The following is a 54,489-nucleotide window of genomic DNA, read 5'->3' on the forward strand; positions in this document are numbered from 1 at the left end:
GAGGCCAGCGGGCAGGACGCAACCCAGCAGCACCTCGTCGACCCGTTCCGACGACCAGTTGCCCCGCTCCAGCACCGCGCGGACCACCGCGCTGCCCAGTTGCGGCGCCGCGAGCGCGGCCAGTTCGCCGCCCAGGGCACCCATGGGGGTACGGGCAGCGGCGACGATGACGATCGGATCTTTCATGGCGGATCTCCTAACGGGGCGCCATGCGCAAGGCGCCGTCGAGACGGATCACCTCGCCGTTGAGCATGGGGTTCTCGATGATGTGGCGGACCAGGGCGGCGAATTCCTCGCCCCGCCCAAGCCGTGGCGGAAAAGGCACGTTGGCGGACAGGGCCTCGCGTACCTCGGGGGTCATGCCGGCCATCATGGGCGTCTCGAACACCCCCGGCGCTATGGTCATGACCCGGATGCCCTGCCCGGCCAGTTCGCGCGCCGCCGGCAGCGTGAGGGCAGCGATTCCGCCCTTGGACGCCGCGTAGGCGGCCTGGCCGATCTGGCCATCGAAGGCGGCGATGGACGCGGTATTGACGATCACCCCGCGCTCGCCACCCGTGTCGGCCTCGCCCCGCGCCATGGCCGCCGCCGCCAGGCGCAGGACGTTGAAGCTGCCCACCAGGTTGACGGTGACGATGCGAGCGAAGGCGCCCAGATCATGCGGGCCGTTACGCCCGAGGATGCGGGCACCGCCCACGATACCGGCGCAATTGATCGCCCCCTGCAGGCTGCCCCAACGCTCCAGGATGCCGTCGATGGCGGCGCCCACGGCGTCGGCGTCGGTGATATCCACCGGCAGCGCCAGCGCCTGGGCGCCGAGCCGCGCGGCCTGAGCCGCCACCGCTTCCGCCTGCCGATCCAGCAGCGCGACCCGGGCACCCGCCGCCACCAAGGCCTGGGCAGTGGCGGCGCCGAGACCGGAACCGCCACCGGTGACCAAAAAGGTTCGATCGTCGATACGCATGGCCAGGCTCCCGAGGATGATGCCCGCATCTTCAGCGCTCGGTAGAGGTCGGACAAGGGCCAGAACGCTCAGCCGCCGTGAGCGTTCCGGCCCCCGCTCACCAGGGCAGCGGCTGGCCCTGGTAGTCGAGAAAGACGCAGCCCGGCTGGCCGGCCCGGGCCTCGATGGTCGCCAGGAGACCGCTCACGCTGTCGGCCACCTCCAGGGGCGCCGCGGCGCCACCCAGCTTGGTACGCACCCAGCCGGGGTGCAGCGCCAGTACCGCGCAAGGGGGTTGCCGGCGGGCTACCCAGCTCTGCAGCAGGCTGTTCAGTGCCGCCTTGCTGGCGCCGTAGAGGGGCATCTCGGCGGCCCGCGCCAGGCTGACGCTGCCCATCTGCGAACTCAGGCAGGCTACCACGCCCTTGATCGCCAGCTGGGATGCCAGGGCGTCCAGCACCCGCAGCGGCGCGACGGCGTTGGTCAGGAACAGCTCGCCCAGCTCGACGGCCGTCGCTCGCGCGCTCGCGTCCTCGGCAGGTCCCAGAATGCCGGCATTGACGATCAGCCGATCCAGCGGCTCATCCGGCAGCTCCCCTCGCAGGCGCGTGCCCAGCTCCGGATCACACAGATCCCCAAGCACCACCCGCAGCCGTCCGGCGGCGCCCAAGGCCAAGTGGTCCAGCGCCGCGCTGGGCCTGCGCACCACCGCCAGCACCCGGGCACCCCGCGCCAGATAGCTTTCCACCAGCCCCAGGCCGATGCCGCGCGAGGCGCCGATCACACAGAGATTCATGGCGTTCTCCTCAGTCCACCAGCGCGAGGCGCAGGTGTCTCTTCTTACCCAGACTCACCCGTCGGCCGGCATCCGCCAGCGTCAGCTGGCCGTCGGGATCCACTACCAGCTCTTCGTCCAACCGCAGACCGCCACCTTCCGCCAACCGCCGCACCGCACTGCGCGAGGGCTGCAGTCCACTGTCCACCAGGAGCTCGACGAGACTGACACCCGCCACCAACCGGGCGCGACTCACGGCGAGTTCCGGCAACTGGCCACTGCCGTCGCGTTCGGCGAACACCTCGGCAGCGGCCGCCTCGGCTTCGCGCTGGGCGGCCTCGCCATGGGCCAGCCGGGTCGCTTCGTTGGCCAGTACCGTCTTGGCCAGGTTGATCTCCGCCCCGCCGAGGGCGCCGAGCCGCCGTACCTCGTCCAGCGGCAGCTCGGTGAACAGCGCCAGGAAACGTCCGACGTCGGCATCGTCGCAATTGCGCCAGAATTGCCAGAAATCGAAGGCCGGCAGCCGCTCCTCGTTGAGCCAGACCGCACCCTGGGCCGACTTGCCCATCTTGCGTCCGTCGCGGGTGGCCAGCAGCGGCATGGTCAGGCCATAGAGTTGCGGACCACCCTGGCGGCGCGAAAGCTCCACGCCATTGATGATGTTGGCCCACTGGTCGGCGCCGCCCAGTTGCAGGGTGCAGCCATAGCGCCGCGACAGCTCGACAAAGTCGTAGGCCTGCAGCAGGGTGTAGCCGAACTCCTCGAAGGACAGCGAATGCTCGCGGTCGAGGCGATTCCGGATGGCGTCGAAGGTCAGCAGCCGATTGATGGAAAAGTGTCGGCCGACGGCGCCCAGAAAGTCCAGGTAGCCGAGGCCGTCGAGCCATTCGGCGTTGTCCACCACCTGGGCGCGGCCATGGTGGTCGCCCACTTCCAGGTAGCGATGGAAGGCCTTGGCGATGCCAGCCATGTTCAGGGCGATCTGGCCCTGGGTCAGCACCGGCCGACTGCTGTCGCGAAAGCTCGGGTCGCCGATGCGGGTGGTGGCGCCGCCGATCAGCAGCAGGATGGGATGGCCGGCGCGCTGCAGCCAGCGCATCAGCATCAGGCCCTGCAGGTGGCCGACGTGTAGGCTGTCGGCGGTGGCATCGAAACCGAGATAACCGGTCACCGGGCCGGCGGCGAAGGCGCGCGCGAGGCCGTCACGGTCAGTGGCCTGGTGGACGAAACCGCGGGCTTCGAGGGTGGCGAGCAGGTCTTGGGTGGTGCTGTCCATGGAGTCTCCTGTGGCTGGACGGTGCCAGGGAGACCAGGAGAAGTTGCCTTGACCGAGCCGCCCTAGGCGGTTCGGTCATGCAGCGCACTACCTACCACCCGCGATGAGTCGGGTAGGAATAATAGGCGCTGATGGGGCAGAGGAAGGTTCGCATGAGCGCCACGCTACCGGGTCGCGTCGCGCTTGGCAACCGCACACCACTCGCGCCTTCGCTTCGACCAGACGTCGCGGCTCCCCTGGCAAGCGCTGAACGAACGGCGACAGTGGCGTTCCGACTCCTGTCCCTTGTCAGCAGTATAGAGACGCAGAGATGAATCCACCCGCTCCACCCCACGGGGTCCCTGGCGCCAGCGCGGCGTTTTCAGGTGTACCTGGCCACGGAAAAGCCCTTGCGTGAGAGGATATCACTGATGAAAAGCATCACCCCGGCCAACCTGCTGTTGGTCCTGCTGTGCCTCACGGTGCTGGCCTACGCGACCGATCTGATCGGTTGACGCGCGCCCAGCCGGTCGTCAGGCGCAGTGCTGGAGTTGCCCTTCTGCGCCTCTTGGCCTAGCGTTCAAGCCGTGTCCATCGAAGAGCCCTGTCCATGCCCAGCCATCCTTCCAGCGCCGTCGAAAGCATCGAGCTGCTGGCGTCCCTGGAATCCGTCGCCGCACTCCTGAAGGTCGTCTGTGATGTCAGCGGCCTGAACGTCGCGACCGTCGCCGAGGTCACCGAGCAGCGCTGGGTCGCTTGCGCGGTGGAAGATCGCATCGCCTATGGCCTGCAGCCCGGCGTCGAACTGGATCTCGAATCCACCCTCTGCAACCACGTCCGCTCGTCCCACGATTCGGTGGTGATCAGCGACGTCGAGCAGAACCCCACCTACTGCGACCACCCGGCACCGGGCCTCTATGGCTGGAAGAGCTATCTGTCGGTCCCGGTGTTCCGCCCCAATGGCACCTTCTTCGGCACCCTCTGCGCCTTCGACCGCCACGCCGCGCCCCGGCTGGAGCAACGGGCGATAGTCGATACCCTGGAAGGCTTCGCCCGGCTGCTGGGAGAGTTGATCGCCCGGGAAGAACAGCGCCGCGACGAGACGGCCGGCCCGCGTGGCAGCGTCGACCTGGCGACCCTGCGCGAGCAACTGCTGGTCCTCTTCGAACAGGACTTGCAGCGCCCGTTGCAGGCCCTGGCGACCCAGGCCATCCCCGCCGACGCCCAGGACGCGAAACGCTGGCAGGCCGAGGCACGGCGGCTGGCCCACCGGAGCGCGGCCGCGGCCGACTTCGTTCGCGCGCGCCTGGGGGCGGGCCTGCCGTTGAAAAGAGCGCTGGTGGCCGAGGTGAACGAGCGACTTACCGCCCTGCTCGAGACGCTGCAGGCCGGGTTTCCCGACCGCGCCTTCCAGCACGAACTGCCACCCCTGCCCGCGGCTCTGCGCCTCGACTTGCCACGCCTGCTGCAGGCGCTGCGCGCCGTGCTGGAACAGGCGGCCGCGCAGAGCGCGCCGGGTGGCCGCATCACGCTGCGCGGCCAGTTGGACGAGCGTACCTATCAGCTGGAGGTGGAGAGCAGCGGCCCTGCGCTGGATCCTGCCGCCCTCACCCAGCTATTTCAGCCGGCGCTGACGCCCGCCAAGCCAGGCCAGCCGCCATCTCTCGCTCTCGGGCTCTATCTCGCCCAGGAAGTCGTACGCGGTCACGGGGGTGCCCTGGTCGCACGCAGCGAGGACGGGCGCCAGCGCTTCATCCTCACCCTTCCCACCGCCCTGGATTGATATCTGTGCTGTTACCAAACCCCTTGCTGGTGATCCGTCACGGCGAAACCGACTGGAACGCCAGCGGCCGCCTGCAGGGTCGCCAGGACATCCCACTGAACGCCCGCGGTCGAGCGCAGGGCCAGGCTCTGGGTCTCGCCTTGCGCGAGCGGTATGACATCACCACCTTCGCCTGCCTGAGCAGTCCGCTGCAGCGCGCGAGCGCTACCCTGGAACTGATCCTCGCGCAATGCCCCGGCAGCCCACGCAGCCGGGGTACCGATACGCGGCTGGCGGAGAAGGCCTTCGGCGACTGGGAGGGACTGGACATGCCCACCATCGCCCAACGTTATCCCGAACAGCACGCCCAGCGTCTCCGCGAGCCCTTCACCTTCCGCGTCCCGAATGGCGAAAGCTACGCGGATGCCGCAGAGCGCGTGCGCCCGCTGCTGGAAGGGCTCGAAGGCCCGACCCTGCTGGTCGGCCACGGCGCCCTGATCCGCAGCCTGCTGGTGGCGACCGGCCTCGCCAGCGCCGAGGAAGCCACCCGCCTGGTCATCCACCAGGGTCGCTGGCTGGAACTCACGGCGCAGGGCTACCAGTGGTACAGCGCGGCGGGCTGGGGCGCCGAGCGCTAGCTCAGCCGCCGCGCGAACTGGCTGACCGCGCCCACCACCTGGCGGGCGCCGTCCTGGATCTCGGTGATACGTACACCGGCGTTGCTGGCCAGCTGCAGCCCCTGCTCCGCCTGCTGCCGACTGGCCGCCATGTTGCTGACCGCGGTCTGCGCCAGCTGCTGGTTCTGCTGTACCACCCCGACGATCTCCTCGGTGGCCTTGCTGGTGCGTCCGGCCAGTTGGCGGACCTCGTCCGCCACCACGGCGAAGCCACGCCCCTGCTCGCCGGCCCGGGCGGCCTCGATGGCCGCGTTGAGCGCCAGCAGATTGGTCTGCTCGGCGATGCCGCTGATGGTCTTGACGATGGCACTGATCACCAGCGACTGCTTGCCGAGATCCTCGATGCCGTTGGCGGCGACCTGGATCTCGTCGGCGATGCGAGTCATCACCGCCACCGTGTCCTGCACCACCGCCGCACCCTGGCGGGCGCTTTCATCGGTGGTCTGGGAGATGTCGAAGGCGACACGGGCAGCTTCGGCCACGGCCAGTTCCTGCTCGACCTGCTCGGTGATGACGGTGGCGAACTTGATCACCTTGTAGAGTTCGCCGCGGGTGTCGAGGACCGGGTTGTAGGAGGCCTCCAGCCAGACGGTGCGGCCCTGGCTGTCGATCCGCTTGAAGCGGCCGGCCACGTAGTCACCACGGTTCAATCGCTCCCAGAAGGCACGATAGTCGACGGACTCGGCCTCTTCGCGAGTGCAGAACAGCCGATGGTGCTTGCCGACGAGCTGCGCCAGGGAATAGCCCATGCCCTGCAGGAAGCGCTCGTTGGCGGTGAGTACCTCGCCGGCCAGATTGAATTCGATGACCGCGGTGGATCTCAGCAGCGCATTGATGATGCCCGAATGCTCGGTGGAGGTTTCCACCTGTTCGGTACGGTCGTAGGCGTAGCAGCGGATCTGCCGGACCTGCCCCTGGGCATCGCGGACCGGGGTCCAGATCGCATAGAGCCAGGCCACGCCGCCGGTGCCGCGCAGCAGGCGGTAGATGCCGCTGATCTGGCGCCCCTCGCTGAAACTGCGCTTGAGGTCACGGTAGCAATCCAGGCACTTCACGTAGTCGGGAATGATGTCGTCGAGATTCCGGCCGGCCAGACAGCCAGGCGCGTAACCTAGGCAAAGCGCGAAATTCTCGTTGAAACCCTCGATCCTTCCCTGGGCGTCCAGCAGCAAATGCAACGAATCCTGATGGAAGGCGTTGCTGACCTGCCGGTGTTCGGCCAGCTCGGCTTCGAGTTCGGCAATGCGGCGTTTGAGCGAAGAGTTGAACATGGGATCACCCAGGAAAGTTGTGTCTTTCTCTGGTTCGACGCGCCATGAAATTTCTTGACAAGACCCCGATCAGCGTACCGGCGCACCTCGGGCAGCGGAGCGACAGAGACAGCCTTAACCCGCATCGGGTCTGAGCCTCGGTGGAAAAGCCAAGGCGCTCTAGCCTGCACCTGCCGCTTCGGTAAGACTTCTCTGTCGCTCCCGGATCCCCGCGTCACGGTTGCACAGCCCTACCGTTCAGCGAGGCGACGAACGGCTTGGCTATACCTGGGCCGCAACCGGCTCGGGGTGGGGCTGGCGGGCCTGTCCTTCGAGGCGTCTGGCCAGTCCGGCCAGGTCGATCAGGGTCGCCTGCCGGCTCTTTCCCGGCGTCCCTATTCCCACCCAGCTCTGCGCCCGCTGCGCCGGGACCACTCCGCCGTCGTCCGGCAACTGCCAGCTGCGCGCCAGGGCGTCCTCGCGCAAATCGGTAAAGGTATCTATGGCCTCTACTCGTTGCACCACGAAGCCCAGGCGTTGTCGCTGCCCGGCCACCACGATGACCTGATCCTCAGGGGTGGGCTCTGCCACCGTTTCGCCCGCCAGGGTGCGCAGGCAGACCAGGGTGATCTGCTGGCCTCGTACCTCCATCAGCCCCAGCAGCCGCGGATCCGATTGCCCCAGGCGCAGGTAGCGCGCTGGCAAGGGCAGCACCTCGGCGACCTGTTCCAGCGGTACGGCGAACAGCGGTCCGGCCAGAAAACTCAGGCAGGGTTGGCGGCGCCCCTGCTGGCGCTGCTCGGCCAGCAGATTCCGATTAGTGCGGTAGATACGCGCATAGGCCACCGCCGCCTCCTGGCGCCCCAGCGCCTCGTGGTCGAGGACCACCGCTGCGTCGCCATCGGGTTCGCTGAACACTCCGCGCAGCAGCTCCGGCTGCGCCAGGCCGAACCCCAGCAGCGGAGCGCACTGCGCGGGATCGCGTCGCCACATGCCGAGCAGGCGCTCGAAGCCGAAGGCCACCCGATACTCGCCCTGCGCCCCGGCCGCCAGGACCAGCAGATGCTGACGGCCGCTAGCTGCCGGCGCGGCGAGCCCCAACAGCTCAGACAGCTCCAGCACCGGCAACGTCTGGCCGCGCAGCGCGACATGGAAGCGACAGCTGTCGCTGGCAAAGTCGCTCGGTATGAGCTGGGGTCGATCCACCAGCTCCTGGACCACCGCGGCATCCAGGCACAGGCGGCGGCCGTCACACTCGAACACCAGGTAGAGGCGTTCCCGTTCCCGACCCGGCGTGGCGACCTCGCCCTGGGTCGGCGCGGTCTCGGCGCTGAGTTCGAAGCCCGGCAGCGCGGCCAGCGCCTCCAGGTCGAGGAAATGCACCAGCCGGCCCTTTTCCGGCTGCAGGTGGATGCGCCCCAGCAGCCGTCCGGGGGCGCCCTGGAGCTGGACGATGGCGTCGCGCCCAGGGCTGATGATGTCCACCACCCCATCGATGCTCAGGCCGAAGCGCCCGCCGCCATGGCGAATCACCGCGACCCGGCGCTCGGTGTCGACCGCAGGTACTCCCAGCAGCCGATGTCCGTCGATCAGGGGCAGCGGCCGGCCGCCCAATTCGAAGAGGCCGAGCAGCCAGGGGGCCGCGCTCGGATGCCGTGCCAGGCGCTCCGGCCAGGCCACTACGCGCTCCAAAGCCAGGGCGGCGATGGCGACTTCCAGTTCGCCGATGCGCACGACTCCCTGGTTCAGGGTCACGCTCGCGTCCCCCCAGTGACCGGGGCCAGGGTGGTCGCCGCGTCCAGTTCCTGAATGAGCTGGTTGACGCGCGCCGCGTCGTCGAGCTGCGCGGCGGTCGAGCCGTTGATGGCCTCGATGGATTTCTGGGTCTTGCCGACCCCTTCGGCGATCATGCCGAAGGCTTCCCCGACGCTGCGCGAGATCTCGCTGCCCTGGGCGATGCTCTTCACCGACTCCAGGATCAGCTTGTTGATCTCCTTGGTCGCCTGGGACGACTTCTCGGCCAGCTTGCGTACCTCGTCGGCCACCACCGAGAAGCCCAGGCCGTGCTCGCCGGCGCGGGCGGCCTCGATGGCAGCGTTGAAGGCCAGCATGTTGGTCTGGTTGGCGATATCGCTGATCACCTGGACGATGTCCTGGATGCCGCCAGCGGTGGTACCTATGGTTTCGATGGCCTCCAGCGAGCGATTCAGCGTGAGGGAGCCGCGCTCGGCCTCCTCCAGGGTCCGCCGGGCCATGCGGTTAGCGTCGTCGGTGGTCTCGGCGATCTGGTTGATGGAACGGGTCAGGGCGTGCAGCGAGAGGTTCATCTGCTCGATCTTCTGCCGGACATGCTGCTCCGTTTCCACCTGCCGGGTGATGTCGGTGGCGAACTTGACCACCTTGTGCACCTGCCCATCGGCATCGAAGATGGGGTTGTAGGTGGCCTGGATCCAGATGCGCTGGCCGAACTTGCTCAGCCGCATGAAGCGCCCGCCGAATACCTCGCCCTGGGCCAGGCGCGCCCAGAATTCGCGGTATTCCGCCGAGGACACGTGCTCGGCCTCGCAGAAGATCCGGTGATGCTGGCCGCGAATTTCCTCCAACCGATAGCCGAGGGTGGCCAGGAAGTTGCGGTTGGCCTCGAGGATCTTGCCGGTCAGGTCGAACTCGATCACCGCCTGGCCGCGGTCGACGGCCGCCACCTTGCCGGCGTAGTCGCTGTTGCGGGTCTGGCTTTCGGTGATGTCCACGGCGAACTTCACTACCTTGCACGGCTTGCCGTCGGCGTCGAAGATCGGGTTGTAGGTGGCCTGGATCCAGATTTCCTCGCCACGGCTGTTGAGCCGCTTGTAGACCCCGGCATCGAATTCGCCGCGGCCGAGCTTATCCCAGAACAACCGGTACTCGGCCGAGCGGGCATAGTCGTCGGGACAGAAGATGCGGTGGTGCTTGCCCACCACCTCGTCGGCCTGGTAGCCCAGCGCCAGCAGGAAGTTGCGGTTGGCGGTGAGCACCGTGCCATCGAGGGAGAACTCGACGATAGCCTGGGACCTGTCGATGGCCGCGACCTTGCCTTCGTAGTCGCTGTTGCGCAGCTGGCTCTCGGTCACGTCGCTGGCGAACTTGACCACCTTGTAGGGATGGCCCTCGGCATCGAGGATGGGGTTGTAGGTGGCCTGGATCCACACCTGGCGCCCGTCGCTGGCGCGCCGCTTGTACAGGCCGGTGTCGAAGTCGCCGCGGCCGAGCTTTTCCCAGAACAGGCGATAGGCCGGCGAACGGGCGTAGTCGGGCTCGCAGAAGATCCGGTGATGCTTGCCGCGGACCTCTTCCAGGCTGTAGCCGAGGGCGGACAGGAAGTTCTCGTTGGCATCGAGGATGGTACCGTGCAGATCGAATTCGATCACCGCCTGGGCGCGGTCGATGGCGGCCATCTTGCCCTGGAATTCCGCTGACTGGAGTTGCGCATCGGTCACGTCGGTGGCGAATTTCACCACCTTGTACGGCTTGCCGTCGCTGTCGAGGATGGGGTTGTAGGTGGCCTGGATCCAGATCGGCCGGCCATCGCGCCGGATCCGCTTGTAGACCCCGGAATCGAACTTGCCCTGGCCCAGACGATTCCATAGCAGGGCGTATTCCGGCGAACGGGCGTAGTCGGACGGGCACATCAGGCTGTGGTGACGCCCGCGCACCTCGTCCAACGCATAGCCGGTCATGGCGAGGAAGTTGTCGTTGGCCCAGAGCACGTTGCCCTGCAGATCGAATTCGATCACTGCCTGAGCCCGCTGGATCGCGGCGATCTTGCCCTCGTACTCCACCGCCTGCAGGCGACTCTCGGTGATGTCGGTGGCGAACTTGATGATGCGCTGCGGCTTGCCCTCGGCGTCCAGCAGGGGGTTGTAGGTGGCGCGGATCCAGACCAGGCTGCCGTCCTTGCGCCGCCGCCGATAGACGCCACTGTGGAACTCGCCACGCCCCAAGGCTTGCCAGAACGCCTGGTAGTCCTCGCTTTCCGCTATCGCCGGCGGGCAGAACAGGCGGTGATGCCGGCCCCGGACCTCGTCCAGGCCATAGCCGAAGGTCTCCAGGAAGTTGTCGTTGGCCTGCAGCACATTGCCCTGCAGATCGAATTCGATCACCGCCAGGGAGCGGTCCAGCGCCTGGCGCAGGGCTAGATAGGCGGAGGCTTCATCGACAGCGACAGGCTCGGCGGCGGAGGGAAACATGGGCAGCTCCAGGGGGCGGGGGACTCGTGGCCAAGTTATCGGCAATTGCGATAACAAATTTAGCCACCAGTACCCTGGAACTGTTCAGCATCCGTGAATGCTCAGGCGCCGCCTGATCAGCGGCGCTTTGCCGGGGACGGCCGGCTCAGATCACCAGCTTGGCGCCGATTACCACTAGCATGACGGCGAGGCAGGGTCGCAGAACACCTTCCGGTACCCGGCCGGACAGATGACTGCCCAGGAAGATGCCCGGCAGCGACCCCAGCAGCAGGTAGCCCAGCACGTGCCAATCGAGATTGCCCAGCCCGGCGTGGCCCAGGCCGGCCACCAGGGTCAGGGGTACGGCGTGGGCGATCTCGGTGCCCACCAGGCGACGGGTCGCCAGCAACGGATAGAGCAGGAACAGGGCCACCGTCCCCAGCGCCCCGGCGCCGATGGAGGTCAGGGTCACCATGAAGCCCAGCACCGCGCCAGTCAGCACCGTCAGGGCATTGAGCCGCGCGGAACTGAGATGGAAGCCGTCGCCGGCATGGCGACTGGCGAAGGCGAAGATCTGCCGCTTGAACAGGATCGCCAGGGCGGTCAGCAGCAGCACCGTTCCCAGGGCATGCTTGATCAGGGCATTGGTGGCGTGTTGATCCCCCGGGAGCAGGGCCAGGGCGAGCAACGTCAGGGCGGCGGCAGGCACGCTACCCGCGGCCAGCCAGCCGGTCACCTTCCAGTCGATGTTGCGATTGCGCTGGTGGACGAAGACGCCACCGGCCTTGGTGATGGCGGCGTAAAGCAGGTCGGTGCCGACCGCCGCCGCGGGATTGATCCCGAACCAGAGCAGGATGGGCGTCATCAGCGATCCCCCACCGACGCCGGTCATGCCGACGATGAAACCCACTACCAGCCCCGCGATTACGAAGCCTGTCACCCCTACATCCATTACAGCCCCAATTGCCGTGGTCGGCTCATCTAGCGGCCGCACAGGATAGCGACTCCGTTTATGCCGTCATATATTGAAAGGGTCTTTGCTTATAACCAGAAGCGCTGGGACGCTGACCTCACCGCGCCCGGTGGGCCTCCAGGTAGGCCATGACCTCCTCCTGAGGGTAGCCGGCGCGCCGCGCAAGGCCCTCGATGGCCTCGTGGCAAGCGGGATCGGTGATGGTCGCGGGTATCGCGGCGCCGCAGGGACCGGGCGCCGCCTCGGCGAGAAAGCTCTGCAGATCCTGCTTGTGCTCGTCGGCCGCCGCATGGGTCCCCGTGGTCGGTGCATGGGCGGCCACCGGCGGCGTCGTGGTCGCCACCACGGCAGGCTCGCTGCTGGTCGAATCACTCTTGTGGGTAGTCGCCACGGCCGCCAGCACCAGGACACCGAACCCCACACTCAACAGCAGCAGCTTGCGCGTCGACTTCCCACTCATGATCCATGCTTCCCTTGGTAAACGTGCATTCCCGGCCGCAACCGGCAAAGAATGCCGGGGGTCCGAGTTTTGACCAATCACGTCAGACAATAGTCATCAGGCCTGTGTTCAGTCCAAGGCGCCCGTGCCACACTCGCCTCCATCAGGAGACAGGAGTGGCCCATGCAGCAGAAGGATTTCACCGCCCCTCGAATGCGCCAACTCGCCGCGGATCTCTCGCTCGCCGATCAATTGGCCGCCAGTGGCCAAGGTGATCTCAATGTCGAGCTGAAACGCCGGGTCCGAGAGGATCTCGAACGGGCGCTGCGCGAGGTCGGCCAGCTCAGCGAAGAGCAGACCCTGTGGCTGACCTGGGCGACCAGTTGAGCGCAACGACGGCCGCTGCGGTTCTCGCCGTCGTCGTGCTGTAACCCAGCCTTGGTATCCATGAAGGCATCCCGCTCCAGAGATTCGCCATGAAAACGGATTACGAAATCAGCGACGACATCGCCCAGCTGGTGGGCGGCGCCTTGATGAGCCTGGTACTGCTCGGTAGCGGAGCCATCGGCGGCGCCCTCTTCCTGCTGGCCGAGACGCTCAATTGACCGCCGGGTCCTCCCTCACCCCTCCTGCCCCTCGCTGAACCCAGCAGGCAATCCCTATGGGTGAAAGCCCCAGGATCGCCAGTGACAGGCGCCTTTCACCGCGGACTTGCATTACCGGCAGACCCGGCTACTCTTTGATAGTCGCAATAATGATTAGCGCACACATCGAGAGGCCGAATCATGCGAACCCAACTGACCCGTTCGATCACCCTGTTCGAGCCACCCCGGTCGCAGCCGCTGGCGAAGACCGGTTCGCCGGTGCCACCTTGCCGCCAGAACCCCGGCAGCGACGGCCATCGAGGATCCGCCAGGCAGCTGCTGGGCCTCGCCTTGCTGGGCGCCTGCGCCCTCTTCGCCCCGGTAGTGCGGTGCCTTCACTAGCGCGTCAGCCGTGCCCAGGACGCCGCATTGCGCTGGAACCGACCGGCGCTCGCCTTCTCGCAGGCACAAAAAAACCGGCCTAGGCCGGTTCCTTGCTGTGCAGCTTGATTGGTGCGGACGGAGAGACTCGAACTCTCACACCTTGCGGCGCCAGAACCTAAATCTGGTGTGTCTACCAATTCCACCACGTCCGCGAGACGCTTAAAAGACGAACGCCAGACACGAGGTCTGGCGTTCGCTGAATATGGGGTGGACGATGGGAATCGAACCCACGACACCAGGAGCCACAATCCTGTGCTCTACCAACTGAGCTACGCCCACCATATCTTGCTTGCTTGCCGTCGCCGAACCGCCAATGGCGCGCCCGGCAGGACTCGAACCTGCGACCATCCGCTTAGAAGGCGGATGCTCTATCCAGCTGAGCTACGGGCGCCTTTCGGCAGCTGCCCTGGCAGAGACGTCCTTGGTGAGAAGTCCCTTGCCTGGCCCTTGTCAGTGACTTGGGCTGTGCTCGGCAAGCGGGGCGAATCTTATAAAGCCACCGCCGGGCCGTCAACAGATTTTTAAAAAAATTTTTAAGCAGAAGAATGAGTTAGCCGCCGCCGAGCCGTCGCTGTTGCCAGTGGGCCCGTCCATGCGAAAATACCCGACCTTATTTCCGTCACCACCAGAAATCGCCCATGACCGCCCAACTGATCGACGGCAAGTCCATTGCCGCCCGCCTGCGCCAGGATATTGCCCAGCGAGTCTCTCAACGTCGTAGCGCCGGACTGCGCGCCCCTGGCCTCGCCGTCATCCTGGTCGGCGACGATCCCGCCTCGCGGGTCTATGTGGCTCACAAGCGCAAGGACTGCGAGGAGGTCGGCTTCGACTCCTATGCGCACGACCTGCCCGCCAGCACCGGCCAGGCCGAGCTGGAAGCCCTCATCGATCGCCTGAACGACGACCCGAGCGTCGATGGCATCCTCCTGCAGCTGCCCCTACCCGCGCACCTGGATGCCACCCAGTTGCTCGAACGCATCCGCACCGACAAGGACGTGGACGGCTTCCATCCCTATAACCTGGGTCGCCTGGCGCAGCGCAATCCGCAACTGCGCCCCTGTACCCCCAAGGGCATCATGACCCTGCTGCACAGCACCGGGGTCGATCTCTATGGCCTGGATGCAGTCGTGGTCGGCGCCTCCAACATCGTCGGCCGCCCCATGGCCCTGGAACTGCTGCTGGCGGGCTGCACCGCCACGGTCACCCACAGATTCACCCGCTCGCTCGAACACCATGTGCGCCAGGCCGACCTGGTGGTGGTCGCGGTCGGCAAGCCCGGGCTGGTCAAGGGCGAATGGATCAAGCCGGGCGCCATCGTCATCGACGTCGGCATCAACCGCCAGGCCGATGGCCGGCTGGTCGGCGATGTGGAATACGACAGTGCCCGTGAGCGCGCGAGCTGGATCACCCCGGTTCCTGGCGGAGTCGGTCCCATGACGCGGGCCTGCCTGCTGGAGAACACCCTGTACGCCGCCGAGCAGTTGCACGGCTAGGCAGTCATTCGCGAGCCAGCGCCCTAAAGGACCTGGGCGGCCCCGCTAGAACGCCTGAGCAAACGCCCTGTACCGGTGACGAACGAGCAGCTCCCCGCGCTTTCGATGCCGGTTGGTCGACGCTCGGCACAGCGTGAACCGTTGTCAAGAAAACGGGCCCCGCGGGGCCCGTCGTCCATTCGGCGAGGATCAGGGCAACCAGGACTTCACGCGATCCGGGTGCTTGGCGATCCAGGCCTTGGCGGCTTCTTCCGGCTTCTGGCCTTCTTCCACGGCCAGCATCACCTCGTTCACCTCACCGGGCTGCCAGGCGAACTTCTTCAGGAAATCCCAGACCGGCTTGGCCTTGGCTTCCAGGGCCGGATTGGCCACGGTGTCCACGTGCTCGGAGCCGCCGAACACACCCTTGGGATCCTCGAGGAACTTGAGCTTCCACTTGGCGAACATCCAGTGCGGCACCCAGCCGGTCACCACCACCGGCTTCTGGTCCTTCTCGGCGCGGGTCAGCTCGGCGATCATGCCGCTACCCGAACTGGCCACCAGCTTGTAGTCCAGGCCGTAGTCCTTGATCGCCTGGTCGGCCTTGAGCATGACGCCGGCGCCGGCATCGATACCGACGATGCGGCCGCCGAAGTCGGCCTTCTGCGCCTGCAGGTCGGCGATGCTGTTGGCCTTGACGTACTCGGGCACGATGAGGCCGATCTTGGCGTCAGGGGTGTTGACGTTCAGGTCGACCACCTGGTCCTTCATCTTCTCGTAGTAGGCGCCGTGGGTGACCGGCAGCCAGGCGGAGAGCATGGCGTCGAGCTTACCGCGGGCGACCCCCTGCCACATGATGCCGGCGGCGACCGGCATGAGCTTCACCTCGTATCCCAGGCTCTGGCGGATCACTTCAGCTGCGGTATGGGTCGTTGCCACGCTATCGGCCCAGCCATCGACGTAGCCGATGGTGATCTCGGGCTTGGCCGCCTGAGCCAGACCCATGGCCGTGGTGAGCGCGACACCGAGTCCTATTCCCAACAGTTTCTTCACCATGCTCATGCAGCAGTCCTCTCGCTATGGAATTCGGGCGGTTGCCCCGCGCCCATCATTCGGGCAATGCAAGATGGCCACTACCGTCTGCGCGACGCATAGCGACCGGTTAGCGACAACAACCGCACTTTTCGCGACAACGGTTGTCCTTGACGCAGCCCTCGGACCGCTCTGTAATCGACGCCTCGCAGAAAGCTGCGAGTATCGATGCAACCTCTCGAAGGCCCGTTGTCTTACCTTCGCTCTCAGCCCTCTGAAAGGACTCTGTCCATGCGTCTTCCCTTGCGCGTCGCCGCCCTGCTGGGCGCGCTGTTTTCCAGCCTCTATGGCACCGCGCAGGCGGCAGCCGAAGTGGATGCCGCCACCTACGGCTATCCCCTGGTCAATCCGTTCGAGGCGACCATCGTCACCACGCCGGAAAAATTCCGGCCGGAACTGCCGCCCGAAAGCACCATCGACCAGGACGACTACAGCCTCAACCTGCGTCCGGAGCGGGAATACCAGCTGCCCGGCAACTTCTGGCCGGTGAAGAAATTCCACTACCGCCTGGCCCGCCAGGACCACCCGGCGCCGCTGATCTTCCTGATCGCCGGGACGGGGGCCAACTATTCCTCCAGCACCCAGGAATACCTTAAGCGGCTGTACTACGCGGCCGGCTATCACGTGGTGCAGCTGTCCTCGCCCACCAGCTGGGACTTCATGGTGTCCGTCTCACGGACGGCCACCCCGGGCTATACCCCGCACGACGCCGAGGACCTCTACCGCGCCATGCAGGCGGTACGCGCCCAGCATCCCAAGCTGCCGGTCACCGACTACTACCTGACCGGCTACAGCCTGGGCGGCCTGGATGCGGCCTTCGTCTCCTACCTCGACGAGAGCGAGCGCAGCTTCAACTTCAAGAAGGTCTTGATGGTGAATCCGCCGGTCAACCTGCTGACCTCGGTGCGCAACCTGGATCGCCTGGTGCAGACCGAGGTGAAAGGCGTCACCAACAACCGCACCTTCTACGAACTCATCCTCTCGAAGCTGACCCGCTACTTCCAGGAGAAGGGCTACGTCGACTTCAACGATGCCGTGGTGCGTGACTTCCAGCGCTCGCCGGAACGCCTGAGCAACGAAGAACTGGCCATGCTGATCGGCTCGTCCTTCCGCTTCTCGGCGGCGGACATCGCCTTCACCTCCGACCTGATCAACCGCCGCGGCCTGATCACCCCGCCGACCTATCCGATCACCGAGGGCACCAGCCTGACGCGTTTCTTCGCCCGCTCCCTGCAATGCGATTTCGACTGCTACATGACCGAGCAGGTCATGCCGTTCTGGCAGAAGAAGTTCAAGGGGCAGAATCTCGACGACCTGGCGCGCAAGTCCAGCCTCACCGCCCTCGAGGACTACCTCAAGAGCAGCCCCAAGATCGGTGTCATGCACAATGCCGACGACATCATCCTCGGCCCGGGTGACCTCGGCTTCCTGCGCAAGACCTTCGGCGATCGCTTGACCGTCTATCCCCATGGCGGCCATTGCGGCAATCTCAACTACCGCGTCAACGCGAACGCCATGCTGGAGTTCTTCGCCCGTGGTTAAGTCCCTGCTCGCTCTCCTCCTGCTGGCCAGTGCCTCGGTGTTCGCTGCCGAGTCGAGCCCACCGCCCTCCTCCAGCCTGACCATCGGCTCGGACACCATGCCGGCGGCGCCGGTCGGGGCCGACGGTTTCAGCAATCCGCTGTCGACCCTCAAGTACAACCCGGGGTTGGACCAGCGCGAATTCGAACGGGCCTCCCTGGTCGCCCTGGACGTCTACGATCCGTTTGAATCCTGGAACCGTCACGTCTATCACTTCAACTATCGCCTGGACGAATGGGTGCTGCTGCCGGTGGTCAATGGCTACCGCTGGATCACGCCACGCTTCGTCCGCTCCGGCGTGAGCAACTTCTTCAGCAACCTGGGCGACGTCAACAACCTGCTGAACAGCCTGCTGCAGTTCAAGGGCCGGCGCGCCCTGGACACCACCGGCCGGCTGCTGCTCAACACCACCATCGGGGTGTTCGGCCTATGGGACCCGGCGACCCGGGTGGGCCTGATCAAGCAACCGGAAGACTTCGGCCAGACCCTCGGCTTCTATGGTGTGGGCGATGGTCCCTTCCTGATGCTGCCGGTCCTCGGCCCGTCGAACCTGCGTGACACCGGCGGCCTGGCGGTGGACTTCGCGGCCGAGAGCCAGGTGAACTTCCTCAACGTCAGTGACGAGAGCAGCCGCCATCCGGAGATCATCGTGCTGCGCGGCATCAACCTGCGCTATGTCACCGACATGAGATACGGCCAGCTCAACTCGCCGTTCGAGTACGAGAAGATCCGCTACTTCTACACCAAGGCCCGCGAACTGCAGATCGCCGAGTAAGGCTCAGGCGTTGGCCAGGAAGGCCCGAAGCTCAGGCAGGCGTGCCTGGGCGTCGGCCCTGCCCAGCGCCATGAGCTCCTGGCAATAGGCGGATTCGAACAGCAGATAGCTGAGCAGGGCACTGCCCGAAGGCCGGTTCACCCCGACACCCCGCAGCAGTTGCCGCAACGCCGCCGGCAGGCGGTGGCGATGGCGGGTGGCGATGTCCGCCAGGGGCTGGCTCGGCGAGATGACCAGCATCTCCACCGGACGGCAGAGGCGTCCGCTGACCGGATCGCCTGCCGGGAGGGCACTGCTCAACAGGTTGAGCCGGCGCAGGGTTTCGGTATCGCTGTCCAGGGCATCGACGAAGGTGCTGTTGAGCAGGTGGCCGCCGATCTGGGCCACGCTGGGAGGCCGTGCCGGTTGCCGCTGCTCGTTGCCCCCGGGCGCCCCCAGCCCTATCACCAGGATCCGCTCCGCCCCCAGGTGCAGTGCCGGACTGATGGGCGCCGTCTGCCTGACCGAGCCATCGCCCAGGTACTCGCGACCGACCTTCACCGGTGGAAAGAACAGTGGAATGGCGGTACTGGCCAGGAGATGGTCGACCGCCAGGCGCGCCGGGACGCCGACCCGGCGGTGACGGAACCAGGGATCCAGTGCACCCTGGCTCTGGTAGAAGGTCATCGCCTGCCCGGAGGCATAGCCGAAGGCGGTGACCGCCACCGCCCGCAAGGCGCGCTGGCGCAAGGCCGCCGTGATCCCGGAGAAGTCCAGCTCGCGGGTAAGCAGGGCGCGCAAGGGCGCGTTGTCGAGCAGCGCCAGCGGCTCCTGGCGCCAGGCACCGAATAGCGTCTGCAGACCGAAGCGCGCGGCCTGCCGTGTCGCGCCGGCCCAGTCGCTGCGATAGATCATCGCGGTTTCCAGCCCTGACCACACCGCTGCCAGGCGACCCACCGCGCGACCGAAGTCGAGGGCGCCGCAGCCCAGCACCGCGGCATTGAGTGCGCCGGCGGAGGTGCCGACCAGGATGGGAAAGGGGTTCTCGGAGCGCACCGCCAGGGTGTCCGCCACCACCTGCAGCACCCCGACCTGATAGGCCGCACGGGCGCCGCCACCGGCCAGGATCAGCCCCGTAAGCCGCTCGGACGCCCTGCTCATCTAGCCCCTCTTCTTCGGATAGAGCTTGGGCTCGCCGGGCGGACGGGTCTTGAAGCGCCGGTGCGCCCAGAGGTACTGCTCCGGCAACTGGCTGACGCACTGCTCGACCCAGCGATTGATGCGCCGGCAATCGGCCTCCTCGCTCTCGCCGGGAAAGTCGGCCAGCGGCGGATGGATCACTAGCCGGTAGCCCGAGCCATCCGCCAGTCGTTCCTGGGTGAAGGGCAGCACCCGCGCGCGGCCCAGGCGGGCGAACTTGGTGGTAGCCGTCACGGTGGCGGCGGGGATGCCGAACAGTGGCACGAAGAGGCTCTGCTTGGCGCCGTAGTCCTGATCGGGGGCATACCAGATGGCGCGTCCGGCGCGCAGCACCTTGAGCATGGCCCGTACGTCCTCGCGCTCGATGGCGGTGGCGTCCAGGTTGTGGCGCTCACGACCGCGACGCTGGATGAAGTCGAAGACCGGGTTCTTGTGCTCGCGGTACATGCCGTCGATGGTATGCCGCTGGCCGAGCAGCGCCGCGCCGATTTCCAGGGTCGTGAAATGCAGCGCCATGAGGATCACGCCCTGGCCATCGCGCTGGGCGGCCTGCAGGTGCTCGAGGCCCTCGATATGGGCCAGGCGGGCCAGGCGTTCGCGCGGCCACCACCAACTCATGGCCATCTCCAGCAGGGCCATGCCGCTGCTGGCGAAGTTGCGCCGCAGCAGGCGGTCGCGCGCCCGCTCGTCCAGCTGGGGAAAGCAGAGTTCCAGGTTGCGGCGGGCGATGGCCCGGCGCTGGGTGGCGACGTGATAGAAGATCCAGCCGAGCCCCTGGGCGAGACGCAGCAGCATGGCGTAGGGCAGTTGCACCAGCAGCCAGAGCAGCGCGAGCCCCAGCCAGAGCGGCCAATAACGTGGATTGAGAAAGGCGAGGCGGAAAGACGGCCGCTCCATCGGAACTCCTGCATGAAAAAGTCGCGCCATTCTACAGGCCTCGCGCCGTTTTCCCGTAGCCTTCACAGTCGCGACCCGGATCGCCCGGTGAGGGTTGCGACACGCGAGGCATCCCGCTATAAGTCCCGCCATCCAAGCACAAGTACCCACCATGACCGCAGCCGATCCTTCCGAAAGCGACTCCGTCTTCCAGCTCAAGGGCAACATGCTCGCCGTGACCGTGCTGGAGCTTCTCCGCAATGACCTGGGGCGCCTGGACCGGCAACTGGCCCAGAAGGTCGCCCAGGCCCCCAACTTCTTCCAGGAAACGCCCCTGGTACTGGGCCTGGACAAGCTCGGCGACGACGCCGGCCCGCTCGACCTGGGCGCCCTCCTCGACCTCTGCCGTCGCCACGGCCTGCGCACCCTCGCCCTGCGCGCCAGTCGCAGTTCCGACCTGGCAGCCGCCAACGACTACGACCTGCCGATCCTGCCGCCCAGCTCCGGCGGCCGCGAGCGCCAGGTCGAGCCGCGCGACCGCGAGCCGGCCAAGCCGGTGGAGCCGCCCAAGCCGGCCGCGCCGGCGATCAATCCCACCAAGATCATCACCGCACCGGTGCGCGGCGGGGTGCAGCTCTATGCCCCGGCGGGCGATCTGGTGGTGCTGGCGCCGGTCAGCCCAGGTGCCGAGCTGCTCGCCGATGGCAACATCCATGTCTACGGCCCCATGCGCGGCCGGGCCCTGGCCGGCGTCAAAGGTGATACTAAAGCGCGGATCTTCTGCCAGCAGCTGACCGCGGAGCTGCTCTCCATCGCCGGCCAGTACAAGGTCGCCGAGGACCTGCGACGCCATCCACAGTGGGGCAATCCGGTACAGGTCAGTTTGGTGGGAGATGTGTTGAACATCACCCGCCTTTAACGGATACTTCCGCGAATTTTTCGCAATTGGCGGATGCGCCGCCAAGGCTCGAACGAAGCGCGAACACGCCTGCAATCTCGTCATCGAGGGCGTCGAGTCGTTTCAGTTATTACTTTCGATCAAGGTGAATCAGTTTGGCCAAAGTACTCGTAGTCACCTCCGGCAAGGGCGGCGTCGGCAAGACCACCAGCAGCGCCGCCATTGGTACCGGTCTCGCCCTGCGCGGACACAAGACCGTCATCGTCGACTTCGACGTCGGCCTGCGTAACCTCGACCTGATCATGGGCTGCGAGCGCCGGGTGGTGTACGACTTCGTCAACGTGATCAACAACGAGGCGACCCTGACCCAGGCCCTGATCAAGGACAAGCGTCTCGAGAACCTCTTCGTACTGGCCGCCAGCCAGACCCGCGACAAGGACGCCCTGACCCAGGACGGCGTCGAGCGCGTGATCAACGAACTCAAGCAGACCTTCGACTTCATCGTCTGCGACTCCCCGGCCGGGATCGAAAAGGGTGCCCACCTGGCGATGTACTTCGCCGACGAGGCCATCGTGGTGACCAACCCCGAAGTCTCCTCGGTGCGGGACTCCGACCGCATGCTCGGCCTGCTGGCCAGCAAGTCGCGCCGCGCCGAAAAGGGCGAGGAAGCCATCAAGGAGCACCTGCTGCTGACCCGCTACAACCCCGAGCGCGTCACCAAGGGCGAAATGCTCGGCGTCGAGGACGTGGAAGAGATCCTGTCCATCCGCCTGCTCGGCGTGATCCCCGAATCCCAGGCGGTGCTCAAGGCCTCGAACCAGGGCATTCCGGTGATTCTCGACGAACAGAGCGATGCCGGTCAGGCCTACAGTGATACCGTGGAGCGACTGCTCGGCAAGGAAGTGGCCTATCGCTTCCTCGACGTGAAGAAGAAAGGCTTCCTGCAACGTCTGTTCGGGGGTGGTGGCGAATGAGCATCTTCGACTTCTTTCGCGATCGGAAGAAGCAGAACAGCGCTTCGATAGCCAAGGAACGGCTACAGATCATCGTGGCCCACGAACGGGGTCGCCACGAGCAGCCGGACTATCTGCCGCAGTTGCAGAAGGACCTGCTGGAAGTGATCCGCAAGTACGTGCCCATCGAGCAGGACCAGATCCAGGTGGAATTGGAAAACCAGGGCAGCTGCTCCATTCTGGAACTCAACATCACCCTGCCCGACCGCTGAGGCGAATCGCGCAGGACAGCGGCGGCCCCAGGGCCGCCGTTGGCGTTTGGGCCACGTCGAATCCTCTGCCCCGGCCAAGCCGGGTCGCGGCGCTTCGAATCCAGGCCCCTAGGAACCCCATGCCCCTGTCCAACATCCGTATCATCCACCAGGACGACGCCCTGCTGGTGGTCGACAAGCCTACCCTGCTGCTCTCGGTACCCGGCCGCGCCGAGGACAATCGCGACTGCCTGGTGACCCGCCTGCAGGAAAACGGCTATCCCGAGGCGCGCATCGTGCACCGCCTGGACTGGGAGACCTCCGGTGTCATCGTGCTGGCACGGGATGCCGACAGCCACCGCGAGCTGTCGCGGCAATTCCACGACCGGGAGACGGAAAAGGCCTACACCGCCCTCTGCTGGGGCGAACCGGACGCCAACAGCGGCCGGATCGAGTTGCCGCTGCGCTACGATCCGCCGACCAAGCCGCGCCACGTGGTCGACCACGAACTGGGGCGCCATGCCCTGACCTTCTGGCAGGTGCTGGAACGCCACGGCCGCTACAGCCGGGTCGAGCTCACCCCCATCACCGGCCGTTCCCACCAGCTGCGCGTCCATATGCTGAGCATCGGCCATCCCCTGCTGGGCGATCAGCTCTATGCCCAGGGCGAGGCGCTGGCGCTCCGGCCGCGCCTCTGCCTGCATGCCAGCCTGCTGACGCTCACCCATCCCACCTCGGGCGAGCGGATGAGTTTCACCAGTCCCGCGCCCTTCTGACCTGCTGGCGGGCCCTGGCCTACCGACCTGCCCCGGAGGAGCGCTGCCCTTGTCGCACTGGACGTCCTACTACGCCGCCACCGCGGGCGGCGGTCCGCGTGACACCCTGCTGCAGGCGCTGGCGCTGTGGCCAGGGCCGCCGGGGATCGCGCTGGACCTGGGCTGTGGCACCGGGCGCGATACCCTGACGCTGCTGGAACGCGGCTGGCAGGTCCTGGCGGTGGACGCCGAGGCCGAAGCCCTGGCAGAACTCCGGCAGCGCGCGCCGGAATCCCTGCACGCCCAGCTGGAACTGCGGCAGGCCCGCTTCGAATCGCTGGCGCTGACCCGGTATGGGCTGGTCAATTCCAGCTTCGCCCTGCCCTTCTGCCAGCCGACCCAGTTCCTCGACCTCTGGACGCGGATCACCGCGGCGACCCGCCCGGGAGGTCTCTTCTGCGGCCAGCTCTTCGGTGAGAAGGACAGCTGGGCGAACAAGGGGGTGACCGTGGTAATGCCCGCCGACCTGCAGCGGCTGCTGCAGGACTGGGAGGTCCTGCAGCACCTCGAAGAGGAAGAAGACGGCCGGACCGCCGGCGGCCGGCCCAAGCACTGGCATATCCATCACCTGGTGCTGCGTCGGCGCTGAGCGCCCCGGGCCCGCTGCGCCTGGGCGGCAGGCTCGACTCCCCCGGGTGCAGAACCTAGACTGGACGCCTCGTCGTCCGGAGTCATTCATGAGTACCGATCAGATCCAAGGCCTCGTCGATTTCCTCTCCAGTTCCCCCACCCCCTTCCATGCCACCGCCAGCCTCGCCAGCCGCCTCGAAGCCGCCGGCTACCAGCGGCTGGACGAACGGGAAAGCTGGTCCGTGCAGCCCGGTGGGCGCTACTACGTCACCCGCAACGATTCCTCGCTGATCGCCGTGCGCCTCGGTGGCCAACCGCTGGAGCGCGGCCTGCGCCTGGTCGGCGCCCACACCGACAGCCCCTGTCTCAAGGTCAAGCCCCAGCCGGAGCTCTATCGCCAGGGCTTCTGGCAGCTCGGCGTGGAAGTCTACGGCGGCCTGCTGATGGCCCCCTGGTTCGACCGCGACCTCTCCCTGGCCGGGCGGGTGACCTTCCGCGTCGAGGGACGCGTGCAGAGCCGCCTGGTGGACTTCCGCAAGCCGCTGGCGATCATTCCCAACCTGGCCATCCACCTCAACCGCGAGGCCAACCAGGGCTGGGCCATCAATGCCCAGAACGAATTGCCGCCGATCCTGGCGCAGGTCCCCGCTGGCGAGCGCCGCGACTTCCGCGTGCTGCTGGCCGCGCGCCTGCAGCAGGAGCACGGCATCGGCAATGCCGAGGTACTGGATTTCGAGCTGAGCTTCTATGACGTCCAGCCCGCCGCCCTGGTCGGCCTGGACGACGACTTCATCGCCGCCGCCCGCCTGGACAACCTGCTGTCCTGCTACGCCGGGCTGCAAGCCCTGCTGGCCAGCGACGGCGACGAGAACGCCGTGCTGGTCTGCACCGACCACGAAGAAGTGGGTTCCACTTCCTGCTGTGGCGCCGATGGCCCCTTCCTGGAGCAGGTGCTGCAGCGACTGCTGCCTGCCGGGGACGCCTACACCCGGACGATCCAGCGCTCCCTGCTGATCTCCGCGGACAACGCCCACGGCGTGCATCCCAACTATGCCGACAAGCACGACGGCAACCATGGCCCGCGGCTGAACGCCGGACCGGTGATCAAGGTGAACGCCAACCAGCGCTACGCCACCAGCAGCGAGACCGCGGCTTTCTTCCGCGATCTCTGCCAGCGCGAAGAGGTCCCGGTGCAAAGCTTCGTGGTGCGCAGCGACATGGGTTGCGGTTCCACCATCGGCCCGCTCACCGCCGGGCAGCTGGGCGTGCGCACCGTCGACATCGGCCTGCCGACCTTCGCTATGCACTCCATCCGCGAGCTGGCCGGCAGCCACGACCTGGGCTATCTGATCAAGGTGCTGACGGCCTTCTACGCCAGCTCCGAGCTGCCGCTCTGAGCCCCGGCTAGTTAGGCACCTCGACCCTGACCTGGATGGCGTCATGCCGCCAGAATTCCAGGTCGCAGTCGATCAGCCGGCCCTGCTGGTCGTGATTGATGCGGGTGATGTGCAAGGCCGGACTGCCCTGGGCCGCCCGCAGTGCCAGGGCCGCCTCCGGCAGCAAGGCCGTGGGCAGGATCTCGAAGCGCACCTCGCCGTAGCGGATGTCGTAGTGGTCGCGATACAGCTCGGTGAGGGAAAGCTGCAGATCGTGTTCCAGCAGGCCGGGAAAATAGGCGGCATTCAGATAGTGCTCGACGTAGAGCACCAGCCGCCCATCGATGCGCCGGACCCGCCGGATCTGGTAGACGCTGGACAGCGCCGGCAACTCCAGCAGCCGGCACACCTCCGCCGAAGCCAGCATCTGCCGCGCCGCCAACACCTCGGTGGCCGGGCGGCGCCCCTGGGCCTCCACCATGGCATGGAAGTGAGTCCGCGCCAGCGGGTTGTAGGCGACCCGCGGGGGTGCGACGAACCAGCCACGCCGCTCCTCGCGATAGATCAGCCCCAGGGCTTCCAGTTGCAACAGGGCGTCGCGCAGGGTGATCCGGGTAGTGGCGAAGAGTTCGCTCAGTTGTCGCTCGGAGGGCAACCTTTCCATGGCGGGCAGCAAGCCGTGGGCGATCTGCTCCTGCAGCGCCTGGCGGATGGCGCCGGCACCGGGCGCACTTCTTTGGACTAGACCAGTATCGGATTGGTGCACCCGGAACGCCTCCGCAAGGGTTTTGAATGAGACTAGGACGGCCAGATGACCGTCAGGTGACGACTGCAGTGCGCGTGCCACCGCAAGCGGCGGGCGCTTTGCCATCAAATCGTCATACCTGACTCCTAGATTGGCCTGTGTCTTGCTGAACTAGACCAAGCCCTCACCCTGGAGCACCTGTATGACCCGTCTGCTCGCTTCCCTGTTGGCCACTGCCGTTGCGGTACAGGCCGGTACCGCCCTCGCCGCTCCCACCGATCTCAAAGACCTCGAAGCAGCCGCCCGCAAGGAAGGCGAGGTGAACAGCGTCGGCATGCCCGATACCTGGGCGAACTGGAAAGGCACCTGGCAGGACCTGGCACAGAAATACGGGCTCAAGCACCAGGATACCGACATGAGCTCGGCCCAGGAGATCGCCAAGTTCGCCGCCGAGGGGGAGAACGCGTCCGCCGACATCGGCGACGTGGGTGCTTCCTTCGGCCCCATCGCCGTGCAGAAGGGTGTTACCCAGCCCTACAAGCCCAGTACCTGGGACCAGGTACCGAGCTGGGCCAAGGACAGCGACGGCCACTGGGCGCTGGCCTACACCGGGACCATCGCCTTCATCGTCAACAAGCAGACGGTCAAGGACATACCCCATTCCTGGGCCGACCTGCTCAAGGGCAACTACAAGGTCACCATCGGCGACGTCAGCGCCGCCTCCCAGGCGGTGAGCGGCGTCCTGGCAGCGGCCTACGCCAACGGCGGCGACGAGAAGAACATCCAGCCGGCGCTGGACTTCTTCGCCAAGCTGGCCAAGCAGGGTCGACTGTCCTTCACCAATCCGGTGGTGGCGAACATCGAGAAGGGCGAAGTGGAAGTCGGGGTGGTCTGGGACTTCAACGCCCTGAACTATCGCGACCAGATCGACCGCTCGCGCTTCGAGGTGCTGATCCCGTCCGATGGCTCGGTGACCTCCGGCTACACCACCATCATCAACAAGTACGCCAAGCATCCCAACGCCGCCAAGCTGGCCCGGGAGTACATCTTCTCCGATGCCGGCCAGATCAACCTGGCCCAGGGCTATGCCCGGCCGATCCGCGCCGAGCACCTGACCCTGCCGGCCGAGGTGCAGGCCAAGCTGCTGCCCCAGGCGCAGTATGCCAAGGCGCGTCCCATCGCCGACGCCAAGGCCTGGGAAGAGACCTCCAAGCGCCTGCCGCGGCTGTGGCAGGAGCGCGTCCTGATCAACATGCAGCAGTGATGTCATGAAGGTCATCCTGGTCGTCCTGGACGGACTCGCCCTGAGAGTCGCCGAGCATGGACTCGGCTTTCTCCAGGCCCTGTGCCTGGCCGGCCAGGGTCGCCTCTATCGCCTGGAGTGCGAGCTGCCCTCGCTCTCCCGCCCGCTCTACGAATGCCTGCTCACCGGCGTACCGCCGGTGCGCAGTGGCATCGTCCACAACGGCGTGGATCGACTCTCCAACCAGACGAGTCTCTTCCATCTGGCCCGAGCCGCCGGGCTCACCACCGCGGCCGCCGCCTATCACTGGGTCAGCGAACTCTACAATCACAGCCCCTTCGATCCGGCGCGCGACAGACACGTCAGTGATCCCGCCCTGCCGATCCAGCACGGCCACTTCTACTACGCCGATCACTACCCGGATTCCCACCTATTCGACGATGCCGAGCACCTGCGCCTGGTCCATGCGCCGGACATCCTGCTGGTGCATCCGATGAACATCGACGACGCCGGCCACAAGCACGGCCTGTCCAGTCCGGAGTACCGCAATGCCGCGCGCCGTGCCGATGGCCTGCTGTCCCACTACCTGCCGGCCTGGCTTGACGCCGGCTACCAGGTACTGGTGACCGCCGACCATGGCATGAACGACGACCGCAGCCATGGCGGGATGCTGCCGGAAGAGCGCGAGGTGCCGCTATTCGTCTTCGGCCAGGGCTTCTCCCTGGCGGACGCCGCGCCGCGCCAGGTGGAGATCTGCGGCACGGTGTGCAGCCTGCTCGGCCTCACCCATGACAAACCCCGCTGCCAGGACCTGCTGGCATGAAGCGCCCCTGGCTCGCCCTGCTGCTGATCCTGCCCTTCCTGATGGTGTTCGGCGCCTTCCAGCTGGCGCCCCTGGCCTGGATCGCCCTGAACAGCTTCAACTCCAGCGAAAGCGGTTGGGGCCTGGCCAACTATGGCGAGATCCTGGGTTCGCCCTTCTATCTGCAGGCCATCCGCTTTTCCCTGGAGATCTCGCTCTGGTCCAGCGTCTGCGGGCTGCTCATCGCCCTGGTCGGCGCCTATTCGCTGACCCGCGTGGACTCGCGCCTGCGCGGCTTCGTGGTGGCTTTCACCAACATGACCAGCAATTTCGCCGGGGTGCCACTGGCCTTCGCCTTCATCATCCTGCTGGGCATCAACGGCTGCCTGACCCTGGCGCTCAAGCAGCTGGGCCTGATCGAAGGCTTCAACCTCTACACCAAGGGCGGGCTGATCCTCATCTATACCTACTTCCAGATTCCCCTCGGCGTCCTGTTGCTGTTCCCCGCCTTCGAAGCCCTCAAGCAGGACTGGCGCGACGCGGCAGCGCTGCTGGGTGCCGGAACCTGGCAATACTGGCGACACATCGGCTTGCCGGTGCTGAGTCCGGCGCTGGTCGGCACCTTCATCATCCTGCTGGCCAACGCCCTGGGCGCCTATGCCACCGTCTATGCCCTCACCGTGGGCAACTTCAATGTGGTGCCGGTGCGCATCGCCGCCCTGGTATCCGGCGACATCTATCTGGAGCCCAACCTGGCCGCGGCCCTGGCCATGCTGCTGGTGGCCTTCATGACCCTCATCACCCTCGTCCACCAGTGGCTGCTGAAGCGGAGTCGCCATGTCCAGAGCTGAGCGCCTCTATCATCGCCTGGTGGTCTGGCTGCTGTTCCTGATCCTGGTCGCGCCCCTGGCGGCGACGCTGGTCTATTCGCTGGCCACCCAGTGGTCGGCGACCCTGCTGCCGGCCGGCTTCACCCTCAAGTGGTACCTGCAGCTGTGGAGCGACCCGCGCTTCCTCGCCGCCTTCGGCCGCTCCCTGGCGATCTGCTTCGGCGCCCTGGCGCTGTCCTGCGTGCTGATCCTGCCGGCCATGTTCGCCATCGCCTATCACTTCCCGCGGCTGGACGCCCTGATGAACGTGCTGATCCTGCTGCCCTTCGCCGTGCCACCGGTGGTCTCGGCGGTCGGGCTGCTCCAGCTCTATGCCAGTGGGCCGCTGCCGCTGACCGGCACCCCCTGGATCCTGGTGTTCTGCTACTTCACCATCGCCCTGCCCTTCATGTACCGCGCCATCAGCAACAACCTGCAGGCGCTCAACCTGCGCGACCTGATGGACGCCGCCCACCTGCTCGGCGCCAGCTCCTGGCGCGCCGCGCTGCTGGTGATCCTGCCCAACCTGCGCACGGGGCTGATGGTGGCGCTGTTCCTGTCCTTCTCCTTTCTCATCGGCGAATTCGTCTTCGCCAACCTGCTGGTGGGCACGCGTTACGAGACGCTGCAGATCTATCTCTACAACCTGCGCAACGGTAGCGGCCACCTCACCAGTGCCCTGGTCATCTCCTATTTCCTCGCGGTACTGCTGATGACCTGGATCGCCAATCGCCTGAATCGGGAGCGGACATGAGCTATCTCGCGGTCAAGGGACTGCACAAGCGCTACGGCGCCAACACCCTGTTCACCGACATCGAATTCCACGCGGAACAAGGCGAACTGGTCACCCTGCTCGGCCCCTCGGGCTGCGGCAAGTCCACCCTGCTGCGCTGCCTGGCCGGCCTCACCGAGGTCGACCGCGGCAGCATCGTGCTGGCGGGCCAGGACATCACTACGCTGTCTCCCCAGCGCCGCGGCATCGCCATGGTGTTCCAGAGCTATGCGCTGTTTCCCAACATGACGGTGGAACAGAACGTCGCCTTCGGCCTGCGCATGCAGCGCCTGGCGCGGGACGAGGTGCGCCAGCGGGTGACCGAGGCGCTGACCCTGGTGGAACTGACAGGCTTCGCCGAACGCTATCCGCACCAGCTGTCCGGTGGGCAGTGCCAACGGGTGGCCCTGGCCCGCTCGCTAATCGTGCGGCCGCGGCTGCTGCTGCTGGACGAACCCCTCTCGGCGCTGGATGCCCGTATCCGGCGCCACCTGCGCGAACAGATCCGCGCCATCCAGCAGGAGCTGGGCCTGACCACGGTGTTCGTCACCCACGACCAGGAAGAGGCCCTCACCCTGTCCGACCGCATCGTGCTGATGCGCGAAGGCCGGATCGTCCAGAGCGGCGATGCCGAAACCCTCTACACCGCCCCGGTGGACGCCTTCGCCGCTGGCTTCATCGGCAACTACAACCTGCTCAGCGCCGACCAGGCCAGTCGCCTGTTCGGCCACGCCTTCCAGCGCCAGGTGGCGATTCGCCCCGAGGCCATCCGCCTCGGCGTCCCTGGCGGCATCGCCGGCCGTATCGTCGGCCACAGCCTGCTGGGCAATGTCATCCGCTACCGCATCGCCACCGAGGCCTGCGAACTCAATGTCGACGTTCTCAACCACGGCCCGTCGGCCTTGCAGCCGAACGGCACAGGCGTCACCCTGGCTGTCGATTCCGACAGCCTGAGAGAAGTGGCATGACCCTGGCGATTTTCGATCTCGACGAAACCCTCATCGACGGTGACTGTTCCAGCCTCTGGAGCCAACAGCTGGGCGTGCTCGGCTGGGTCGACCGCGAATCCTTCGTGCGCCGCGACGGCGAGCTCATGGCGGCCTATGCCCAGGGCGAGCTGGCCATGGAAGACTACATGGCCTTCCACCTCGAACCCCTGGTCGGCCGCACTCCAGAGGAAGTGGACTTCGAGGTCGGCCCCTGGGTCGAGGACGTCATCGAACCCCTGATCTTCAGCGACGCCATGAAGTGCATCGCCGCCCACCGCGCGGCCGGCGACCGGGTGATCATCGTCTCGGCCTCCGGGGTGCACCTGGTGGAGCCCATCGCCGAGCGGCTGGGCGTGGAAGAGGTGCTGGCCATCGACCTGCAGGTCAGCCATGGCGTCTACAGCGGTCAGGTGGAGGGCGTCATGACCTATCGCGAAGGCAAGCTGACCCGCCTGCTGGAGCTGCTCAACGGTGACCGCAGCCTGCTGGCCACCGCCAGCTTCTACTCCGACTCGCGCAACGACCTGCCGCTGCTCGAAGCAGTGGGCAAGCCGCACGTGGTCAACCCGGACCCGGTATTGCGTGAGCGCGCAACACAGGCCGGCTGGCCGATCCTCAGCTGGCGGTAACCCGCATCGCGGCCGCGCCTAAGGGTTGCCAAGGCTTCCGTAGGTTGGGTTGAGACGGCTCCACCGTCGAAGTCCAACATGGCCGGCTCCGCGCAAGACCCGTTGGGCTTCGCTGCGCTCAACCCAACCTACGGCCCACCTAGAGCGGCGCTACGCCAGCCCTTCGTCCAACACCAGCACCACCTTGCCGTTCACCTCGTTGCTTTCCAACGCGGCAAAGGCGGCCTCGGCGTTCTGGGCGGAGAAGCGGCGCTCCAGGTTGACCGCCAGCTTGCCCTCGGCGAACAGCGGCCAGACCTTGGCTTCCAGCGATCTCAGGGTCTTGGCCTTGAATTCGACGGATCGGTTGCGCAGGGTCGAACCTATGATGCGGATGCGCTTGCCGAGGACCTTGGCGAAATCCAGTTCCGCTTCGCGACCGCCCATGAGGCCGATCAGCACCCAGCGGCCATCCTGCCCCAGCAGGTCCAGGTTGAGCGGCGCATAGCCTGCGCCGACCGGATCGAGGATGACGTTGAAGGGAGCGAAGTCACGCAGCCCTTCCAGATCGGTCTTGCGCAGCACCCCGCCTTCGGCGCCGAGTCGCTCGCAGTGGGCTAGGCGCTCCTGGGAGCCGACGCTGACCCAGCAGGGATTGCCGAAGGCCTTGCACAGCTGGATGGCGGCCGAGCCGACGCCACTGGCGCCAGCGTGCAGCAGCACCTTCTCGCCGGGCTGCAGGGCGGCCAGGTCGAACAGATTGCTCCAGGCGGTCGCCCAGACCTCGGGCAGCGCCGCCGCCTCGATCAGCGACAGGCCCTCCGGCACGGATGCGGCCTGGCGGCCATCCACCACCACCTCGCTGGCCATGCCGCCACCCGCCAACAGGGCGCAGACCCGGTCACCCACCTGCCAGCGCGACTCGGCGGTGGTCTCGCTGACCACCCCGGCGCATTCCAGACCCAGGGTGGCCGGGGCGCCGGGCGGCGGCGGATAGTTGCCCGCCAATTGCAGCAGGTCGGCGCGGTTGAGACCGGCGGCCGCCACCTTGATGCGGATTTCCCCGGGCGCCAGAGCGCGAGCGCTCAGTGACTGCCATTCCAGTTGCCCTTCGATACCTTGCAATGCGTTCACGGTGCCTCCATAGTGGCTCAGGCTTTGACGAAAAGCGCCTGCGCCGGCGGGTTCTGCGGGAGTCGAGCGGACCGGAAGACGTAGGGCTGTCTCAGCTACCCCTTCCGCTTGCCGCTTCCCTTCAGACCGCCGTCAGACGACTTTCGTCAGCGCCCCTCATACTTCCCCTGGCCGCGGAACCGCCCGGGCCGGGAAGGGCCTATAGCCTATTCCTTTCCGTGCATTAGTCGAATACACATGAAGCAGCTCTTGTCCCGTACCGCCCTCGTTGTCCTGCTTGGCGTCAGCGCAACTCCCCTCTTCGCCAAGTCCAACTCACCGGTCGGTGTCGACAAGCTGCAACCCGACCGCGACCAGGTCATCGCCAGCCTCAACATCGTCGAGCTGCTCAAGCGCCATCATTACAGCAAGCCGCCGCTCAACGATGCCCAGTCGATCAAGATCTACGACAGCTATCTGAAGATGCTTGATCCCGCGCGGCTGTATTTCAACGCCGCCGACATCCGCGAATTCGATGCCTCGCGCACGCGCTTCGACGACTATCTCAAGCAGGGCAACCTCGAACCGGGCTTCGCCATCTATCGCCGCTATGCCCAGCGTATGACCGAGCGACTCAACTACGGCCTGGGGCTGCTCAACGCCGGCATCGGCAAGCTCGACTTCACCGTCGACGAGTCCTTCAACACCAACCGCGAGAAGGCGCCCTGGCCGGCGGACACCGCGGCCCTGGATGACCTCTGGCATCGCAAGCTCAAGGACGAGGTGCTGCGGCTGCGCCTGTCCGGCAAGACCGACCAGCAGATCCAGCAGCAACTGACCAAGAGATACAAGAACCAGCTGGCGCGTCTTAACCAGACCCGCAGCGAAGACGTCTTCCAGACCTACATCAACGCCTTCGCCGAGTCCTACGATCCGCACACCCAGTATCTCTCGCCGGAAAGCGCGGAGAACTTCGACATCAACATGAGCCTGTCGCTCGAAGGCATCGGCGCGGTGCTGCAGAACGACAACGACTATGTGCAGATCCTGCGCCTGGTCCCGGCCGGCCCGGCGGACAAGTCCAAGCAGATCGCCCCGGCGGACAAGATCGTCGGCGTCGCCCAGGGCGACGGCGAGATGGTCGACGTGATCGGCTGGCGCCTGGACGAGGTGGTCAAGCTGATCCGCGGACCCAAGGGCTCCAAGGTGCGGCTGGAAATCATCCCGGCCAGCAACGCGCCGAACGACCAGAAGACCAAGGTGGTCGCCATCACCCGCGAGGCGGTCAAGCTCGAGGAGCAGGCCGCCCAGAAGCACGTCATCGACGTGCCCCACGAGGGCAAGCATTACAAGCTCGGCGTGATCGACGTGCCGGCCTTCTACCTCGACTTCAAGGCCTATCGCGCCGGCGACCCGAACTACAAGAGCACCACGCGTGACGTGAAGAAGCTCATCGGCGAGCTGCAGAAGGAAAAGGTCGACGGCATCGTCATCGACCTGCGCAACAACGGCGGGGGCTCGCTGCAGGAAGCCACCGAGCTGACCGGCCTGTTCATCGACCAGGGCCCCACCGTGCTGGTGCGCAACGGCGACGGCAAGGTCGAGGTGCTGGCCGACGACGAAGGCGGCGCCTTCTACAAGGGTCCGCTGACCGTGCTGGTGAATCGTCTCTCCGCCTCGGCATCGGAAATCTTCGCCGGTGCCATGCAGGACTATCACCGGGCGCTGATCGTTGGCGGCCAGACCTTCGGCAAGGGCACCGTGCAGACCATCCAGCCGCTGAACCATGGCGAACTCAAGCTGACCATCGCCAAGTTCTATCGCGTCTCCGGCCAGAGCACCCAGCACCAGGGCGTGCTGCCGGACATCGACTACCCGGCGGTGGTGGATACCAAGCAGATCGGCGAGAGCGCCCTGCCCGACTCCATGCCCTGGGACACCATCGCCCCGGCGGTGACCGGCCTGACTGACCCCTTCGCGCCCTATCTGGCGGAGCTGGTCAAGCGGCATGATGCCCGCGCCCAGAAGGATCCCGACTTCATCTTCGCCCGCGAGCGGCTGAAGCTGGCCCAGGAGCTGGCGGCCGACACCACCGTCAGCCTCGACGAGCAGAAGCGTCGCGCCGAGCAGACCGCGCTGGACAACCGCCAGCTGGCCATGGAAAACCAGCGCCGCCAGGGCAAGGGCGAGGCACCGCTCAAGGAGCTGAAGAAGATCGACGAGGACAATCCGGCGATCGACGATGACAAGACCAAGCCCCAGGACGACGCCTACCTGATGGAATCGGGCCATGTGCTGCTGGACTATCTCGACCTGAGCCAGACGCCGCCCAAGCGCTGACATCAAAGCGTCATCTGTCTGTCGTGAAATGCCCGGGGGCCGCCATGTGCGGCCCCCGGGCATTTTCGTTTTCGGGTTCCTGCAGGCTGACCATGACGCTTAACGACCAGGCTGGAGTGCTGGACCGCATTCTTGCCAACCGCGAGTTGCATTCGCTCTTTCAACCCATCGTTTCGCTGAGCGAAAGACGCATCCTCGGCTACGAGGCGCTGATCCGCGGTGCGTCCAACACCCCCCTGCACTCTCCCCTGCCGCTCTACGCCACTGCCCGCCAGACCGGCCGCCTGTCCGAACTGGAGATCGCCGCGCGCCAGCAGTCCTGCCAGGGCTTTCGCGACCTGGCGCTGGACGGCCTGCTGTTCCTCAACGTCTGTCCGGAAACCCTGCTGGAACCGGCGCATCAGTCGGGCCAGACGCTCAAGCTGCTGCAGCGGCTGGGTCTCTCACCGGCCCAGGTGGTGATCGAACTCACCGAGCAGGCGCCCATCGATGACTTCGCCCTGCTGGCCACGGCCCTGCACCACTACCGGGCCATGGGCTTTTCCATCGCCCTGGACGATCTCGGCGCGGGCTATTCCAGCCTGAGGCGCTGGTCGGAACTTCGCCCGGATTTCGTCAAGATTGATCGGCACTTCATCGAATCCATCCATCGCGACGCGGTGAAACGCGAATTCGTCGGCTCCATCCTGAAGATGGCCGAAGCGTCGCGGGCGCAGGTCATCGCCGAGGGAATCGAGACCCACGAAGAACTCTCGACCCTGGCGAGCATGGGGATCGACCTGGTCCAGGGCTATCTGCTGGGCCGCCCCACCGCGACGCCGCCGCGGGAGATCCAGACCCTGCTGCCGGCGATGGTCACCCGCAGCGCGGATCTCGCCGAGGAGTCGACCACGGTGGCCAGCCTGCGGGTGGAACAGGTGGCGGTCGGCCAGGACATGCTGATCCTCGACGTCCTGGAGCGCTTCCGCCTGCAGCCCAACCTCAACACCCTGGCGGTGGTGGACGAGGATGATCTTCCGGTGGGCATCGTCCATCACCACGAGCTCAGTTCGGCGCTACTCAAGCCTTTCGCCCACGAGGTGTTCGCCCGCAAGCCCATCGCCCGGTTGATGAGCCAGGACTTCCTGGCCACCGAGTCGAGCCAGTCCCTGCAACAGGTCAGCCGCCTGCTCACCGCGCGTGCCCGCCAGCGTATCGAGGAGGATTTCATCATCACCGAGGGTGGCCGCTATGTCGGCGTCGGCCGGGTGATGGATGTCCTGCGCCTGATCACCGAGCAACGCATCCAGCAGGCCAAGCATGCCAATCCCCTGACCCAGCTGCCCGGCAACGTGCCCATCCAGCAATGCCTGACCCGCTTGCTCGACCAGCGCCGGGAGGCGGTGGTGTGCTATGTCGATATCGATGGCTTCAAGCCGTTCAACGACCTCTATGGCTATGCCAAGGGTGACGAGGTGCTGCTCTGCCTAGCCCAGACCCTGTCCGAGCGCCTGGATCCGCAGCAGGATTTCGTCGGCCATATCGGCGGGGACGACTTTCTGGTGGTGCTCGGTTCGACGGACTGGCGGCGCCGGCTGAATGGCCTGATGGCGGCCTTCCAGGAACGGTGCCGGCACTTCTATCGCAGCGAGCACCTGGAAGCCGGCTGTTTCCTCGCCTACGACAGGGACGGGCGCCGCCGGGAGTACCCGCTGCTATCGCTCTCTCTCGGCGTGGTGGAGCTGGACCGGGACGCCGGCCAGCGCGTCGACGCCAGCGGCCTGGCCGGACTGGCCTCGGAAGCCAAGCGCAACGCCAAGAAGGTACCCGGCTACAGCCTGCACCTGATGCGCGCCTGAGCCTAGCTTTCCAGGCGATGGTCCGGATAGCGGTGCTCGAACACCCGGGTGACCTCGGCCGCATGCCAGCTAACCGCATCGCTCACCTGCGGCGAACCTTCCAGGGCACCCAGTCGCAGGGCGCAGTCGAAGAAACCTTCGCGGGGAATGCGGGTGCCGCTCTGGCTGACCACCAGCGCACTGCGCAGTGGCCGGCCTTCGCGTCGGTCGAGGGCCGCCAGGTACTCCAGGGCGGTGGTGAGGGTCACCATGGCCGGCTGGGGTAGCCCCAGCCGTTCGATCACCGAGCGGTAGGTCAGCAGGCTACGGCTGCGCCGGGCGCTTTCCAGTTCATCGAGCAAGGCCAGCCAGTGCTGGCGACTGATGCGTACACTCAAGCCCGGTCAATCTCGCAACTGGTCGAGGGCGACACCCGGGGCGGCGCGCTCGTGTTTGTCGGGCAGGGCCGCCAGGGCCGCCTGCTGGCTTGCGGTGCGGTTGGCGCGCCAGGCCCGAAAGCCGTCCAGCTCATCGCTGCAGGCCTTGCCGACCCAGGCCAGCACGGCAAGGTCGTCGAACAGACCGAACATGGGCACCCAGTCCGGAATGAGATCTATGGGCAGCAGGAAGTAGACCAGACCGCCAGCGACAGTCAGCAGCGTCTTGCGACTCACTCCGCGGTATTCGCCCCGCCACCAGGCCAGCAGCAGCTGATGGAACAGACTCAGGGTGTCGCGCGCTTCGCCCAGCTTGAGGCCGCGCTTGCTGGTCTTGCGCGCGACGCCCAGCAGCAGCGCCGGCAACCGCCCGCGGATCAGCAGGCGCTGGGCCAGGCCAAGGTAGCGATCAAAATTCTTCGGCGGCTTCATGAGTACCTCGCAGGTGGGAAAGACCGGGCGCGGCCCGATGGGACCGAAGGCTACGCACCCCTGCTTTGATCACGCCGCTAGGCGCGGGTTTCCCACCGCCCAATGTAAAACGCCCTGCAAAGCAGGGCGTCGGCGGACGGGGTCCGTCTTACTTCTTGGCCGGGGCCTTTTCGGCAGCAGCCGGAGCATCGGCGGCCGGTGCCGGCGGGGCATCCTCGGCGTCCGCGGCGGCGGCGTCCTTGATGCCGAGCAGTTCCAGGTCGAACACCAGCACGGAGTTGGCCGGAATCGCCGGGCTCGGGCTCTGGGCGCCATAGGCCAGCTCGGAGGGGATGTAGAGCTTGATCTTCTCGCCGACGTGCATCAGTTGCAGCGCCTCGACCCAGCCCGGGATCACGCCGTTGACCGGCAGGTCGATCGGGGTGCCGCGCTTGATGGAGCTGTCGAACACGGTGCCGTCGACCAGCTTGCCCTCGTAGTGCACGGTGACCACGTCGGTGGGCTTGGGCTGCGGGCCATCGGCCTTCTTGACCACTTCGTACTGCAGGCCGGAGGCGGTGGTGATCACGCCAGGCTTCTTGCCGTTCTCTTCGAGGAACTTCTTGCCGGCCTTGGCGTTGTCTTCGCTGACCTTGGTCATCTTCTCTTCGGCACGCTTCTGCAGGGCGGCGAAGGCTTCGGTGAGCTGCTGATCGGTCAGCTTCTGGTCCTTCTTGCCTACCGCGTCCTCGATACCCAGGGCGACGGCCTTGGGATCCAGGTCATCGATACCTTCCTGGGCCAGACTCTTGCCCATGTTCAGGCCGATGCCGTAGGACGCCTTCTGGGCCGGGCTTTCCAGCTCGACCTTGGGCTTGGAGTCGCAGCCGCTCAGAACCAGACCCACCAGGGCCACCGCTGCTGCCAACCGATACTGTTTCATGTTGATTCCTTATCCGTGCGCATTGTGCGCGTTCAAATAACTGATCGAGCTTACAAGGAGACCTGCTCGCTTGCCATCGCCAGGCCTCTAAATGGCTGCAAAGGATAAGATTTCAAGCTTATGTCTGCCTGAACATCGCGTGAACGAGGTGCAGGCATGCCCTGCGAGGTCTTGTCCGGGTCGCCTGACTGGAGGCGACCGGCGCGAGTCCAGGCGCTAGACTAGCGCCTTCCTCAGTGCCTGCCAGAGACTTCCATGTTCGAGCCCAACGACCTCAATCGCTCGCCTCTCGACCTCGCCCGCGAATCACGCAAGGCCGGTGGCTACGGCCTGCTGTACTCGGTATTGCTGGGTATCGGCATCCTGCTCTATCACCACTGGGTGCCGACCGCCTTCCCCGGCGATCTGCTGGTGATGTCCCTGGCGCTGCCCATCATCCTCTTCGCCGGCAGCGCCGTTTACTACCTCGCCATGGTGCGCAAGTGCGAGCGCCTGCAACGCGAGGGCGAGGCGAAGGCCGGCCAGGCCAAGGGCAAGCGCGGCTAGCGGCGCTGAACGTCGCCGCCGGACCTCGGTCGACTGCAGATGACGACCGGCGCGGGAGGCGCGATGCTGAGCATCACCGATCTACACAAGAGCTACCCGACGCCCCAGGGACCGTTGCCGGTCCTGCGTGGCGTGGATCTCAGCCTCGCCCGCGGTGCCAGCCTCGCGCTCATGGGCGAGTCCGGCAGTGGCAAAAGCACCCTGCTGCACCTGGTGGCCGGCCTCGACCGCCCTGATCGGGGGCGCATCGTGGCCGCCAATCGCGAGCTGTCCAGCCTCGACGAACGCGGCCTGGCGGCCTGGCGCCGCGCGGGCATCGGGCTGATCTTCCAGCAATTCAACCTCATCGCCAGTCTCAGCGTGGCGGACAACCTCGCCTTCCAGGCGCGCCTGGCCGACCGCCACGATCCCGCCTGGCAGCGTGAATTGGCGGCGCGCCTGGGCCTGGCCGCCCTGCTCGACCGCTATCCGGAACAGCTTTCCGGCGGCCAGCAGCAGCGCGTGGCCCTGGGCCGGGCCCTCGCCTCGCGGCCGCCCCTGCTGCTCGCGGACGAACCGACCGGCAATCTCGATGAAAGCAGTGGCGACCAGGCCCTGGCGCTGCTGCTGGAGCTGGTCGCCGAGACCGGCAGCAGCCTGCTGATGGTGACCCATAGCGCGCGGATCGCCAGCCAGCTCGATCGCACGCTGCACCTGGAACGAGGACGCCTCGGGGGCGCTGCCGTGGCCTCCGCATGAGACTGCTCTACTGGAGCCTGCACGGCCTCACCAGCCACTGGCGGCGGCATCCGCTGCAACTCGCCGGGCTGGTGGCGGGACTTTGGCTGGCCACCACCCTGCTGATCGGCGTGCTGGCACTCAACGCCCAGGCCCGCCAGAGCTACGCCCAGGCCAGCGCCCTGTTCGGCGCCGACCAATCCAGTCTGGAAGCGCGGGACGGCCAGCGCTTCGCCCAGCGGCTGTTCGTCGACCTGCGGCGCCAGGGGTGGCCGGTGTCGCCGGTCCTGCAGGGGCGCCTGGCGCTGGCCGGGCGGGAGCATCCGGTGCCGCTGCTCGGTATCGAGCCGGTCAGCCTGCCCAGCGACCGTGGCATCGCCGCCAGTGCCTCGCCCGAGGCCCTGTTCGACTTTCTCAGCCCTGCCGGGGCGACCTGGGTCGCCCCGGAAACGCTGCGTGAATGGCAGCTGCAGGCCGGTGCGGTGCTGCAGCGGGCCGATGGTCTGCCGCTGCCGCCGCTGCAGCCCCGCACGGGGCTGGCGCCCGGCACTTTGGTAGTGGACATCGGCCAGGCCCAGCGTTTGCTGGAGGCGCCGGAGCAGCTCTCCCGGCTGATCCTGCCAAAGACCTTCCAGCGCGCGCTGCCCGCCCTGGACGGGGTCAGCCTGCTACGGGTGGAGAACGACCAGGGCGCCGAACTGGACCGCCTGACCGCGAGCTTCCACCTCAATCTCCTGGCGCTCGGCCTGCTGGCCTTCGCCGTGGGCCTGTTCATCGTCCACGCCGCCACCGGGCTGGCCCTGGAACAACGTCGCCCCCTGCTGCGCACCCTGCGTGCCTGTGGGCTCTCCGCCCGGACCCTGGTCCTGGCGCTGACCCTGGAGCTGGCCGTCATCGCCCTGGTGGCAGGCGCCTTGGGCGTGGCGAGCGGCTATACCCTTGCCGCCCTGCTGCTGCCCGACGTCGCGGCCAGCCTGCGCGGCCTCTATGGCGCCGAGGTGGCGGGGACCCTGACCCTGAGCCCCGCCTGGTGGCTGGCCGGTCTTGGCCTGAGCCTGGGCGGTGCCCTGCTGGCCGGGGCCGACGGACTCTGGCGGGCGGCGCGGTTGCCCTTGCTGGCCCTGGCCCAGGGCGAAGCCTGGCGCGCCGCCCATGGTCGCTGGCTGCGCCGCCAGGCCTGCGGCGCCCTGTTGATCGGCCTGCTGGGCCTAGGCCTGCTGCTGGGGGGCGACAGCCTCGGCAGCGGGCTGGCCCTACTCGGTTGCCTGCTGCTGGCCGCCGCCCTGGCCTTGCCGCCGCTGCTCAGTGCGCTGCTGGATCTGCTAATGCAGCGGGCGCGGCGGCCCCTCGCGCGCTGGTTCCTGGCCGACGCCCGCCAGCAGCTCCCCGGGCTGTCCCAGGCCCTCATGGCCCTGCTGCTGGCACTGGCAGCAAACGTCGGCGCCGGCAGCATGACCGAGGGCTTCCGCCGTACCTTCGATGGCTGGCTCGATCAGCGCCTGGCCGCCGAACTCTACCTGCGCCCGGAAAACGCCACCCAGGCTGCCGCCCTGCTCGACTGGCTACCCCGCCAGGCGAGCGTGCGCGCGGTGCTACCGGTCTATGAGTTGGAGACCCAGCTGCAAGGCCAGCCCACGACCCTGAGCGGGGTTATGGACGAGGCGCTCTATCGCCAGCACTGGCCGCTGCTCGATGCGGGTAGCGATGCCTGGACGCCGTTCTTCGCCGGCGAGGGGGTGATGCTCAGCGAGCAACTGGCCCGGCGGCTGCACCTGGCCAAGGGGCAGCAGATCGAGCTACCGGGTAGCCTGGGTCCCTGGTCCGCGCCGATACTCGCCACCTATGCCGACTACGGCAATCCCCGCGGCCACCTGCTGCTGCCCCAGCCGCGCCTGCGCGCGCTCTGGCCGGATGCCAGCCTGGTCCGGATCGTCATCCGCATGGCACCCGAACGGGTGGATGCCCTGCGCGCCGACCTGCAGCAGCGTTTTGGCCTGGATGCCAGTCGCTCCATCGACCAGGGCCAGTTGCGCCGCTACGCCGACCAGGTCTTCGAGCGCACCTTCAGCGCGACCGCCGCGCTGAACGCCCTGACCCTGGCGGTGGCTGGCCTGGCCCTGTTCATCGCCCTGCTGGGCCAGGCGCAGCGACGCCTTGGTCAACTCGCGCCCCTCTGGGCCCTGGGCATCGAACGGCCACGGCTGATCCTGCTGAGTCTGGGGCAGTTGCTGGGGCTCGCCCTGCTGACCCTGGCCCTGGCCATTCCGCTGGGCATCCTGCTCGCCTGGTGCCTGGTGGCGGTGGTGAACGTCCAGGCCTTCGGCTGGCGCCTGCCGTTGCAAGTCTTCCCGGGGCAACTGCTGGCCCTCTCCGCCATCGCCCTGCTGGCGACCCTGTTGGCCGCCGCCTGGCCGCTGCTGCGCCTGCAACGTAGCCAGCCCCTGGATCTGCTGCGAGAACTCGGCAATGAACGCTAGGGTCCTGCTGGTCTTCCTGCTGCTACTCTCCGGCTGCGACAAGCAGCCGGCGCCCCAGGGCTTCGCCGGCCTCGGCCAAGGCAGTGAGCACTTCGCCCCGGTGGTGCCCGGCAAGGTCTTCAGTTTTCCTGTCGATCACGGCGCCCATCCGGACTTCCGTATCGAGTGGTGGTATGTCACCGCCAACCTCAGCGACGCCGAAGGCCACCGCTACGGGGTGCAGTGGACCCTGTTCCGCACTGCCCTGCGCCCCGGCGCGGACCAGCCCGGCTGGGGCAACGGCAATCTCTGGCTGGGCCACGCCGGCCTTACCACCGAAACACAGCAGTTCGCCGCCCAGACCCAGGGTCGTGGCGGGATCGGCCAGGCCGGAGTGACGGCCGCGCCCTTCTCCGCCTGGATCGATGACTGGCGTCTGCAGGGCGACCTGACCGGCCAGGCACGCGTCCAGGCCCAGGGGCCGGGCTTTGGCTACCGCCTCGAGCTTGCCGCCACCGGCCCCTTGGTACTCCAGGGCGAAGGGGGCTTGAGTCGCAAGGCCGCCAGCGGCCAGGCGTCCTACTACTACAGCCAACCCTTTTTCCAGGCCCAGGGCGAACTGGAGATCGAGGGACGGCGGGTACCGGTCAAGGGGCTGGCTTGGCTGGACCGCGAATGGAGCAGCCAGCACCTGGCGGCGGACCAGCTGGGCTGGGACTGGTTTTCCCTGCACCTGGACGACGGTCGCCAGCTGATGCTCTATCGCCTGCGCCAAGCGGACGGCCAGCATTACCTGTTCGGCAACCTGATCGCTGCCGACGGCCACAACCAGCCGCTGCATCCCGGCGACATCCGTCTCGCGCCCCTGGCCACCCACCCGGTGGCCGGCCGCCAGGTACCGGTCCGCTGGTCCATCGCCCTGCCCGGCCGGAACGTCGACCTGCGTATCGCCGCCGTCAATCCCGACGCCTGGATGGCCCTGGGCACGCCCTACTGGGAGGGCCCGGTCAGCGTGGAGGGTAGCGCCAAGGGCGTAGGGTATCTGGAGATGACGGGTTATTAGTCGTTAGGTGAAAAATGTCCGCCCTCAAGGCCTTGAAGGCCAGCCTAGTGCAACACATTGGCGAGAAACTGCCGGGTGCGGGCTTCCCGTGGCGCCTCGAATAGCTGCGCCGGGGCGCCGCTCTCCAGGATGCGGCCCGCATCGAAGAACAGCACCCGGTCCGCCGCCTCGCGGGCGAAGCCCATCTCGTGGGTGACCACGATCATGGTCATGCCCTCGCGAGCCAGGTCCTTCATGATCGCCAATACCTCGTTGACCGTTTCCGGGTCCAGCGCCGACGTCGGCTCGTCGAACAGCAACAGTTGCGGTTGCAGGGCCAGCGCCCGGACGATGGCTACCCGCTGTTGCTGACCGCCGGAGAGTTCGGCGGGATAGGCGTCGGCCTTGTGCGCCAGCCCGACCCGCGCCAGCAGCGCCCGTGCCTGGCGCTCGGCCTCGATGGCGCTCAGCCGCCCGAGCTTGACCGGCGCCAGGGTCAGGTTGCGCAGCACCGAAAGATGCGGGAACAGGGTGTAGTCCTGAAACACCATGCCGACCTTCTGCCGCAGCGTCGCCAGGGCGCGGCGGTCGCCAGCATGCACCGGGACACCATCCAGCTCCACGGTGCCGGCCGAAGGCTCTTCCAGGCTGTTGAGGCAACGGATGAGGGTCGACTTGCCCGAGCCGCTCGGCCCTATCACCACCACCACCTCGCCGGCGGCGACGTCCAGGTCCACGCCGCGGACGATCTCCTGCTCGCCGAAGCTCTTGCTCAGGCCCCGTACCTTCAGCAGTGCGCTCATTGGGTCAACGCCCGCAGATTGGCGTCCAGGCGCGCCTGGCTCTGCACCTGCCGCGCGCGCCGTGCCTCCTGGCGCTCCCGCTCCAGGGTCAGGCGCGCCCGGGCGGCCGCCAGGGTCCGGGCCAGCGCCGGGGCACCAGGACCGCCGGGCGATTGCCGCGAGGCGACATTGGCGGTGGGGTCCAGGCTTTCGCCGACGCACGCGGCGTCCAGCCCCAGGGGGCGACCGATCACCGCCTGGGCGGCCTGGTCGAGCATGGCGCTGTCGATGGCGTAAGCGGGCAGTCCCTCGTCCAACGCCTGGCGCACCACGGCGCCCACCACATGGTGCGCCTCGCGGAACGACAGCCCGCCCTCGCGCACGATGAGGTCGGCCAGGCCGGTAGCGGTGGAAAAGTCCCGGGCGCTGCGCTCCAGTCCGCGCGCGGCCTCGGGCTGCGCCGTACGCAGCACCAGATCCAACAGCCGCAGGCAGCGCAGGCTTTCTTCCGCGGCCTCCCAGAAGCCGCGGGTGCCTTCGCGATTGGCATCGCCACTGTGGCTGAAGTGGGTGCCCTTGACCGTCATGGTGGCGGCCATCAGCAATCCGGCGATGTGGCCACTGCGACCCTTGAGGTACTCCAGCACCACCGGATTCTTCTTCTGCGGCATGATGCTGGAGGTACCGGCGACGCTGTCGGGAAACTCCACCAGGCCGAATTCATGGGTGGCCCAGACGAAATAGTCCTGGGCCACCCGGCTCCAGAACACCGCAAGCAGGCTCAGGTGCGACAGGCCTTCGAGAATGAAGTCGCGGGAGGCCACGGCGTCCAGGGCATTGTCCAGGTAGCCGTCGAAGCCGAGCAGCTCGGCGGTACGCGCCCGGTCGATGGCGAAGGGCGTGCCAGCGAAGGCCGCCGCGCCCAGCGGACTCTGATTCATGCTGTCGAGGGTGGCGGCCAGGCGCAGGCTGTCGCGCTCCAGGGCCTGGGCCACGCCGGCGAGATAGAAGCCGTAGGTGATCGGCTGCGCCGGCTGCAGATGGGTATGCCCCGGCATGACCGTGGTGGCGTGCCGCTCGGCACCTTCCAGGGCCGTGGCGCGCACCTGCTGCAGCGTCTCCAACACCTCGGCGAGGACATCCCGGGCGCGCAGACGATCCAGGGTGGCGAGGATGTCGTTGCGGCTGCGGCCGATGTGCAGCCGCCCGCCGACATCAGCGCCCAGGCGTTCGATCAACGCTGCCTCGTAGTTGAAGTAAGCATCCTCGCGCAGCGGGTCGAGGGGTACCGCGCCAGGACCTGCGGCTTCCAAGTCGAGGATGCCACGCGCCAGGGCGGCGGCCTGGGCGCGGTCGATCAGGCCCTGCTCTGCGAGCATCACCACATGGGCCTTGTTGACGTCACCCAGATAGGGAAAGCCCTCGGCGAAGCCGGCCAGGCGCGGGGCGTAGATGAAGTCGCAGACCTCGGGCGCGGTGGCCTCCCGGAGCCGACGACTGACCTTGGATTCTTGCATGGGATGCCTCTCTAGGACGGATTGCGGGTCAGCGGACGACCCAGGCGCCGCTCGAGGTAGCGGCTGAGCCAGCTGAGCAGCGAGCAGATGACGAAGTAGACGAGCAGCACCGTGCCGTAGACGCTGAAGGCCGGACTGGCGCCGGTCATCATGGTGGTGCGCTCGATCAGGGTCTGGCCGGTCTTGAGGAATTCGCCCACCCCGACCAGGGCGCCCAGGGAGGTAGCCTGGACCAGCAGGGTGAGCAGTCCGGTATAGGCCGGCAGGATGGCCTTGAGCGATTGCGGCCCGACGATGTGCAGGTAGATGCGCCAGCGCGGCAGGCCCAGCGCCCAGGCGCTCTTCCACTGGTGCCGGGGCACCGCCTGCAAGCCACCGCGGACGATCTCGATGCCGTTGGCGCTGCCCCAGAGGGTCAGGCCGGTGGTGACCGCGGCAAAGGGCGAAAGGTCCAGGCCCAGCAGCGGGGCGCCGAAGAAGATGAAGAAGACGTTGACGATCAGCGGGATGGAACGGAACAGCTCGACGTAGCCGTGGATCAGCCAACCCAGCCAACGCTGCGGCAAGGTGGCCAGCACGCCGAACACCGCCGAGACCAGGGTGGTGAAGAGCAGCACCACCAGCGCCAACTGCAGGGTCATCAGCAGGCCCTTGACCACGAAATTCCAGTTTTCCAGAAAGAAGGTCATGCTCGCCTCACTGCCGAAACGGTCGTTGCAGATGAGCGGACAACCGCTGCGTAGCCAGGGCCAGCACCGCCACCAGCCCCAGGTAGAGCACGCAGATGGCGCTGAACATCTCCAGGGCGCGAAAATCCGTGGCGATGCGATCCACCGCGACGAAGGTCAGCTCGGCCAGGCCGATGGCCTGCAGGTAGGAAGAGTTCTTCAGCAGCGAGATGGCGGTGTTGAGCACCGCCGGCAAGGCGGTGCGCACGGCGATGGGCAAGGCGATCAGGCAGAAGAATTGCCAGGGCTGGAGATTCAGGGCCAGGCTCGCCTCGCGCATGCCCCGCTCCACCGTCGCCAGCCCGCCGCGCAGATTCTCGATCTGGTAGGCGCCGGCCCAGAGGGACAGGCAGACCACCCCGGACCAGAACAGCGACAGCCCCAGGCCCACCGCCGGCAGGCCGTAGAAGATGAAGAAGAGTTGCACCAGGATCGGCGTGTTGCGGATCACCTCGACATAGACGGCGGTGAGTTGCGCCAGCACCGGCACGCGAAACAGCCGAGCCGCCCCGCCGACGATGCCGATGGCCAGCGACAGTCCTATCGCCAGCAGCGAGACCTTGAGCGTCATCAGCAGGCCGTCGAGCAGCGCCGGCCACTGGGCCCAGAGATAGTCCAGATCGAAGTCCATCGCCGCGCTCCTAGTGGCGTTCCGCAGGCCGCGGCTGCTCGAACACGCTCAGGTAGTAGCTGCGGATGTTCTCCGGGACCAGGCGCTCCACCCAGGGGCGGAACAGGTGCTCCTCGTGCATGCGCGCCACGGCGGCGCTGAGGTAGTCACGCCATTCGGCCTCGTTCTTGCGCACCCCGATGGCGGCGTCGGAAATCTGGAAGGGCTCACCCACCAGGCGGACGCTTTCGTCATGGGCGGTCACCACCACCAGGGTGGCGGCGTCGTGGGTATAGGCATCGACCCGGCCCTGGCGAAAGGTCTGCAGGGCATCGGCGGCGCTGTTCATGCGCAGGGTCTTGATCTCCGGCTCGTGATCTTCGAACCACTTGGCCTGTACCGAGCCCTTGAGCGTGGCCAGGGTCTTGCCACGCAGGGCGGCGATGGAATCGATGCCGCTGTCCTTACGCACCAGCACATCGCTCGCGCCCCAGCGATAGGGAGTGGTGAAGTCGATCACCCGCTGCCGCTCCGGCGTCACCCCGAGGGTGGCGATCAACATGTCCACCTTGCGGCCGAGCAATTGCGGTACCCGATTCTCGGCGGTGACGCAGGTGAAGCTCACCTTGTCCCGCGAGCCCAATGCCCACTCGGCGATCTGCCGGGACATCTCCACTTCGACGCCGGCGAAGTCGCCATTGCTGTCCTGGTAGCCATAGGGTGGCTGGTCGCAACGCACCCCGGCGCGCAACGTACCGGCTTCGGTGAGGGCGGGCGGTACGGGGGGCAAGGTTGCAGCCTGTACCAGGCTGGCCAGACCCAGCGCCAGGACGGCACCGGTAAACGCGCGATACGACATGTTGCCTCCTAGAAAAGCGGTGACAGCCGCCGGGCTGGTGGCCGGCGGCAGGGCTACGAGGGCAGATCGAAGGGTGCAGCAGGGGTCGTCTGTGGCTGGCGTTCATTGCGCCTTGGGTCTTTTGTAAGACTTATGGCGTCATGCTGGCAAATGCCAATACGCTAGGCAGCCATACGGATCTGATATGGGGTGAGCGGATGAACATGAAACAGGTGGAAGCGTTTCGCGCGACGATGCTGTCTGGCTCCATGACCGCAGCCGCCGAGGCCCTGCATACCTCGCAACCCAACATCAGCCGGCTCATCGCCCAATTGGAGCGCAGCTGCGGTTTCCGGCTGTTCGAGCGTATCGCTGGACGCCTGCTGCCCACCGAGGAGGGCACGGCGCTGTTCCGCGACGTGGAGCGCGCCTTCGTCGGCCTGGGCAGCCTGCAAGCCTCGGCCCGCGCCATCGCCCAGGGCGGCACCGGACGGCTGCGCCTTGCCGCGGTGCCTTCGCTGTCGCTCACCCTGCTGCCGCGGGTGGTGCAACGCTTTCGCGAGCGGCACCCGCAGGTGGCCATCACCATCCACACCAGCGACTCCCCCACGGTGGCGCACTGGGCGGCCTCCCAGTTCTGCGACCTGGGCCTGGCCTCCTATGTGGGTGAGCAGCTACCCGGCGTGGCGGCGGAGTTGCTCAGCGACGTACCCGGGGTCTGCGTCTTCCCGCGCGGACATCGCCTGAGCCAACTCGGCGAGGTGACACCGGCCGACCTGGCCGGCGAGGAATTCATCTCGCTGGTGCCGGGCGACAGCACCCGTACGCGCATCGACCGCCATTTCCAGGAACCGGTCGAGCGGCGCCGACTGAACCTGGAGACGCCCTATGCCGCCACCATCTGCGCCATGGTCGGCCTGGGTCTGGGCGTCAGTATCGTCAGTCCGCTGGTGGCGTTGGATTACCTGCACGCCGGACTGGAAATGCGCCCTTTCCGGCCGGCGATCCGCTTCACCAGCTATCTGCTGCTAGCCGATCACCGCCCCGCAGGCACCCTCACTCTGGCCTTCGCCGCGGAGATCCGCGCCACCCTGCAGGAGGCCGTGCGGCAATGGCAATGACCGGAACTCCCGACACCGCTCCCACCTCGAATCGTTATCCACCCCTAGCCGCTGCGCAGGGTTCGTTAGCGTGATAACCGAGGTGTCTCGATGAATGTCAAAGAGCTGAATCAGCAGGTCAAGGCCGGTGCGGTGCAGGAAGTCAACCTGGTGTCCATGGAAGGCGGCTCCTACGTCATCCATGCGCTGGTGGAAGGGACCTCGGTGCCAGTCGCCGACGACAAGGGCGCGACCCTGCACGTGGCCTCGGTGGAGGAAGCCCGCCGTATCCTCGACGACGTCAAGGACGTGCGCCTGTTCATCGCCCAACCGGCGGTCTACGAGGAGATGGTGGGCCAACCCGAGACCCAGACCGATTCCCGCGAGGAGATCCCGCTGCGGTCGAAGGTGGAAAACCGCTGATCCATGGGAGAAATCCCGCACGCGCCCTGGACGCCAGCCCCATAACGCAGTGATAGCTTCACCGGCTCGCTGGGCAGCCTTTATCGCGAACCCGGCGATGACGAATTGTTATAATGTAACCATCCGTCATCGCCTGAGGTTCCTGCCATGTCCGACGCTCTGCCTATCCCTGGGCCATCCCGCTCCAACGAAGAGATCGCCAGTCTTGCCGGCGCCAAGGCCGCGCTCCACACCTGGGCCGCTACCGTCGCCACCCGCGACGTGGAAGCCATTCTCGCCCTCTATGCCCCCGATGCCATCCTGGTACCGACCCTGTCCAACGAGGTGCGGGATAGCGAGGACAGCCGTCGCGAGTATTTCCGTAATTTTCTCGCCAACGAAGGCATCGTCTGCGATGTGCTGATCTTCAAGAAAAGGGTCAGCAGCAAGCTCAGCACCGTGGTGGTCGGCGGTCTCTATGTCTTCCATTACCGCGAAGGCGACCGGGCGATCAGCGTCCCCGCACGCTTCCTCTTCACCTTCGAACAGATCGATGGCCGCTGGCTGATCACCGGTCACCATTCCTCCCGAGAAGCCTGATCCAGAGCGGTTGCATTTTGTAAAACTGCGGCCCTTGCCGAATGTGCCGCAGTTCTTAATCCTGTCTGGGTGACCCGGGCCCCTCTGACGGCATGTGCCGCCATGTCGAGTCATAGTCTTGAACTTGACTAAGGAGGGGCTCATGAACGCCCTGCATGCATTTTTCTTCGCCGACTTCCTCGGCACCGCCACCTGGATGTGGCTCACCTTCTTCGCCGTCGTCATCGCCCTGCTGGCCTTCGACCTGGGAGTGCTCCACAAGGAGAACAAGCCCATCGAGGTGAAGGAGAGCCTGCTGCTCTCCGCCGGCTACATCAGTGCGGGCCTCCTGTTTGCCCTCTTCGTCTGGCAACTCAAGGGCGCCGATGCCAGCCTCGACTACGTCACCGGCTTTCTCATCGAGAAGTCGCTGTCCATGGACAACGTCTTCCTGATGGCAGTGATCTTCGGCTTCTTCGCCATCCCCCGCGAATACCAGCACCGGGTGCTGTTCTGGGGCATCCTCGGGGTGATCGTGCTGCGGGCCATCATGATCGGCCTGGGCGCGGCCCTGATCCATCAGTTCGACTGGATCCTCTATATCTTCGGCGCCTTCCTGGTGGTCACCGGGGTCAAGATGCTGTTCGCCAAGGTGGATGAAGAGCCCAACCTCGACGACAACGTCTTCATCAAATTCCTGCGCAAGAAACTGCGCGTCACCGACGAGATGCACAACGAGCATTTCTTCGTGCGCAAGCCCGATGCCAGTGGCAAGACGGTGCTCTGGGTGACGCCTATGTTCCTCGCGCTGATCGTGATCGAGTGCGCCGACCTGGTGTTCGCGGTGGACAGCGTGCCGGCCATCTTCGCCATCACCCAGGATCCCTTCATCGTCTACACCTCGAACGTCTTCGCCATCCTCGGCCTGCGCGCGCTGTACTTCGCCCTGGCCGCAATGATCCATCGCTTCGCCTACTTGAAGTACGCCCTGGCGCTGGTCCTGGTGTTCATCGGCTGCAAGATCTTCCTGGTGGGCATCATCGGCAAAATCCCGCCGGCGATCTCCCTGAGCGTGACCCTGGGCCTGCTGGCCGGCGGCGTGCTGGTGTCGCTGTACAAGACCCGCGGCGAGGCCAAGGGCGCGGCTGCCGGTCATGAACCGCCCGATTCGCTGAACCGGCCTTCGTGATCAGGAGCAGACGACCATGACTACCAAAGCCATCCTCGGTCTCGCCAGCATCCTCCTGCTCCTCGGCCTCGGCGGCTGTGACAGCGCCGAGAAAGCCGCGGACAGCTTCGCCACCAAGGTGGAGGAAGCCGCTCGCGAGCAAGCCCGGGAAACCCTGGGCGGAACCCTCGACGAACTCAACAAGAAGGTCGACGAGGCCCAGAATCAGACCCGCGCCTGGTTGGATCAGCATAGGCCGAAGCAGGAAAAGGAAGAGGCAACCCCACCCCGGACCAACCGGTCGGTGGAGGGCGTCGAAGCCTGAGCCTTTGGCAGCCATGATCGTAGGTTGGGTTGAGACAGCTCCATCGTCGAAGCCCAACGGGAGTCGTGCCGAGGGGAAAGGCGTTGGGCTTCGCTGACGCTCGACCCAACCTACGGGGTTCATCCGGCGGGGATGATCGTAGGTTGAGTTGAGACGGCTCCATCGACGGAGCCCAACAGGATCCGTGCCGAGGTGAAAGGCGTTGGGCTTCGCTGACGCTCAACCCAACCTACGGAGTCCATCCGGCAGGGATGATCGTAGGTTGGGTTGAGACGGCTCCATCGTCGAAGCCCAACAGGCCCATACCAAAGCGAAAGCTGTTGGGCTTCGCTGCGCTCAGCCCAACCTACGGTGGTACTTGTGAACAGCCTGAGGCTCAGTACACCGCCAGGATCTCCTGCCGGTGTACCTTGCCTTCCACCGTTACCGCCACCTCATCGCCCTCTTCCCGCCCGAGCAATGCCTGTCCCAGGGGCGCGCGGGGCGAGATCACCAGCACCTCCTGGCCGTCCAGTCTGACCTTGAGTCCCGCCCCATCCGGCCCGAGGAACAGCCAGCGACTACCCGATGGCGTGGCCAATTCGATCAGGGCGCCGACGCGAATGCCGTCGTCCATCACGACCGGCGTCAACGCCCGGTAGGCTGCCAAGGCCAGTTCGATCTCGTGCAGGCGCCGCCGCTGGCCGTCGGCCAGATAGGCGGCTTCCAGGCCGCGGGTATCGTATTTGTTCTCGGCCTTGCTTTCGCTGTGGGTGGCCGCCTCGTGGCTGGCCGCCAGTTGCTGGCGAAGCACGTCGCGGTCCTGTTCCAAGGCCTGAAGGATGAGGGTGAGCAGTCGTGCTTTGTCCATGAAGCCATCGCCGGGGCAAAGGGTGCGAGCCTAAGGCCAAACTCTTCGCCCCGCCAGTCTGGGCGAAGCGTCTGTCCGCTGGCCAGAACCCGTGCGCGAGCCACCGGTCAGTAGAAGGCAAGATGTAACAGGATCAAACAGATGCGCACCCGTACCGGACTCACCCTGCTCGCTCGTAGCGGCTACGCCGCCCGTGGCCTCGTCTACCTGATCATCGGGGTGCTCGCCCTGCTCGCCGCCCGGGGCTCCGGTCAGCCGGCGGACAGCCACGACAGCCTGGAAGCCCTGCTCACCCAACCCTTCGGCCATTTCCTGGTCGGCCTGGTGGTGGTAGGCCTGGTGGCCTTCGCCGCCTGGCGCATCCTCCAGGCGCTACGCGACGTCGACGACCACGGTCGCAAGCCCAAGGGCCTGGTGATCCGCGCCGGCCTACTCGTGGGCGGTATCACCTACGGTGCCCTCGCCTTCTTCGCCCTCGGCCTGCTGGTCAGCGGCCTGCGCCAGAGCGGAGGCTCGGGCGGCAATACCAACGACTTCCTGCAACTGCTGCTCAGCTGGCGCTATTCCAACCTGCTGGTGTACGTCGCCGCACTCATCCCCCTGGGCGTGGGCCTGGCGCATTTCGTGAAGGGCTGGAAAGCCAGCTTCGAGCGCTATCTCGAAGCCAGTCCGGAACAACTCCGCGTCATCCGTCCCATCGGCCGCTTTGGTCTGATCGCCCGTGGCGTGGCCTTCGTCGAGATCGCCGTGTTGCTGATGATCAGTGGCTCGCGCTACCAGGCGCTGCATCCCCCAGGCATGAAGGATGCACTGAACGGCCTGCAGAACCTGCCCTTCGGCACCCTCATCCTGTCCGTGGTCGGCCTCGGACTGATCGCCTTCGCCCTCTACAGCTTCGCCGAAGCCTACTGGCGGCGTATCGAGATGGACCTGCCGGACGTCGGCGGCTCGTTGCGCCAGGTGCTGCCGCGGTAGGGCTCGTCTGAAAAATCGCCGAGCGAAGGCCAGCCAAGACGACAACGAGTAAGGAAGGGGACCGGGCTCGCGAACGAGTTCACGAGGGGTAAATGAGCCTTGCATGGGGCCACCTGGGCCGGCTGGCGATCCAGATGATTTCAAGGCAGCCTACCCTAGCGCCGGTACCTTTCAGCCGAAGCCTAGACCAGTGTCAGCCGCTCGCGCATGGCCTGCCAATGGCTACCCTCCCAGAACACCTTGTCGCACTGAGGGCAGTAGAGAAAATGCCGATGACGTTCCCGCACGCGCGGCGGTACGCGCTCGCTGACCTGCGCTAGATCTACTGCCTGGAGCCCTGAGTTGCAGGCCAGGCAACGGGAAAACGGCGCCGCCCAGGCCCGCAAGGCAAGGCGTTCATAGAGTTCGCGCAGTTGCGCCTCGGGCTGCAAGGCATGGACGTAACAGCCCAGGAGTACATTGCGCCGCTTGAGTAGCTCCCGGTCCCGGGTGAGCAGGATGCGTTCTTCGCGATTGGCCAGTTCGGCCAAGGCGGGATCGGCGTAGGCGTTGTCGTACAGGGTATCGAAGCCGGCCATGCGCAGTCGGCGTGCCAGGGCGCCCAGATGGGCATCGGCGACGAAGCGCGGCCGTCCTGCCGCCTGGTACTCACCTTGGATTCCAGCCTCAGCCGCCTGGGCGGGATGGACGACTACCTGGTCGCCATCAGCCAGGCGCTGCCTGAGCGTGGCGCTCTGATCATTGATCAGCAGGAGCCCCACTTCGGTATGGGGCACGCCGAGCGCCTCGATCTGATGCTTGGCACTCGCCACCGCCGCGCACTCGACCCAGATTGCCCGGCCGCGATGGGCCGGGGCCAGGAAGCGTTCGAGGGCACCGTGGAAACGAAAACTGGCCTGGGTCATGGCCTCACTATGCCAGGGGCCGCCCCAGGCCGGCGCCGGTTCCGATGGATGACCCTGGTCAGGCCTCCACCTGGCTCCACTGCTTGTTCAGGCGCTTATCCGAGACCGGCATCCGCGTACCCAACTGCTGGGCCCACAGCGAGACCCGGTATTCCTCCAGCATCCAGCGATAGAGTTCCAGGTTGGCGTCGCGCTTGCCCTCCTGGCCATGTTTGGCGGCGCGGGCGCGATACTGTTCCCAGAGCCCGGCCAGTTCGCCACTCCAGACGCGATCCCGCTGCACCTGGCCGCCGAGCTTGTCGAAGCGTTGTTCGATGGCCTTGAGGTAACGCGGATACTCCTTCAGCCACTCCAGCGGCGTAGCTCGGACGAAACCGGGATAGACCAGGCTGGCCAGTTGCGCCTTGATGTCGTTCAAGGCCACCGCCTGGGCCAGGTCGATGCGGCCCTTGAACTTCTTCTGCAGGCCATGCCAGAGCTTGAGGATCTCCAGGGTCAACCGCGCCAGGCGCTCGGCCTGCTCGGTCCAACCAGCCTTGCGCCGTTCGGCCAGGGAGGCCAGGCCAGCGCCATCCCGCGGCAGCTCGGACTCAGCGGCGAGGATGGCGGCGTCCAGGCTGGCCAGCAGGAGGTCTTCCACCAGGGCTTCCGGCCGGCCCAGCTCGCGGTGCAGCAGGCCCAACTCGGTGAGGCCGGGCAGCTTGCCGCGCAGGAA

General features: G+C 66.6%; 57 protein-coding genes, 3 tRNA genes and 1 pseudogene (2 of these 61 running past the window's edge). 32 read left to right on the forward strand and 29 right to left on the reverse strand.

Annotated elements, in window-relative coordinates:
* The 4 genes from ACYJP6_RS13800 to tyrS all read right to left on the reverse strand — a co-directional run.
* Positions 1-186: the beginning of an acetyl-CoA C-acyltransferase gene (locus ACYJP6_RS13800; protein WP_459475572.1), read on the reverse strand. 999 nt of this gene lie to the left of the window's left edge; only the first 186 of its 1,185 coding nucleotides appear in the window; its start codon is at positions 184-186; its stop codon lies beyond the left edge, outside the window.
* A gap of 10 nt (positions 187-196) precedes the next feature.
* Complete coding sequence (locus ACYJP6_RS13805) at positions 197-964, reverse strand: SDR family NAD(P)-dependent oxidoreductase (RefSeq protein ID WP_459475573.1); 768 nt, start codon at positions 962-964, stop codon at positions 197-199.
* Positions 965-1,061: 97 nt separating this feature from the next.
* Entirely contained in the window at positions 1,062-1,739 is a 678-nt protein-coding gene (locus tag ACYJP6_RS13810) for an SDR family NAD(P)-dependent oxidoreductase (RefSeq protein WP_459475574.1), read from the reverse strand.
* A 10-nt stretch (positions 1,740-1,749) separates the two neighbouring features.
* Positions 1,750-2,994, reverse strand: a complete 1,245-nt coding sequence (tyrS, locus tag ACYJP6_RS13815) for a tyrosine--tRNA ligase (protein WP_459475576.1) — start codon at positions 2,992-2,994, stop codon at positions 1,750-1,752.
* 589 nt (positions 2,995-3,583) lie between these two features.
* Here tyrS and ACYJP6_RS13820 point away from each other — a divergent pair.
* Positions 3,584-4,756, forward strand: coding sequence for a GAF domain-containing sensor histidine kinase (locus ACYJP6_RS13820; RefSeq protein ID WP_459475577.1), 1,173 nt, complete (start codon positions 3,584-3,586; stop codon positions 4,754-4,756).
* Positions 4,757-4,761: 5 nt separating this feature from the next.
* Positions 4,762-5,373: a histidine phosphatase family protein gene (locus ACYJP6_RS13825; protein WP_459475578.1), complete on the forward strand. Its 612-nt coding sequence runs from the start codon at positions 4,762-4,764 to the stop codon at positions 5,371-5,373.
* On the opposite strand, the gene ACYJP6_RS13830 is transcribed toward ACYJP6_RS13825, so the two are convergent.
* The 6 genes and pseudogenes from ACYJP6_RS13830 to ACYJP6_RS13855 form a co-directional block, all read right to left on the reverse strand.
* The gene (locus tag ACYJP6_RS13830; RefSeq protein ID WP_459475824.1) at positions 5,370-5,894 is read right to left on the reverse strand and encodes a methyl-accepting chemotaxis protein; all 525 of its coding nucleotides are present in this window, start codon (positions 5,892-5,894) and stop codon (positions 5,370-5,372) included. The two genes, ACYJP6_RS13825 and ACYJP6_RS13830, sit on opposite strands and share 4 nt — an antisense overlap.
* A gap of 18 nt (positions 5,895-5,912) precedes the next feature.
* Positions 5,913-6,683 (reverse strand): annotated as a pseudogene (locus tag ACYJP6_RS13835) (PAS domain-containing protein); the annotation flags it as partial.
* Positions 6,684-6,944: 261 nt separating this feature from the next.
* Positions 6,945-8,417, reverse strand: a complete 1,473-nt coding sequence (locus tag ACYJP6_RS13840; RefSeq protein WP_459475580.1) for a chemotaxis protein CheW — start codon at positions 8,415-8,417, stop codon at positions 6,945-6,947.
* A complete protein-coding gene (locus ACYJP6_RS13845) occupies positions 8,414-10,888 on the reverse strand; it encodes a methyl-accepting chemotaxis protein (RefSeq protein WP_459475581.1) in 2,475 nt (824 codons plus the stop codon). The genes ACYJP6_RS13840 and ACYJP6_RS13845 overlap by 4 nt, the downstream gene beginning before the upstream one ends.
* 145 nt (positions 10,889-11,033) lie before the next feature.
* Positions 11,034-11,819: a sulfite exporter TauE/SafE family protein gene (locus tag ACYJP6_RS13850; protein ID WP_459475582.1), complete on the reverse strand. Its 786-nt coding sequence runs from the start codon at positions 11,817-11,819 to the stop codon at positions 11,034-11,036.
* Positions 11,820-11,937: 118 nt separating this feature from the next.
* Complete coding sequence (locus ACYJP6_RS13855; RefSeq protein ID WP_459475583.1) at positions 11,938-12,300, reverse strand: hypothetical protein; 363 nt, start codon at positions 12,298-12,300, stop codon at positions 11,938-11,940.
* Positions 12,301-12,462: 162 nt separating this feature from the next.
* Here ACYJP6_RS13855 and ACYJP6_RS13860 point away from each other — a divergent pair, with 162 nt between their 5' ends.
* The 3 genes from ACYJP6_RS13860 to ACYJP6_RS13870 all read left to right on the forward strand — a co-directional run bounded on the left by ACYJP6_RS13860 (position 12,463) and on the right by ACYJP6_RS13870 (position 13,265).
* A complete protein-coding gene (locus tag ACYJP6_RS13860) occupies positions 12,463-12,666 on the forward strand; it encodes a hypothetical protein (RefSeq protein ID WP_459475584.1) in 204 nt (67 codons plus the stop codon).
* Between the two features lie 89 nt (positions 12,667-12,755).
* Positions 12,756-12,884, forward strand: a complete 129-nt coding sequence (locus ACYJP6_RS13865; protein ID WP_459475585.1) for a hypothetical protein — start codon at positions 12,756-12,758, stop codon at positions 12,882-12,884.
* A gap of 180 nt (positions 12,885-13,064) precedes the next feature.
* A complete protein-coding gene (locus ACYJP6_RS13870) occupies positions 13,065-13,265 on the forward strand; it encodes a hypothetical protein (protein ID WP_459475586.1) in 201 nt (66 codons plus the stop codon).
* A gap of 109 nt (positions 13,266-13,374) precedes the next feature.
* Here ACYJP6_RS13870 and ACYJP6_RS13875 read toward each other — a convergent pair.
* From ACYJP6_RS13875 to ACYJP6_RS13885, 3 genes are all read right to left on the reverse strand, one after another.
* A tRNA-Leu gene (locus ACYJP6_RS13875) sits at positions 13,375-13,459 on the reverse strand.
* Positions 13,460-13,510: 51 nt separating this feature from the next.
* Positions 13,511-13,586, reverse strand: a tRNA-His gene (locus ACYJP6_RS13880).
* Positions 13,587-13,621: 35 nt separating this feature from the next.
* Positions 13,622-13,698 (reverse strand) — tRNA-Arg (locus ACYJP6_RS13885).
* A 247-nt stretch (positions 13,699-13,945) separates the two neighbouring features.
* On the opposite strand from ACYJP6_RS13885, the gene folD reads away from it, so the two are divergent.
* Complete coding sequence (folD, locus tag ACYJP6_RS13890; protein WP_459475587.1) at positions 13,946-14,800, forward strand: bifunctional methylenetetrahydrofolate dehydrogenase/methenyltetrahydrofolate cyclohydrolase FolD; 855 nt, start codon at positions 13,946-13,948, stop codon at positions 14,798-14,800.
* A gap of 189 nt (positions 14,801-14,989) precedes the next feature.
* Here folD and ACYJP6_RS13895 read toward each other — a convergent pair whose 3' ends face one another.
* On the reverse strand, positions 14,990-15,841 hold the full coding sequence (locus ACYJP6_RS13895; protein ID WP_459475588.1) for a glycine betaine ABC transporter substrate-binding protein: 852 nt from the start codon (positions 15,839-15,841) through the stop codon (positions 14,990-14,992).
* A 261-nt stretch (positions 15,842-16,102) separates the two neighbouring features.
* On the opposite strand from ACYJP6_RS13895, the gene ACYJP6_RS13900 reads away from it, so the two are divergent.
* Together ACYJP6_RS13900 and ACYJP6_RS13905 are read left to right on the forward strand one after the other, a co-directional pair.
* The gene (locus ACYJP6_RS13900) at positions 16,103-17,413 is read left to right on the forward strand and encodes an alpha/beta fold hydrolase family protein (protein WP_459475589.1); all 1,311 of its coding nucleotides are present in this window, start codon (positions 16,103-16,105) and stop codon (positions 17,411-17,413) included.
* A 97-nt stretch (positions 17,414-17,510) separates the two neighbouring features.
* Positions 17,511-18,227: an MlaA family lipoprotein gene (locus ACYJP6_RS13905; protein WP_459475825.1), complete on the forward strand. Its 717-nt coding sequence runs from the start codon at positions 17,511-17,513 to the stop codon at positions 18,225-18,227.
* A gap of 3 nt (positions 18,228-18,230) precedes the next feature.
* Here the strand turns inward: ACYJP6_RS13905 and ACYJP6_RS13910 are convergent, their stop codons facing one another.
* Both ACYJP6_RS13910 and ACYJP6_RS13915 read right to left on the reverse strand, forming a co-directional pair.
* A complete protein-coding gene (locus ACYJP6_RS13910; protein ID WP_459475590.1) occupies positions 18,231-19,367 on the reverse strand; it encodes a patatin-like phospholipase family protein in 1,137 nt (378 codons plus the stop codon).
* The gene (locus ACYJP6_RS13915) at positions 19,368-20,303 is read right to left on the reverse strand and encodes a lipid A biosynthesis lauroyl acyltransferase (RefSeq protein WP_459475591.1); all 936 of its coding nucleotides are present in this window, start codon (positions 20,301-20,303) and stop codon (positions 19,368-19,370) included. It lies immediately after the preceding gene.
* Between the two features lie 151 nt (positions 20,304-20,454).
* Between ACYJP6_RS13915 and minC the strand changes: the two genes are divergently transcribed.
* The 6 genes from minC to ACYJP6_RS13945 all read left to right on the forward strand — a co-directional run bounded on the left by minC (position 20,455) and on the right by ACYJP6_RS13945 (position 25,166).
* The gene (gene minC / locus ACYJP6_RS13920) at positions 20,455-21,201 is read left to right on the forward strand and encodes a septum site-determining protein MinC (protein WP_459475592.1); all 747 of its coding nucleotides are present in this window, start codon (positions 20,455-20,457) and stop codon (positions 21,199-21,201) included.
* 134 nt (positions 21,202-21,335) lie between these two features.
* Positions 21,336-22,154, forward strand: a complete 819-nt coding sequence (gene minD / locus ACYJP6_RS13925; protein WP_027597673.1) for a septum site-determining protein MinD — start codon at positions 21,336-21,338, stop codon at positions 22,152-22,154.
* Positions 22,151-22,405: a cell division topological specificity factor MinE gene (minE, locus tag ACYJP6_RS13930; RefSeq protein ID WP_007162175.1), complete on the forward strand. Its 255-nt coding sequence runs from the start codon at positions 22,151-22,153 to the stop codon at positions 22,403-22,405. The genes minD and minE overlap by 4 nt, the downstream gene beginning before the upstream one ends.
* 119 nt (positions 22,406-22,524) lie before the next feature.
* Positions 22,525-23,160: an RluA family pseudouridine synthase gene (locus tag ACYJP6_RS13935; RefSeq protein ID WP_459475594.1), complete on the forward strand. Its 636-nt coding sequence runs from the start codon at positions 22,525-22,527 to the stop codon at positions 23,158-23,160.
* Between the two features lie 49 nt (positions 23,161-23,209).
* On the forward strand, positions 23,210-23,788 hold the full coding sequence (locus ACYJP6_RS13940) for a class I SAM-dependent methyltransferase (RefSeq protein ID WP_459475595.1): 579 nt from the start codon (positions 23,210-23,212) through the stop codon (positions 23,786-23,788).
* Positions 23,789-23,876: 88 nt separating this feature from the next.
* Positions 23,877-25,166, forward strand: coding sequence for a M18 family aminopeptidase (locus tag ACYJP6_RS13945; protein WP_459475596.1), 1,290 nt, complete (start codon positions 23,877-23,879; stop codon positions 25,164-25,166).
* 7 nt (positions 25,167-25,173) lie between these two features.
* Here ACYJP6_RS13945 and ACYJP6_RS13950 read toward each other — a convergent pair whose 3' ends face one another.
* Positions 25,174-25,911: a UTRA domain-containing protein gene (locus ACYJP6_RS13950; protein ID WP_459475597.1), complete on the reverse strand. Its 738-nt coding sequence runs from the start codon at positions 25,909-25,911 to the stop codon at positions 25,174-25,176.
* 181 nt (positions 25,912-26,092) lie between these two features.
* Between ACYJP6_RS13950 and ACYJP6_RS13955 the strand changes: the two genes are divergently transcribed.
* The 6 genes from ACYJP6_RS13955 to ACYJP6_RS13980 are packed head-to-tail and all read left to right on the forward strand — an operon-like array spanning position 26,093 to position 31,194.
* Positions 26,093-27,154 carry an ABC transporter substrate-binding protein gene (locus ACYJP6_RS13955; protein WP_459475598.1) on the forward strand — a complete coding sequence of 354 codons (1,062 nt, stop codon included), beginning with the start codon at positions 26,093-26,095 and terminating at the stop codon, positions 27,152-27,154.
* Between the two features lie 4 nt (positions 27,155-27,158).
* Positions 27,159-27,956: an alkaline phosphatase family protein gene (locus tag ACYJP6_RS13960; protein WP_459475599.1), complete on the forward strand. Its 798-nt coding sequence runs from the start codon at positions 27,159-27,161 to the stop codon at positions 27,954-27,956.
* Complete coding sequence (locus ACYJP6_RS13965) at positions 27,953-28,786, forward strand: ABC transporter permease (protein ID WP_459475600.1); 834 nt, start codon at positions 27,953-27,955, stop codon at positions 28,784-28,786. Before ACYJP6_RS13960 ends, ACYJP6_RS13965 begins: the two co-directional genes overlap by 4 nt.
* Entirely contained in the window at positions 28,773-29,558 is a 786-nt protein-coding gene (locus ACYJP6_RS13970) for an ABC transporter permease (protein ID WP_459475601.1), read from the forward strand. Before ACYJP6_RS13965 ends, ACYJP6_RS13970 begins: the two co-directional genes overlap by 14 nt.
* Entirely contained in the window at positions 29,555-30,544 is a 990-nt protein-coding gene (locus tag ACYJP6_RS13975; RefSeq protein WP_459475602.1) for an ABC transporter ATP-binding protein, read from the forward strand. The genes ACYJP6_RS13970 and ACYJP6_RS13975 overlap by 4 nt, the downstream gene beginning before the upstream one ends.
* Complete coding sequence (locus tag ACYJP6_RS13980; protein ID WP_459475603.1) at positions 30,541-31,194, forward strand: HAD family hydrolase; 654 nt, start codon at positions 30,541-30,543, stop codon at positions 31,192-31,194. Before ACYJP6_RS13975 ends, ACYJP6_RS13980 begins: the two co-directional genes overlap by 4 nt.
* 150 nt (positions 31,195-31,344) lie before the next feature.
* Here ACYJP6_RS13980 and ACYJP6_RS13985 read toward each other — a convergent pair whose 3' ends face one another.
* Positions 31,345-32,307 carry an NAD(P)H-quinone oxidoreductase gene (locus ACYJP6_RS13985; protein WP_459475605.1) on the reverse strand — a complete coding sequence of 321 codons (963 nt, stop codon included), beginning with the start codon at positions 32,305-32,307 and terminating at the stop codon, positions 31,345-31,347.
* A gap of 237 nt (positions 32,308-32,544) precedes the next feature.
* Between ACYJP6_RS13985 and ACYJP6_RS13990 the strand changes: the two genes are divergently transcribed.
* Together ACYJP6_RS13990 and ACYJP6_RS13995 are read left to right on the forward strand one after the other, a co-directional pair.
* Positions 32,545-34,626 (forward strand): carboxy terminal-processing peptidase, encoded by a 2,082-nt coding sequence (locus ACYJP6_RS13990; RefSeq protein WP_459475606.1) that lies wholly within the window; start codon positions 32,545-32,547, stop codon positions 34,624-34,626.
* A 92-nt stretch (positions 34,627-34,718) separates the two neighbouring features.
* Positions 34,719-36,464 carry a bifunctional diguanylate cyclase/phosphodiesterase gene (locus tag ACYJP6_RS13995; RefSeq protein ID WP_459475607.1) on the forward strand — a complete coding sequence of 582 codons (1,746 nt, stop codon included), beginning with the start codon at positions 34,719-34,721 and terminating at the stop codon, positions 36,462-36,464.
* Positions 36,465-36,466: 2 nt separating this feature from the next.
* Here the strand turns inward: ACYJP6_RS13995 and ACYJP6_RS14000 are convergent, their stop codons facing one another.
* From ACYJP6_RS14000 to ACYJP6_RS14010, 3 genes are all read right to left on the reverse strand, one after another.
* Entirely contained in the window at positions 36,467-36,841 is a 375-nt protein-coding gene (locus ACYJP6_RS14000; RefSeq protein WP_459475608.1) for a hypothetical protein, read from the reverse strand.
* A 6-nt stretch (positions 36,842-36,847) separates the two neighbouring features.
* Positions 36,848-37,312, reverse strand: a complete 465-nt coding sequence (locus ACYJP6_RS14005) for a YkvA family protein (protein ID WP_459475609.1) — start codon at positions 37,310-37,312, stop codon at positions 36,848-36,850.
* Positions 37,313-37,460: 148 nt separating this feature from the next.
* Positions 37,461-38,234: an FKBP-type peptidyl-prolyl cis-trans isomerase gene (locus tag ACYJP6_RS14010; protein WP_459475610.1), complete on the reverse strand. Its 774-nt coding sequence runs from the start codon at positions 38,232-38,234 to the stop codon at positions 37,461-37,463.
* Positions 38,235-38,489: 255 nt separating this feature from the next.
* Here ACYJP6_RS14010 and ACYJP6_RS14015 point away from each other — a divergent pair, with 255 nt between their 5' ends.
* From ACYJP6_RS14015 to ACYJP6_RS14030, 4 genes are all read left to right on the forward strand, one after another.
* A complete protein-coding gene (locus ACYJP6_RS14015; RefSeq protein WP_459475611.1) occupies positions 38,490-38,780 on the forward strand; it encodes a hypothetical protein in 291 nt (96 codons plus the stop codon).
* Positions 38,781-38,843: 63 nt separating this feature from the next.
* Positions 38,844-39,518 (forward strand): ABC transporter ATP-binding protein, encoded by a 675-nt coding sequence (locus ACYJP6_RS14020; RefSeq protein WP_459475613.1) that lies wholly within the window; start codon positions 38,844-38,846, stop codon positions 39,516-39,518.
* Positions 39,515-41,974: an FtsX-like permease family protein gene (locus ACYJP6_RS14025; RefSeq protein WP_459475614.1), complete on the forward strand. Its 2,460-nt coding sequence runs from the start codon at positions 39,515-39,517 to the stop codon at positions 41,972-41,974. Before ACYJP6_RS14020 ends, ACYJP6_RS14025 begins: the two co-directional genes overlap by 4 nt.
* On the forward strand, positions 41,964-43,016 hold the full coding sequence (locus ACYJP6_RS14030) for a lipocalin-like domain-containing protein (protein ID WP_459475615.1): 1,053 nt from the start codon (positions 41,964-41,966) through the stop codon (positions 43,014-43,016). Before ACYJP6_RS14025 ends, ACYJP6_RS14030 begins: the two co-directional genes overlap by 11 nt.
* Positions 43,017-43,060: 44 nt before the next feature.
* Here ACYJP6_RS14030 and ACYJP6_RS14035 read toward each other — a convergent pair whose 3' ends face one another.
* From ACYJP6_RS14035 to ACYJP6_RS14055, 5 genes are read right to left on the reverse strand one after another with little or no spacing between them, the layout of a single operon-like run.
* On the reverse strand, positions 43,061-43,798 hold the full coding sequence (locus ACYJP6_RS14035) for an amino acid ABC transporter ATP-binding protein (protein WP_459475616.1): 738 nt from the start codon (positions 43,796-43,798) through the stop codon (positions 43,061-43,063).
* Positions 43,795-45,294: an argininosuccinate lyase gene (gene argH, locus ACYJP6_RS14040; protein ID WP_459475617.1), complete on the reverse strand. Its 1,500-nt coding sequence runs from the start codon at positions 45,292-45,294 to the stop codon at positions 43,795-43,797. Before argH ends, ACYJP6_RS14035 begins: the two co-directional genes overlap by 4 nt.
* Before the next feature lie 11 nt (positions 45,295-45,305).
* Positions 45,306-45,983 carry an amino acid ABC transporter permease gene (locus tag ACYJP6_RS14045; RefSeq protein WP_459475618.1) on the reverse strand — a complete coding sequence of 226 codons (678 nt, stop codon included), beginning with the start codon at positions 45,981-45,983 and terminating at the stop codon, positions 45,306-45,308.
* 7 nt (positions 45,984-45,990) lie between these two features.
* Entirely contained in the window at positions 45,991-46,653 is a 663-nt protein-coding gene (locus ACYJP6_RS14050) for an amino acid ABC transporter permease (RefSeq protein WP_459475619.1), read from the reverse strand.
* Between the two features lie 10 nt (positions 46,654-46,663).
* A complete protein-coding gene (locus ACYJP6_RS14055; RefSeq protein ID WP_459475620.1) occupies positions 46,664-47,491 on the reverse strand; it encodes a transporter substrate-binding domain-containing protein in 828 nt (275 codons plus the stop codon).
* Between the two features lie 197 nt (positions 47,492-47,688).
* On the opposite strand from ACYJP6_RS14055, the gene ACYJP6_RS14060 reads away from it, so the two are divergent.
* The 5 genes from ACYJP6_RS14060 to ACYJP6_RS14080 all read left to right on the forward strand — a co-directional run bounded on the left by ACYJP6_RS14060 (position 47,689) and on the right by ACYJP6_RS14080 (position 51,044).
* Positions 47,689-48,591 carry a LysR substrate-binding domain-containing protein gene (locus tag ACYJP6_RS14060; RefSeq protein ID WP_459475621.1) on the forward strand — a complete coding sequence of 301 codons (903 nt, stop codon included), beginning with the start codon at positions 47,689-47,691 and terminating at the stop codon, positions 48,589-48,591.
* A 90-nt stretch (positions 48,592-48,681) separates the two neighbouring features.
* Positions 48,682-48,993 (forward strand): DUF6482 family protein, encoded by a 312-nt coding sequence (locus ACYJP6_RS14065; RefSeq protein WP_140215453.1) that lies wholly within the window; start codon positions 48,682-48,684, stop codon positions 48,991-48,993.
* A 147-nt stretch (positions 48,994-49,140) separates the two neighbouring features.
* Complete coding sequence (locus ACYJP6_RS14070) at positions 49,141-49,572, forward strand: DUF4440 domain-containing protein (RefSeq protein ID WP_459475622.1); 432 nt, start codon at positions 49,141-49,143, stop codon at positions 49,570-49,572.
* Between the two features lie 142 nt (positions 49,573-49,714).
* Positions 49,715-50,740, forward strand: coding sequence for a TerC family protein (locus tag ACYJP6_RS14075; RefSeq protein WP_459475623.1), 1,026 nt, complete (start codon positions 49,715-49,717; stop codon positions 50,738-50,740).
* Between the two features lie 16 nt (positions 50,741-50,756).
* Positions 50,757-51,044, forward strand: a complete 288-nt coding sequence (locus ACYJP6_RS14080) for a hypothetical protein (protein WP_459475624.1) — start codon at positions 50,757-50,759, stop codon at positions 51,042-51,044.
* A gap of 376 nt (positions 51,045-51,420) precedes the next feature.
* Here the strand turns inward: ACYJP6_RS14080 and ACYJP6_RS14085 are convergent, their stop codons facing one another.
* The gene (locus ACYJP6_RS14085) at positions 51,421-51,894 is read right to left on the reverse strand and encodes a GreA/GreB family elongation factor (protein ID WP_459475625.1); all 474 of its coding nucleotides are present in this window, start codon (positions 51,892-51,894) and stop codon (positions 51,421-51,423) included.
* Between the two features lie 141 nt (positions 51,895-52,035).
* Here ACYJP6_RS14085 and ACYJP6_RS14090 point away from each other — a divergent pair, with 141 nt between their 5' ends.
* Positions 52,036-52,869 (forward strand): DUF1206 domain-containing protein, encoded by an 834-nt coding sequence (locus tag ACYJP6_RS14090; RefSeq protein WP_459475626.1) that lies wholly within the window; start codon positions 52,036-52,038, stop codon positions 52,867-52,869.
* 182 nt (positions 52,870-53,051) lie between these two features.
* Here the strand turns inward: ACYJP6_RS14090 and ACYJP6_RS14095 are convergent, their stop codons facing one another.
* Both ACYJP6_RS14095 and hrpA read right to left on the reverse strand, forming a co-directional pair.
* Positions 53,052-53,774, reverse strand: a complete 723-nt coding sequence (locus ACYJP6_RS14095; RefSeq protein ID WP_459475627.1) for a Mut7-C RNAse domain-containing protein — start codon at positions 53,772-53,774, stop codon at positions 53,052-53,054.
* A gap of 58 nt (positions 53,775-53,832) precedes the next feature.
* Positions 53,833-54,489 carry the end of an ATP-dependent RNA helicase HrpA gene (hrpA, locus tag ACYJP6_RS14100; RefSeq protein ID WP_459475629.1) on the reverse strand. The gene runs 3,369 nt beyond the window's last position, so 657 of the gene's 4,026 nt are visible here — the last part of the coding sequence; the start codon falls outside the window, past its right edge; the stop codon is at positions 53,833-53,835.

The organism is Pseudomonas sp. No.117, assembly GCF_054558395.1.

Coding starts and splice junctions, on each gene's coding strand:
- ACYJP6_RS13990 (WP_459475606.1), top strand. CDS start 32,545: ATGAAGCAGCTCTTGTCCCGTACCGCCCTCGTTGTCCTGCTTGGCGTC.
- ACYJP6_RS14080 (WP_459475624.1), top strand. CDS start 50,757: ATGACTACCAAAGCCATCCTCGGTCTCGCCAGCATCCTCCTGCTCCTC.
- folD (WP_459475587.1), top strand. CDS start 13,946: ATGACCGCCCAACTGATCGACGGCAAGTCCATTGCCGCCCGCCTGCGC.
- ACYJP6_RS13900 (WP_459475589.1), top strand. CDS start 16,103: ATGCGTCTTCCCTTGCGCGTCGCCGCCCTGCTGGGCGCGCTGTTTTCC.
- ACYJP6_RS14005 (WP_459475609.1), bottom strand. CDS start 37,312: ATGAAGCCGCCGAAGAATTTTGATCGCTACCTTGGCCTGGCCCAGCGC.
- ACYJP6_RS13995 (WP_459475607.1), top strand. CDS start 34,719: ATGACGCTTAACGACCAGGCTGGAGTGCTGGACCGCATTCTTGCCAAC.
- ACYJP6_RS14045 (WP_459475618.1), bottom strand. CDS start 45,983: ATGACCTTCTTTCTGGAAAACTGGAATTTCGTGGTCAAGGGCCTGCTG.
- ACYJP6_RS13960 (WP_459475599.1), top strand. CDS start 27,159: ATGAAGGTCATCCTGGTCGTCCTGGACGGACTCGCCCTGAGAGTCGCC.
- tyrS (WP_459475576.1), bottom strand. CDS start 2,994: ATGGACAGCACCACCCAAGACCTGCTCGCCACCCTCGAAGCCCGCGGT.
- ACYJP6_RS14015 (WP_459475611.1), top strand. CDS start 38,490: ATGTTCGAGCCCAACGACCTCAATCGCTCGCCTCTCGACCTCGCCCGC.
- ACYJP6_RS14025 (WP_459475614.1), top strand. CDS start 39,515: ATGAGACTGCTCTACTGGAGCCTGCACGGCCTCACCAGCCACTGGCGG.
- ACYJP6_RS13965 (WP_459475600.1), top strand. CDS start 27,953: ATGAAGCGCCCCTGGCTCGCCCTGCTGCTGATCCTGCCCTTCCTGATG.
- ACYJP6_RS13855 (WP_459475583.1), bottom strand. CDS start 12,300: ATGAGTGGGAAGTCGACGCGCAAGCTGCTGCTGTTGAGTGTGGGGTTC.
- ACYJP6_RS13805 (WP_459475573.1), bottom strand. CDS start 964: ATGCGTATCGACGATCGAACCTTTTTGGTCACCGGTGGCGGTTCCGGT.
- ACYJP6_RS14070 (WP_459475622.1), top strand. CDS start 49,141: ATGTCCGACGCTCTGCCTATCCCTGGGCCATCCCGCTCCAACGAAGAG.
- ACYJP6_RS14085 (WP_459475625.1), bottom strand. CDS start 51,894: ATGGACAAAGCACGACTGCTCACCCTCATCCTTCAGGCCTTGGAACAG.
- ACYJP6_RS13970 (WP_459475601.1), top strand. CDS start 28,773: ATGTCCAGAGCTGAGCGCCTCTATCATCGCCTGGTGGTCTGGCTGCTG.
- ACYJP6_RS13865 (WP_459475585.1), top strand. CDS start 12,756: ATGAAAACGGATTACGAAATCAGCGACGACATCGCCCAGCTGGTGGGC.
- ACYJP6_RS13895 (WP_459475588.1), bottom strand. CDS start 15,841: ATGAGCATGGTGAAGAAACTGTTGGGAATAGGACTCGGTGTCGCGCTC.
- ACYJP6_RS13845 (WP_459475581.1), bottom strand. CDS start 10,888: ATGTTTCCCTCCGCCGCCGAGCCTGTCGCTGTCGATGAAGCCTCCGCC.
- ACYJP6_RS13860 (WP_459475584.1), top strand. CDS start 12,463: ATGCAGCAGAAGGATTTCACCGCCCCTCGAATGCGCCAACTCGCCGCG.
- ACYJP6_RS14065 (WP_140215453.1), top strand. CDS start 48,682: ATGAATGTCAAAGAGCTGAATCAGCAGGTCAAGGCCGGTGCGGTGCAG.
- ACYJP6_RS13945 (WP_459475596.1), top strand. CDS start 23,877: ATGAGTACCGATCAGATCCAAGGCCTCGTCGATTTCCTCTCCAGTTCC.
- ACYJP6_RS13935 (WP_459475594.1), top strand. CDS start 22,525: ATGCCCCTGTCCAACATCCGTATCATCCACCAGGACGACGCCCTGCTG.
- ACYJP6_RS13905 (WP_459475825.1), top strand. CDS start 17,511: ATGCCGGCGGCGCCGGTCGGGGCCGACGGTTTCAGCAATCCGCTGTCG.
- ACYJP6_RS13870 (WP_459475586.1), top strand. CDS start 13,065: ATGCGAACCCAACTGACCCGTTCGATCACCCTGTTCGAGCCACCCCGG.
- ACYJP6_RS14020 (WP_459475613.1), top strand. CDS start 38,844: ATGCTGAGCATCACCGATCTACACAAGAGCTACCCGACGCCCCAGGGA.
- ACYJP6_RS13820 (WP_459475577.1), top strand. CDS start 3,584: ATGCCCAGCCATCCTTCCAGCGCCGTCGAAAGCATCGAGCTGCTGGCG.
- ACYJP6_RS14050 (WP_459475619.1), bottom strand. CDS start 46,653: ATGGACTTCGATCTGGACTATCTCTGGGCCCAGTGGCCGGCGCTGCTC.
- minE (WP_007162175.1), top strand. CDS start 22,151: ATGAGCATCTTCGACTTCTTTCGCGATCGGAAGAAGCAGAACAGCGCT.
- ACYJP6_RS14010 (WP_459475610.1), bottom strand. CDS start 38,234: ATGAAACAGTATCGGTTGGCAGCAGCGGTGGCCCTGGTGGGTCTGGTT.
- argH (WP_459475617.1), bottom strand. CDS start 45,294: ATGCAAGAATCCAAGGTCAGTCGTCGGCTCCGGGAGGCCACCGCGCCC.
- ACYJP6_RS13810 (WP_459475574.1), bottom strand. CDS start 1,739: ATGAATCTCTGTGTGATCGGCGCCTCGCGCGGCATCGGCCTGGGGCTG.
- ACYJP6_RS13955 (WP_459475598.1), top strand. CDS start 26,093: ATGACCCGTCTGCTCGCTTCCCTGTTGGCCACTGCCGTTGCGGTACAG.
- ACYJP6_RS13980 (WP_459475603.1), top strand. CDS start 30,541: ATGACCCTGGCGATTTTCGATCTCGACGAAACCCTCATCGACGGTGAC.
- ACYJP6_RS13915 (WP_459475591.1), bottom strand. CDS start 20,303: ATGGAGCGGCCGTCTTTCCGCCTCGCCTTTCTCAATCCACGTTATTGG.
- ACYJP6_RS13975 (WP_459475602.1), top strand. CDS start 29,555: ATGAGCTATCTCGCGGTCAAGGGACTGCACAAGCGCTACGGCGCCAAC.
- minC (WP_459475592.1), top strand. CDS start 20,455: ATGACCGCAGCCGATCCTTCCGAAAGCGACTCCGTCTTCCAGCTCAAG.
- ACYJP6_RS14060 (WP_459475621.1), top strand. CDS start 47,689: ATGAACATGAAACAGGTGGAAGCGTTTCGCGCGACGATGCTGTCTGGC.
- ACYJP6_RS14055 (WP_459475620.1), bottom strand. CDS start 47,491: ATGTCGTATCGCGCGTTTACCGGTGCCGTCCTGGCGCTGGGTCTGGCC.
- ACYJP6_RS14035 (WP_459475616.1), bottom strand. CDS start 43,798: ATGAGCGCACTGCTGAAGGTACGGGGCCTGAGCAAGAGCTTCGGCGAG.
- ACYJP6_RS14030 (WP_459475615.1), top strand. CDS start 41,964: ATGAACGCTAGGGTCCTGCTGGTCTTCCTGCTGCTACTCTCCGGCTGC.
- ACYJP6_RS13910 (WP_459475590.1), bottom strand. CDS start 19,367: ATGAGCAGGGCGTCCGAGCGGCTTACGGGGCTGATCCTGGCCGGTGGC.
- ACYJP6_RS13850 (WP_459475582.1), bottom strand. CDS start 11,819: ATGGATGTAGGGGTGACAGGCTTCGTAATCGCGGGGCTGGTAGTGGGT.
- ACYJP6_RS14095 (WP_459475627.1), bottom strand. CDS start 53,774: ATGACCCAGGCCAGTTTTCGTTTCCACGGTGCCCTCGAACGCTTCCTG.
- ACYJP6_RS14075 (WP_459475623.1), top strand. CDS start 49,715: ATGAACGCCCTGCATGCATTTTTCTTCGCCGACTTCCTCGGCACCGCC.
- ACYJP6_RS14090 (WP_459475626.1), top strand. CDS start 52,036: ATGCGCACCCGTACCGGACTCACCCTGCTCGCTCGTAGCGGCTACGCC.